This is a genomic window from Corallococcus sp. AS-1-6 (assembly GCF_020037015.1).
In the GTDB taxonomy this organism is placed as follows: domain Bacteria; phylum Myxococcota; class Myxococcia; order Myxococcales; family Myxococcaceae; genus Corallococcus.
On record NZ_JAIQDE010000006.1, the window covers coordinates 172010 to 229098 of the forward strand.

General features: G+C 71.5%; 50 protein-coding genes (2 of these 50 running past the window's edge). 22 read left to right on the top strand and 28 right to left on the bottom strand.

The features are described from left to right. The 6 genes from K8612_RS10720 to K8612_RS10745 form a co-directional block, all read left to right on the top strand. Positions 1 to 343: the 3' end of an SDR family NAD(P)-dependent oxidoreductase gene (locus K8612_RS10720; RefSeq protein ID WP_223762208.1), read on the top strand. It extends 641 nt beyond the left edge of the window; only the last 343 of its 984 coding nucleotides appear in the window; its start codon lies off the left edge, out of view; it ends in the stop codon at positions 341 to 343. Between the two features lie 360 nt (positions 344 to 703). Continuing rightward, entirely contained in the window at positions 704 to 940 is a 237-nt protein-coding gene (locus K8612_RS10725) for a hypothetical protein (RefSeq protein WP_223762209.1), read from the top strand. Between the two features lie 214 nt (positions 941 to 1154). Beyond that, on the top strand, positions 1155 to 2639 hold the full coding sequence (gene glpK / locus K8612_RS10730) for a glycerol kinase GlpK (protein WP_223740958.1): 1485 nt from the start codon (positions 1155 to 1157) through the stop codon (positions 2637 to 2639). Positions 2640 to 2714: 75 nt separating this feature from the next. Continuing rightward, the gene (locus tag K8612_RS10735) at positions 2715 to 3026 is read left to right on the top strand and encodes a 4a-hydroxytetrahydrobiopterin dehydratase (RefSeq protein WP_223762210.1); all 312 of its coding nucleotides are present in this window, start codon (positions 2715 to 2717) and stop codon (positions 3024 to 3026) included. Positions 3027 to 3034: 8 nt separating this feature from the next. After that, complete coding sequence (locus K8612_RS10740) at positions 3035 to 4279, top strand: hypothetical protein (protein ID WP_223762211.1); 1245 nt, start codon at positions 3035 to 3037, stop codon at positions 4277 to 4279. A gap of 317 nt (positions 4280 to 4596) precedes the next feature. Further along, positions 4597 to 6036: a hypothetical protein gene (locus K8612_RS10745; RefSeq protein WP_223762212.1), complete on the top strand. Its 1440-nt coding sequence runs from the start codon at positions 4597 to 4599 to the stop codon at positions 6034 to 6036. 10 nt (positions 6037 to 6046) lie between these two features. On the opposite strand, the gene K8612_RS10750 is transcribed toward K8612_RS10745, so the two are convergent. The 10 genes from K8612_RS10750 to K8612_RS10795 all read right to left on the bottom strand — a co-directional run bounded on the left by K8612_RS10750 (position 6047) and on the right by K8612_RS10795 (position 17133). Beyond that, a complete protein-coding gene (locus K8612_RS10750) occupies positions 6047 to 7480 on the bottom strand; it encodes an ammonia-forming cytochrome c nitrite reductase subunit c552 (RefSeq protein WP_223762213.1) in 1434 nt (477 codons plus the stop codon). Further along, a complete protein-coding gene (nrfH, locus tag K8612_RS10755; protein ID WP_223740953.1) occupies positions 7477 to 7995 on the bottom strand; it encodes a cytochrome c nitrite reductase small subunit in 519 nt (172 codons plus the stop codon). The genes K8612_RS10750 and nrfH overlap by 4 nt, the downstream gene beginning before the upstream one ends. Positions 7996 to 8142: 147 nt before the next feature. Next, positions 8143 to 9543 carry a family 2B encapsulin nanocompartment shell protein gene (locus K8612_RS10760; protein WP_223762214.1) on the bottom strand — a complete coding sequence of 467 codons (1401 nt, stop codon included), beginning with the start codon at positions 9541 to 9543 and terminating at the stop codon, positions 8143 to 8145. Positions 9544 to 9571: 28 nt separating this feature from the next. After that, positions 9572 to 10969 carry a family 2B encapsulin nanocompartment shell protein gene (locus K8612_RS10765; RefSeq protein ID WP_223740951.1) on the bottom strand — a complete coding sequence of 466 codons (1398 nt, stop codon included), beginning with the start codon at positions 10967 to 10969 and terminating at the stop codon, positions 9572 to 9574. A gap of 54 nt (positions 10970 to 11023) precedes the next feature. After that, the gene (locus tag K8612_RS10770; protein WP_223762215.1) at positions 11024 to 13282 is read right to left on the bottom strand and encodes a family 2 encapsulin nanocompartment cargo protein terpene cyclase; all 2259 of its coding nucleotides are present in this window, start codon (positions 13280 to 13282) and stop codon (positions 11024 to 11026) included. 223 nt (positions 13283 to 13505) lie between these two features. Then, positions 13506 to 13916 (bottom strand): cell envelope biogenesis protein TolA, encoded by a 411-nt coding sequence (locus tag K8612_RS10775; RefSeq protein WP_223762216.1) that lies wholly within the window; start codon positions 13914 to 13916, stop codon positions 13506 to 13508. Between the two features lie 165 nt (positions 13917 to 14081). Then, positions 14082 to 15170, bottom strand: coding sequence for a succinyl-diaminopimelate desuccinylase (gene dapE / locus K8612_RS10780; protein ID WP_223762217.1), 1089 nt, complete (start codon positions 15168 to 15170; stop codon positions 14082 to 14084). 45 nt (positions 15171 to 15215) lie between these two features. After that, entirely contained in the window at positions 15216 to 15848 is a 633-nt protein-coding gene (locus K8612_RS10785) for a cupin domain-containing protein (protein ID WP_223762218.1), read from the bottom strand. Between the two features lie 81 nt (positions 15849 to 15929). Continuing rightward, a complete protein-coding gene (locus K8612_RS10790; protein ID WP_223762219.1) occupies positions 15930 to 16757 on the bottom strand; it encodes a 2,3,4,5-tetrahydropyridine-2,6-dicarboxylate N-succinyltransferase in 828 nt (275 codons plus the stop codon). A gap of 64 nt (positions 16758 to 16821) precedes the next feature. Then, positions 16822 to 17133, bottom strand: a complete 312-nt coding sequence (locus K8612_RS10795; protein WP_223762220.1) for a hypothetical protein — start codon at positions 17131 to 17133, stop codon at positions 16822 to 16824. A 234-nt stretch (positions 17134 to 17367) separates the two neighbouring features. On the opposite strand from K8612_RS10795, the gene K8612_RS10800 reads away from it, so the two are divergent. From K8612_RS10800 to K8612_RS10810, 3 genes are all read left to right on the top strand, one after another. Next, on the top strand, positions 17368 to 18759 hold the full coding sequence (locus K8612_RS10800) for an aspartate aminotransferase family protein (RefSeq protein WP_223762221.1): 1392 nt from the start codon (positions 17368 to 17370) through the stop codon (positions 18757 to 18759). A 56-nt stretch (positions 18760 to 18815) separates the two neighbouring features. Continuing rightward, entirely contained in the window at positions 18816 to 19535 is a 720-nt protein-coding gene (locus K8612_RS10805) for a glycosyltransferase family 2 protein (protein ID WP_223740943.1), read from the top strand. Positions 19536 to 19742: 207 nt separating this feature from the next. Continuing rightward, on the top strand, positions 19743 to 20777 hold the full coding sequence (locus K8612_RS10810; RefSeq protein WP_014400170.1) for a rod shape-determining protein: 1035 nt from the start codon (positions 19743 to 19745) through the stop codon (positions 20775 to 20777). Positions 20778 to 20819: 42 nt separating this feature from the next. On the opposite strand, the gene K8612_RS10815 is transcribed toward K8612_RS10810, so the two are convergent. Then, the gene (locus K8612_RS10815; protein ID WP_223762222.1) at positions 20820 to 23183 is read right to left on the bottom strand and encodes a hypothetical protein; all 2364 of its coding nucleotides are present in this window, start codon (positions 23181 to 23183) and stop codon (positions 20820 to 20822) included. Positions 23184 to 24129: 946 nt separating this feature from the next. Here K8612_RS10815 and K8612_RS10820 point away from each other — a divergent pair. Continuing rightward, on the top strand, positions 24130 to 24339 hold the full coding sequence (locus tag K8612_RS10820; protein ID WP_223740941.1) for a hypothetical protein: 210 nt from the start codon (positions 24130 to 24132) through the stop codon (positions 24337 to 24339). 286 nt (positions 24340 to 24625) lie between these two features. Here the strand turns inward: K8612_RS10820 and K8612_RS10825 are convergent, their stop codons facing one another. The 6 genes from K8612_RS10825 to K8612_RS10850 all read right to left on the bottom strand — a co-directional run bounded on the left by K8612_RS10825 (position 24626) and on the right by K8612_RS10850 (position 32734). Further along, entirely contained in the window at positions 24626 to 25444 is an 819-nt protein-coding gene (locus tag K8612_RS10825; protein WP_223762223.1) for a c-type cytochrome, read from the bottom strand. 23 nt (positions 25445 to 25467) lie between these two features. After that, the gene (locus K8612_RS10830; RefSeq protein WP_223740938.1) at positions 25468 to 26586 is read right to left on the bottom strand and encodes a metallophosphoesterase; all 1119 of its coding nucleotides are present in this window, start codon (positions 26584 to 26586) and stop codon (positions 25468 to 25470) included. Positions 26587 to 26598: 12 nt separating this feature from the next. Further along, a complete protein-coding gene (locus K8612_RS10835) occupies positions 26599 to 27909 on the bottom strand; it encodes a cytochrome-c peroxidase (protein ID WP_223762224.1) in 1311 nt (436 codons plus the stop codon). A gap of 102 nt (positions 27910 to 28011) precedes the next feature. Beyond that, the gene (locus tag K8612_RS10840; RefSeq protein WP_223762225.1) at positions 28012 to 29907 is read right to left on the bottom strand and encodes a sodium:proton antiporter; all 1896 of its coding nucleotides are present in this window, start codon (positions 29905 to 29907) and stop codon (positions 28012 to 28014) included. A gap of 94 nt (positions 29908 to 30001) precedes the next feature. After that, positions 30002 to 30601, bottom strand: coding sequence for a hypothetical protein (locus tag K8612_RS10845; RefSeq protein WP_223762226.1), 600 nt, complete (start codon positions 30599 to 30601; stop codon positions 30002 to 30004). Between the two features lie 756 nt (positions 30602 to 31357). Continuing rightward, positions 31358 to 32734: a bifunctional lysylphosphatidylglycerol flippase/synthetase MprF gene (locus tag K8612_RS10850; protein WP_223762227.1), complete on the bottom strand. Its 1377-nt coding sequence runs from the start codon at positions 32732 to 32734 to the stop codon at positions 31358 to 31360. Between the two features lie 192 nt (positions 32735 to 32926). On the opposite strand from K8612_RS10850, the gene K8612_RS10855 reads away from it, so the two are divergent. After that, a complete protein-coding gene (locus K8612_RS10855) occupies positions 32927 to 33625 on the top strand; it encodes a hypothetical protein (protein WP_223740934.1) in 699 nt (232 codons plus the stop codon). Continuing rightward, on the top strand, positions 33622 to 34206 hold the full coding sequence (locus K8612_RS10860; protein WP_223762228.1) for a hypothetical protein: 585 nt from the start codon (positions 33622 to 33624) through the stop codon (positions 34204 to 34206). Before K8612_RS10855 ends, K8612_RS10860 begins: the two co-directional genes overlap by 4 nt. A 30-nt stretch (positions 34207 to 34236) precedes the next feature. On the opposite strand, the gene K8612_RS10865 is transcribed toward K8612_RS10860, so the two are convergent. Then, complete coding sequence (locus K8612_RS10865) at positions 34237 to 35175, bottom strand: LysR family transcriptional regulator (RefSeq protein ID WP_223740932.1); 939 nt, start codon at positions 35173 to 35175, stop codon at positions 34237 to 34239. A gap of 98 nt (positions 35176 to 35273) precedes the next feature. On the opposite strand from K8612_RS10865, the gene K8612_RS10870 reads away from it, so the two are divergent. Further along, positions 35274 to 35744 (top strand): MauE/DoxX family redox-associated membrane protein, encoded by a 471-nt coding sequence (locus K8612_RS10870; protein WP_223762229.1) that lies wholly within the window; start codon positions 35274 to 35276, stop codon positions 35742 to 35744. Then, complete coding sequence (locus K8612_RS10875; RefSeq protein WP_223762230.1) at positions 35741 to 36682, top strand: polysaccharide deacetylase family protein; 942 nt, start codon at positions 35741 to 35743, stop codon at positions 36680 to 36682. Before K8612_RS10870 ends, K8612_RS10875 begins: the two co-directional genes overlap by 4 nt. Positions 36683 to 36713: 31 nt before the next feature. Here K8612_RS10875 and K8612_RS10880 read toward each other — a convergent pair whose 3' ends face one another. From K8612_RS10880 to K8612_RS10890, 3 genes are all read right to left on the bottom strand, one after another. After that, positions 36714 to 37490: a biosynthetic peptidoglycan transglycosylase gene (locus K8612_RS10880; RefSeq protein WP_223762231.1), complete on the bottom strand. Its 777-nt coding sequence runs from the start codon at positions 37488 to 37490 to the stop codon at positions 36714 to 36716. A gap of 130 nt (positions 37491 to 37620) precedes the next feature. Continuing rightward, positions 37621 to 38331, bottom strand: coding sequence for a CHAP domain-containing protein (locus K8612_RS10885; RefSeq protein ID WP_223762232.1), 711 nt, complete (start codon positions 38329 to 38331; stop codon positions 37621 to 37623). A gap of 131 nt (positions 38332 to 38462) precedes the next feature. Beyond that, on the bottom strand, positions 38463 to 39368 hold the full coding sequence (locus K8612_RS10890; protein ID WP_223762233.1) for a hypothetical protein: 906 nt from the start codon (positions 39366 to 39368) through the stop codon (positions 38463 to 38465). Between the two features lie 262 nt (positions 39369 to 39630). Here K8612_RS10890 and K8612_RS10895 point away from each other — a divergent pair, with 262 nt between their 5' ends. Then, complete coding sequence (locus K8612_RS10895; RefSeq protein WP_223762234.1) at positions 39631 to 42186, top strand: M1 family metallopeptidase; 2556 nt, start codon at positions 39631 to 39633, stop codon at positions 42184 to 42186. Between the two features lie 12 nt (positions 42187 to 42198). After that, entirely contained in the window at positions 42199 to 43551 is a 1353-nt protein-coding gene (locus tag K8612_RS10900; RefSeq protein ID WP_223762235.1) for a phosphoenolpyruvate kinase, read from the top strand. On the opposite strand, the gene K8612_RS10905 is transcribed toward K8612_RS10900, so the two are convergent. The 6 genes from K8612_RS10905 to K8612_RS10930 form a co-directional block, all read right to left on the bottom strand. After that, positions 43543 to 44607, bottom strand: coding sequence for a zinc ribbon domain-containing protein (locus K8612_RS10905; protein ID WP_223762236.1), 1065 nt, complete (start codon positions 44605 to 44607; stop codon positions 43543 to 43545). The genes K8612_RS10900 and K8612_RS10905 overlap by 9 nt on opposite strands. Positions 44608 to 44691: 84 nt before the next feature. Beyond that, positions 44692 to 46110, bottom strand: coding sequence for a tail fiber domain-containing protein (locus tag K8612_RS39215; RefSeq protein WP_306799638.1), 1419 nt, complete (start codon positions 46108 to 46110; stop codon positions 44692 to 44694). 99 nt (positions 46111 to 46209) lie between these two features. After that, on the bottom strand, positions 46210 to 47283 hold the full coding sequence (locus K8612_RS10915) for a DUF2804 domain-containing protein (RefSeq protein WP_223740923.1): 1074 nt from the start codon (positions 47281 to 47283) through the stop codon (positions 46210 to 46212). Positions 47284 to 47376: 93 nt separating this feature from the next. Then, entirely contained in the window at positions 47377 to 48549 is a 1173-nt protein-coding gene (locus tag K8612_RS10920; protein WP_223740922.1) for an ABC transporter permease, read from the bottom strand. Beyond that, positions 48546 to 49280, bottom strand: a complete 735-nt coding sequence (locus K8612_RS10925; RefSeq protein WP_223762237.1) for an ATP-binding cassette domain-containing protein — start codon at positions 49278 to 49280, stop codon at positions 48546 to 48548. Before K8612_RS10925 ends, K8612_RS10920 begins: the two co-directional genes overlap by 4 nt. A 13-nt stretch (positions 49281 to 49293) precedes the next feature. Continuing rightward, positions 49294 to 50820 carry an alpha/beta hydrolase gene (locus K8612_RS10930; protein ID WP_223762238.1) on the bottom strand — a complete coding sequence of 509 codons (1527 nt, stop codon included), beginning with the start codon at positions 50818 to 50820 and terminating at the stop codon, positions 49294 to 49296. A gap of 90 nt (positions 50821 to 50910) precedes the next feature. Here K8612_RS10930 and K8612_RS10935 point away from each other — a divergent pair, with 90 nt between their 5' ends. The 6 genes from K8612_RS10935 to K8612_RS10960 all read left to right on the top strand — a co-directional run bounded on the left by K8612_RS10935 (position 50911) and on the right by K8612_RS10960 (position 56104). Further along, positions 50911 to 51753 (top strand): LEA type 2 family protein, encoded by an 843-nt coding sequence (locus tag K8612_RS10935; protein ID WP_223740919.1) that lies wholly within the window; start codon positions 50911 to 50913, stop codon positions 51751 to 51753. A 100-nt stretch (positions 51754 to 51853) separates the two neighbouring features. Next, the gene (gene panD, locus K8612_RS10940) at positions 51854 to 52246 is read left to right on the top strand and encodes an aspartate 1-decarboxylase (RefSeq protein ID WP_206787356.1); all 393 of its coding nucleotides are present in this window, start codon (positions 51854 to 51856) and stop codon (positions 52244 to 52246) included. Positions 52247 to 52354: 108 nt separating this feature from the next. After that, positions 52355 to 52795 carry a hypothetical protein gene (locus tag K8612_RS10945; protein ID WP_223762239.1) on the top strand — a complete coding sequence of 147 codons (441 nt, stop codon included), beginning with the start codon at positions 52355 to 52357 and terminating at the stop codon, positions 52793 to 52795. A gap of 43 nt (positions 52796 to 52838) precedes the next feature. Next, positions 52839 to 53474, top strand: a complete 636-nt coding sequence (locus K8612_RS10950) for an EcsC family protein (protein WP_223740917.1) — start codon at positions 52839 to 52841, stop codon at positions 53472 to 53474. A 41-nt stretch (positions 53475 to 53515) separates the two neighbouring features. Next, entirely contained in the window at positions 53516 to 55423 is a 1908-nt protein-coding gene (locus tag K8612_RS10955; protein WP_223762240.1) for a hypothetical protein, read from the top strand. A 141-nt stretch (positions 55424 to 55564) separates the two neighbouring features. Then, the gene (locus K8612_RS10960; protein WP_223740915.1) at positions 55565 to 56104 is read left to right on the top strand and encodes a MarR family transcriptional regulator; all 540 of its coding nucleotides are present in this window, start codon (positions 55565 to 55567) and stop codon (positions 56102 to 56104) included. 1 nt (position 56105) lies between these two features. Here the strand turns inward: K8612_RS10960 and K8612_RS10965 are convergent, their stop codons facing one another. Further along, a protein-coding gene (locus tag K8612_RS10965; protein ID WP_223762241.1) for a carboxypeptidase regulatory-like domain-containing protein crosses the window boundary here: on the bottom strand, positions 56106 to 57089 show its 3' portion. It continues 735 nt past the right edge of the window; 984 of the gene's 1719 nt are visible here — the last part of the coding sequence; the start codon falls outside the window, past its right edge; the stop codon is at positions 56106 to 56108.

Below are 57089 nucleotides of genomic sequence, written 5' to 3' on the forward strand. Positions count from 1 at the left end.
CGAACGCGGCGTCAACGGCGAGCGCTACCTCGTCTCCGACCAGTACGTCAGCAACGCGGACCTCGCGCTCGCCATCCACCAGGCCGCGGGGGCCGGCAAGCCGCCCGCCGTCGCGCCCGCCTTCCTGATGGAGGCCCTGGCCCGCGTGTCCGCGCCGCTCGCGCGCGTGTTCCCCTTCACGCCGCTCGTCGCGCCCGGCCAACTGTCCTTCATGCGCTGGGAGGCCCACGTGAACGCGGCCAGGGCCCAGCGGGAGCTGGCCTTCCGCCCCACCCCGCTCGCGGAGGGCGTGGCCCGCACCGTCGCCTTCCTGCGGGAACAGGGACTCGTCCCGCGCGCCTGAAAAGAACATGGGGGGCCGCCCCACAGGGATGACGGCCCCCCACGCGTGCCGCGACTGCCTACCGCAATCCGAGCGTCTCGCGCGCCCCTGTGCCCTCCCGCGCGTTGACCGTGATGGAGCCCCGGGGCGCCGGAGGTGCGCCCATCTGGATGGGAATCTGGAGACGCTCGTCCGCCCCCGGCGCCCCCCCCCACCCGCCCGCCTGCCCTCCGGCCCGGGACACGGGCTTTCGTGCCTCCTGTTCGACATGGGGTGTCGACACACGGCGTAAGGCCCACCTTTCAACGCACGCACGTCCTTCTCGGGTCCGACCCCCGTCGAGGCCGCTCGGCCCCGTAACCCTCACCACGGAGTGACACCATGGCATTGCTATCCAACCTGCTGGGCGCGCTGGGCGCGTCGCGACGGAGCGTCTTCAGGGGCAGTGGCTGGAACCGCGGACGCAGCGCCTACGGCCGCCGTCCCCTCGGCTACGGGTACCGGGGACGCCGCTCCTCCGGCGCGGGCGGCTCGCTGGGCCGGATGATCCTCGCGGGCCTGGGCGCCTACGGCCTGCGCCGCTACTTCAACAACCGCTCACGGGCCACGGGTTACTGAAAGCGGGCCGCCGCGCGCGGCAGCGCCGGGAAGTACCGTGGACTTCCCCCGGCAAGGCGCGCCGCCACGGCACCCCCACGCGGGCACGGGAGCGTTCCACGGACTGCTCCCGGTGCCTGACATCCCCGCACGCGCCGTGGGTGCGAGCGCCTCCGCTTGGAGTAGGGTCCCCTTCCGTGTCCGGCCACTGGCCGACGAAAGAGGCTCCGCACGCATGGCGAAGGCGAAATACGTCCTGGCGCTGGACCAGGGCACCACGGGGACCCACGTCTCCATCCTCGATACCCGGTTGCAGGTGGTGGGCCGCTCCTACAAGGAGCTGACCCAGCACTTCCCCAAGCCGTCGTGGGTGGAGCACGACCTGATCGACATCTGGAACACCAGCGAGTGGTGCATCGCCCGCGCCCTCAAGGACGCCGGCCTCACCGGCCGCGACATCGCCGTGGTGGGCATCACCAACCAGCGCGAGACGACGGGCCTCTGGGACCGCGAGACCTCCGAGCCCCTGGCCCGCGCCATCGTCTGGCAGGACCGCCGCACCGCGGACATCTGTCAGCGGCTCAAGGCCGAGGGCGTGGAGCCCCGCGTGCGGGAGGTGACGGGCCTGGTGCTGGACCCCTACTTCTCCGGCACCAAGCTCACCTGGCTCTTCCAGCACCTCAAGGGCGCGAAGAAGCGCGCCGAGAAGGGCGACGTGTGCTTCGGCACCATGGACTCGTGGCTCGTCCACAAGCTCACCGGCGGCGTCGCCCACGTCACGGACGTGTCCAACGCCAGCCGCACGCTGCTCATGGACCTGCGCACGCTCAACTGGGATGACGAGCTGTGCTCGCTCCTGGGGGTGCCGCGCGCATGCCTGCCGGAAATCAGGGGCAACGCGGAGGTGTACGGCACCACGCGCGGCATGCGCAGCCTGCCGGACGGCATCCTCGTCGCGGGCATGGCGGGCGACCAGCAGGCGGCCCTCTTCGGGCAGGCGTGCTTCGAGCCCGGCGAGTCCAAGTGCACCTACGGCACCGGCGCCTTCCTGCTCATGAACACCGGCACCCAGCCGGTGCGCTCCACCGCGGGGCTGCTCACCACCGTGGCGTGGAAGCTGGGCAACACCACGCACTACGCGCTGGAGGGCAGCTCCTTCATCGCGGGCGCCGCCGTGCAGTGGCTGCGTGACGGCCTCAAGGTCATCAAGAAGGCCCCGGACGTGGAGGCGCTGGCCGCCAGCGTGAAGGACTCCGGCGACGTCGTCTTCGTCCCGGCGCTCGCGGGCCTGGGCGCGCCGCACTGGCGCCCGGAGGCGCGCGGCCTGTTCGCCGGCATCGACCGCTCCACCACCGTGGCGCACCTGGCGCGCGCGACGCTGGAGGGCGTGGCCCTTCAAATCCACGACCTGGCGGAGGCCATGCGCCGCGACAGCGGGCGGGACATCCCCGTCTTCAAGGCGGACGGCGGCGCCGCGGCCAACAACCTGCTCATGCAGTACCAGGCGGACCTGCTGGGCGTGCCGGTGGTCCGCCCGCGCAACCTGGAGACCACGTCCCTGGGCGCGGCCTTCCTGGGCGGCCTGGGCGCGGGCGTGTGGACCAGCCCGGACGCCATCCGCCGCGCGTGGAAGGCGGACCGGACCTTCAAGCCGAAGATGAAGCCGGAGGTGCGCGCGCGCCACCTGGAAAAGTGGAAGCAGGCGGTTTCTCGCGCGTGAAGTGACACAGGGGAGCCCGGCGCATTGAACGCGCCGGGGCTTCCATCGGGCGGGGGAGCGGGTAGAACGGCCGCCATGGCCTACGACCGCACGTTGCTCTCCCCGGATGCGCTCCAGACCTTCCTCACCCAGCACCCCGCCTGGACGCACGAGGGCGGGATGATCCGCCGCACCTACGAAGCGCCCTCGTTCCTGGAGGGCATCGCCTTCGTGGAGCGCGTGGCGAAGGCCGCGGAGGCCGCGGACCACCACCCGGACATCGACATCCGGTGGCGCAAGGTGACGCTGGCGCTGGTGACGCACGACGCGGGCGGCCTCACGTCCCGCGACACCGCCCTGGCGGCGGAGGCGGACCGCCTCTTCAGCGAAGGGGCCTCCGTCCGGTGATTCACGGCGTGCGTGGCACCCTGGCGGCCCTGGCGTGCGCGGTGTCCCTCGCCGCGCTCCCGGCCCTGGCCCAGGACGACGCTCCCACGGAGCCCCGTCCGGAACGTCTGTATTTCAACTCCGGCGCGCTCCTGGGGTCGGCGCGCGTGGTGGGCCTGGGCGGCGCCTACGTGGGCATCGCGGAGGGCGCCGCGGGCGTGTCCAGCAACCTGGCCGCCCTGGCCCAGCGCAGCCCGTCGCTGGAGCGCGACTGGGACCTGGGCGTCACCCTGTCCTGGCTGGACCTGCCCTTCACCGGCACCAAGCGCCGGGACGTGGACAACGACGGCCTGGCGGACGAATCCGTGGACAGCCGCCAGCTCCTGGGCGCGCTGATGCTGCAATACAAGCGCTTCGGCATCGGCTTTCTCTGGCGCAACAGCCGCACGGGCTACTGCCTCACCCTGGGCTGCCGGGGCGAGGGCGAGAAGCTGCGCGTCTCCCTCACCCAGTCCACGCTCGCGGGCTCCATCGCCTTCGGCCAGGACGACTTCATCCTGTCGCTGGGCATCTTCTCCGCGCAGGCCAGCTTCAGCGAAATGGGCGACCAGTCCTGGCGCTACGGCGACACCGGCGTGGCGGTGGACATGCTCTTCCGTCCGCACGGGCGGCCCTACCGCATTGGCGTGGCGGTGCGCCCGGAGGTGGTGGCGGGCTGGCGCCGCGACGACGGTCAGAGCCCCTTCATCGCGGGCCGCCAAATCTACGCGGCCGTGGTGTCACCCGCGGTGCTGTCCCTGGGCGCGAGCTGGCGGCTGGGCGAAGGCGCGCACCGCTACAACCGGCTGTCCCCCGCGGCCCGGCGGCAGCTCCAGGTGGACGGAGACGCACTGCCGGTGCCGGACGAGGAACCCCGCGACGCGCTGGCCGGCCGGTGGCTCATCACCGCGCAGGTGGACCTCATCTCCAGCGTGAGCAACGCGGTGGCGTCGCGCTCGCTGGCCACCACCGCGGAGCCGCAGCCCGTGGGCGACACCGCCACCTTCCAGCCGCGCCTGGGCGCGGAGTGGGACACCTTCCCGGGCCTCTTGCGCCTGCGCGCGGGCACGTGGCTGGAGCCGTCCCCCTTCCAGGACCGCAACCCCCGGCCGCACCTCACCGGCGGCTTCGAGCTGTTCGTGCTGCGCTACTGGGAGGACTGGTCCATCACCGCGTCGTTCGACCTGGCGAGCCGCTACTCCAACTGGGGCGTCTCCATCGGCTTCTGGCGGTAGTGTCTGGCTTTGCGCCGCGTGGGTAACGCGGGCACCTTCGTGGGTGCTCGCGTCGCCCCTCCACGGCGCCCCGAACCCCACGCGTGCGCTCCACGCGCCCTCCGGCAGCGGGCGGCCGAGCAACCTTCCGTGCCGTATTTGCCGGGGTGGGATGGCGTGCGAACCCTGCCGTACACGGAGGGGATTCCATGTATCTGGGGCGGGGGTGGCGCCGGACTGTCGTGGGCGCGACGGTGCTGGGTTTCGCGTTTGGCGGAGGGTGGGGGTGCGGAGGCGGGGCGGAGACGCCCGATCCGGACACCTGCCAGGATTCGAAGATGGGGTGCCCGCCCTCGGAGCAGCCCTCCGTTCCGGGCGAGGTTCCCCCGCCGGGGAGCGGCACGCAGACGCCGCCGGGCAATCAGAACCCGCAGACACCACCGCCTCCGGCCAACCCGCCGGAGAAGGTGCCGCCCGCGTCGGGGGCCACGCTGTGGCTCGCGAAGGAGGGCGCCGCGCAGGACGATCTGGCGCTGGACCTGGCGGTGGACGCCACGGGCGACCTCTTCACCGCCGCCGTGCACGGCTACGACGACCTGGACGCGCGCACGCCCACGGATGACGCCGTGGAGCTGGTGCTCACGCGGCGCTCCGGCGCGGGGCAGATGCTGTGGACGCACGCGTACGACGTGCGCGTGGACGCCGTGCCCGAAGCGCTGCGCGCGGACGTGCATGTCCGCGTGGCGGCGGACGGCGCGGGCGGCATGCTCCTGGCCGGCAACCTCCAGGGCACGGTGGACCTGGGCACGGGGAAGTTCGCGGACGGCGCCTTCGTCGCGAGGCTGTCCCCGGACGGCGCGACGCTCTGGGCGTACCGGGTGCCCGGTGAGCTGACGGTGAAGGACGTGGCGGCGGACGCAGAAGGGAGGCTGTACGTGGCCTATACCGCGCCGGGCCGCGTGGACCTGGGCAACGACGTGAAGGGAGCCTCGGCCGGCGTGGCGGTGTTCGCGGCGGACGGCGCCGCGGAGCGCGCCTTCGCCGTGGGCAGCGCGGAGTCCGAGGGCGCCAGCGCCGAGCCCCTGTCCCTGGCCCCCGGCGCGGACGGCAGCGTGGCGGTGGCGGGGCGCTACACGGGCACGGTGCGCTTCGGCACCAACGTCACCCAGGGCTCCAGCGCGGGCAGCCCGTTCGTGGCGCTGTACCGGCGGAACGGCGCGCTCGGCTGGGCGAAGGTGCGGCCCGGCGTGAAGGGGAGCGCCCGGGACGTGAGCCGCGACGCCGCCGGGGACGTGGTGGCGGGCGGCGACTTCCAGGGCGGCTTCACCTGGGCGGGCGCGACGCTGAAGGGCGCCGCCAGCCCCAGCCCCTTCGTGGTGGTGACGGGCGCGGACGGCACCGAGCGCTGGGCGCGCGACCTGGGCGTGGACGCGTCCGTGCAGGGCGTGGCCCTCCACTCCACCGGCGAGGTGCTGGTGGTGGGCTACACGTACTCGTGGCTGGAGAACGGCGCCACGGGCACGGACGGCCTGGGGTCCGCGCAGCTCTTCACCCAGCGCTTCGACCCCACGGGCCAGCCGCTGGCCTCGCGCCTGTTCCTGGCCCCCGCGCCGGAGGCTCGCGGCGAGCTGTACGGCGTGGAGGCGGTGCCGGCGGTGACGTTGATGCCGGACGGCGACGCGGTGCTGTTCGGCCACACCGACCGCGTCACGGACTTCGGCGTGGGCAAGCTCAGGCCCACGCGCGGCGACGTCTTCCTGGTGCGCGTGAAGTACTGAGCGCCGCCCGCTACCGCGGCTGGGCGCCCGCGCTTCCGGTGGCGGGCGCTCCGGCGGGCCGCAGCGCGTTCTGGCCCAGGCGCGAGAAGTTGATGGAGTTGCTCAGGATGCGCACCGCCTCCTGGTCCGCGTGGAAGCCCATGGAGTTCTCCGCCTCCACGAAGTCCAGGTAGAACTGGGCGCGCTTCTGCAGGTCGCGCGCCCTGGCCAGGGACTCCTCGGGCGCCCCCGCCTTCTGCGCGCGCTCCAGGTCGTGGATGAGGTCCACCAGCGCGTCCATGGCGATGTTGCGCGTCTGGAAGGTGCGCGTCTGGAGGGTCTCCGCCCGCTCGAGCAGCTCCGCCTCGCTCCACTTGTGGCACGTCTGGCAGGCGCGGTTGATGTTGAGCAGCGGGCTGCGCACGTGGTGGTCGCTGATCTTCATCGCCCCCTCGCGCTGGTAGGGCATGTGGCAATCCGCGCACGCCACGCCGCTCTTCGCGTGGATGCCCTGGTTGTACAGCTCGAACTCGGGGTGCTGCGCCTTGAGGACCTTCGCGCCGGTGAGCGCGTGGGTCCAGTCGGCGTGCCCGTCCTCGTCGTAGTAGGCCATGATCTGATCGATGTTGATGCCCTTGGCCCAGGGGTACGTGAGGCGCTTCTCCTTGCCCTTGAAGTAGTACTCGACGTGGCACTGGCCGCACACGTACGTGCGCATCTCCTGGCGCGTCGCGTCCCGGTTCACCTGGAAGTCCGCCACGCCCTGGCTGGCCTTGAGCGCGGCGATGCCTTCGATGAAGCCGGGGCGCGTGACGCGCAGTTGCATCGTGGTGGGCTCGTGGCAGTCGATGCAGGACACCGGGTGCTCCACGAGCTTGCGCGCTTCCGCGAAGGGCATCTGATTCATCTTTTCAAAGCCCTTGATGAGGTCCCCGTCGCCCAGCTTCTTGTAGGGCACGTACACGCTGCCGTGGCAGTGGATGCAGGTGCCCGGCTGCTGCGTCACCTGCTGCCGCTGGGTGAAGGTCTGGTCATCCAGCATGTACGCGTGGCCGCGCTCCTCGCGGAAGTCCGTGGCGAAGGCGTAGCCGCTCCACATCGTGACCAGGCGGGGGTCCTCCTCCAGCCGGCTCTGCGCCACCACCGAGCGGGGATCCGCCTGGGTGGGCGTGCGCGCCACCGCCTCGCTCCCACCGTAGCGGGTGCGCTTCTGGTCCACCGTGCGCCGGTAGCCGTCGTACTGCAGCGGGAAGTTCTTCCCCCACACGGCGGGGTCCGTGATGGTGTCGTCGAGCTCCACCACCCGGTAGAAGGGGCTCTTCGCCTCCTGCTTGCGCTCCATGATGTTGACCAGGAGGGCGGTGACGCCCGCCGAGGCCAGCGCCGCCGCGACCGCGACGGCCACCACGAGCCTGATGCCGCTGAAGCGCCGGCGCTTCTCCGGAGCCTTGTCGGGCTCGGTCATCGTGCAATCTCCTTACGGATGAGCTCGGGGTTCCCCGACCCTTCGGGGTGGCCCACGGAGTTGTGGCAGGTGAGGCACTGGAGCTGCTCGCCGGGGTCCACCCGCGCGTGGCCCGTGGGCGGCGTCTCGATGGCCTCCACGATGGAGGCGTGGCACTTGCGGCACGCGCCCTCCGTCACCTCGCGGTTGCCCGGACGCAGGCGGATGGGGTCCGGGAAGGTGCCGGTGGTGAAGTAGAAGGAGTGCCAGAAGCCGTTGCTCGCCTTCGTGTAGTACTTGGGAACGAAGCCCGCGGGCGTGTGGCAGTCATTGCAGGTGGCCACCGCGTGGTGGCTGCTCTTGCGCCAGCCGTCGTACTGCTCGTTCATGATGTGGCAGTTGGCGCAGGCGGCCGGGTCGTCCCGCAGGTAGGACGCGCCCTTCGCGTACGCGAAGGTGAAGCCGCCGAGGCCGACCATCACTCCGATGGCGGTCCCGAGGATCACGGCCAGCACGGTGCGGGAGGCGAAGGGCACGTGGGTCACCCTACCCGGCGCCGCGCCCCTTGGTGGGAGAATGTTCCAGGACCTCCGCCGCGCGACAGCGCACGGTGCCCCCAAAGACAAACGGGCCCGGCGCGCTGAAGGCACCGGGCCCGTCCATGCTTCACGGCGGGGAACGCCTCAGCCGCCGAGCGCCACGTTCTCCAGCACGCCCAGCGCGTCCGGGACGAGCACGGCGGCGGAGTAGTAGGTGCTCACCAGGTAGTTCGTGATGGCCTGGTCGTTCACGGACATCCGCTTCACGGTGAGGCTGGGCTCCACCTCGTCGGGGATGCCCGCGTTGTGCAGGCCCACCACGCCCTGGTCGTCCTGACCGGTGCGCATGGCGAGGATGGAGGTGGTGTTCTCCCGGCTGATGGGCAGCTTGTCGCACGGGAGGATGGGCACCCCGCGCCACGCCTGGAACTTCGCCCCGCCCACGTCCACCACCGTCGGGTACAGGCCGCGCTTGGTGCACTCCCGGCCGAACGCGGCGATGGCGCGCGGGTGGGCCAGGAAGTAGCGCGTCTTGCGGCGGCGCGACACCAGCTCATCCATGTCGTCCGGCGTCGGCGGACCGGAGCGGGTGTTGATGCGCTGCTTCAGGTCGGCGTTGTGCAGCAGGCCGAACTCCGGGTTGTTGATGAGCTCCCACTCCTTGCGCTCCTTCAGCGCCTCGATGGTCAGCCGCAGTTGCTCCGCGGTCTGGTTCATGGGGTCGTTGAAGACGTCGGACACGCGGGTGTGCACGCGCAGGATGGTCTGCGCCACGCTCAGCTCGTACTCGCGCGGCTTCAGCTCGTAGTCCACGAAGGTGCCGGGCAGCACGGGCTCGCCGTGATGGCCCGCGGCCAGCGCGATGGCGGCCTGCCCCGCCTTGTCCTGGGGCTTCTTGAGGTTCGCCCGGTAGCGCTCCACGTGGGCCTTCAGCGCCGGGGACTGGGTGATGAGGGACTCGAACACGTCCTGGGGCAGCGCCATCACCGTGCAGGCCGTGACGGCCTTGACGGTGAAGGGCCACACGTCGTTCGACTCCACCACCGCCTGGTCGCCGAAGTGGTCGCCGTCCGCCAGCGTGTCCAGCACGACGGGGTCGCCGTACTTGCCGGCCGTCAGCTTCTGCGCCTTGCCGTGCGCCAGCAGGAACACGTGCTCGGCGGACTTCCCCGCCTCCACGATGGTGTCCCCGGCCTTGTACTGCTGCTGGGTGAAGCGGCCGGCCAGGGTGCGGATGAGCAGGTCATCCACGTCCTGGAAGCCCCGCATCAGCGGCAGCTTGAGCAGCTCCTGGGGGATGACCTCCACCTTGACGCCGATGTTGCTGAAGTTCAGCCGGTCGTCGCCCACGGTGTACGTCAGCCGCCGGTTCACGCGGTACGTGCCGCCGGACACCTGCACCCAGGGCAGGATGCCCAGCAGGTAGCGGGGCGAGATGCCCTGCATCACCGGCTGCGTCTTGGTCGTCGTCGCGAGCTGGCGCGCACCCGCCGTGCTGAGGCTGGTGCCCTCGTGCGCCGCTACGTCCTTCTGTGAGTTCGCCATGGAAGAATCTCCGGGTCGCGCGGGGGGACTACGAGCGGCCCAGCTCCACGCTCTCCAGGATGCCCAGCGCGTCCGGCGTCAGCACCGCCGCGGAGAAGTACGCCGTCACCAGGTAGTTCATGATGGCCTTCTCGTTGATGCCCATGAACCGCACGTTGAGGCTGGGTTCAATCTCGTCCGGGATGCCCGCCTGGTGCAGCCCCACGACGCCCTGGTTCTTCTCACCCGCGCGCATCAGCATGATGGACGTGGTGCGCGACTCGGAGACGGGGATCTTGTTGCAGGACACGATGGGGACGCCGCGCCACGCGGGCACGTGGTTCCCGTTCATCTCCACGCTGGTGGGGTAGATGCCCCGCTTGTTGCACTCCTGCCCGAACGCGGCGATGGCGCGCGGGTGGGCCAGGAAGAACGACGGCTCCTTCCACACCGTGGCCAGCAGCTCGTCCATGTCGTCCGGCGTGGGCGCGCCGGAGCGGGTGTGGATGCGCTGCTTCAGGTCCGCGTTGTGCAGCAGGCCGAACTCGCGGTTGTTGATGAGCTCGTGCTCCTTGCGCTCCTTCAGCGCCTCCACGGTCAGCCGCAACTGCTGCTGCGTCTGGTTCATGGGGTCGTTGAAGAGGTCCGCGACGCGCGTGTGGATCTGCAGCACGGTCTGCGCCACGGCCAGCTCGTACTCGCGCGGGTGCGTCTCGTAGTCCACGAAGGTGCCGGGGAGCACCGGCTCGCCGTGGTGGCCGGCGGCCAGCTCGATGGCCTTCTGGCCGGACGTGTCCTGCTTCTTCTTGGAGCGGGCCTTGAAGCCCTCGATGTGCTTCTGCAGCGACGGGACCTGCGCCACCACCGCCTCGAAGGCGGACTGCTGGAGGATGAGCGCGATGACCGGCGTCACGGCCTTGGCCGTGAACTGCCAGTAGTCCTGCGACTCCAGCAGCGCCTGGTAGCTGTAGTGGTCGCCGTCCGCCAGCGTCTCCAGCACCAGCGGCTCGCCGTACTTGCCGGTGCCGATGCGGTTCACCTTGCCGTGGGCGATGAGGACGATGGAGTCCGCCTCCTTGCCGGCCTCGGTGATGACCTCACCCGCCTTGTACTCCTTCTGCACGAAGCGGTTGGCCAGCGCCGTCAGCGCCTCCACGTCCTCATAGCCGCGCAGCAGGGGCAGCTCGCCCAGCTCCTGGGGAATCACCTGCACCTTGGCGCCGGTGCTGGTGAAGGTCACGCGGCCGTCACCCACGGCGTAGGTCATGCGGCGGTTGACGCGGTACGTGCCGCCGGACACCTGCACCCACGGCAGCAGCTTGAGCAGCCACCGCGAGGAGATGCCCTGCATCTGCGGCTCGGACTTGGTCGTCGTCGCCAGTTGACGCGCCGCCTGCGTGCCAAGGCTCTGGTTGTTGTCGTCGAACTTCTTCAGGTCGTTGGACATGGGGCCACCTTCTCCAGGTTGGGGATTCGAAAGGCTTCGGGACTGCGTGGGGACTCAGGACCTACCGGCGCGGAACAGCTCGGCGATGCGCATGGCGGACGTGCCCAGGGCGGAGACGTTCCCGGCCTGGAGCTTCGGCGCCGCGTCGTGGAGGAGCTCCTCTTCCGTGTAGCGGGTCACCTCCGCGTGCCACCGGGGGATGCCCGCCATCCACTGCTGGAGCTGCTCCACGTACTTGTTCAGCTTCTCCCGCGCCTGCTCGTCCAGGTCGAAGGTGCGGATGACCACCGGCAGCTCCTTGGCCACCAGGTGCTCGAACTGCTTCATGCGCGCGGTCATCAGTGCGTTGACCGTGAGCACGGCCTCGTCCTTGTCCACGCCCAGGAACTTCTGGACCACGAGCACGCAGTTGTTGAGCTCGCCCTCGAACTGAATCTCCTTCTGGTAGGAGAAGAGGTCGTTGACGAAGCAGGCGTAGTCCGCGGCGGAGTTCTCCAGCCCGCGCAGCGTGCGGGTGTTGAAGACGTCCTCCGGCACCGCGTCACCCTTGGAGAGGCGCGACAGGCTCATGGTGAGGTCCGAGCCGAATGTCTTGCGGCGCATCTCCACGTAGTCCACGGGGTCCGGCACGCGGTTGAGCAACTGGTTGTTCAGCTCCCACACCCAACTGTCCGTCATGTCCTGGATGGCCTTGCGGAACAGCTTGCGGCCGCGCGGAGACAGCGGGCCCGCGGTGCGCTTCCACAGGTCCACCAGGCCCAGCTCCACCGGGTTGGTGGGCACCGCGGCGTTGGCGGCCTCCACGTCATCCGGCATGAACTGGCCCAGCCGCGCGGTGAACAGCTTCGCGCCCGCCATGTCCCGCGTGTTCGCGTAGAGCATGGGGAAGTAGTCGTCCGCGTAGGTGCCCCAGACGAGCCAGCACGCCGTCAGGTCCAGTTGCTCCGGGGTCGCGTCCGGGTGGATGTACGCGCCGCAGAGGGCCACGTCCGCCGCGTCGAACTTGTGGTCGTCCCAGACGTAGAACCCCACCCCGGGCACCACCTCCAGCATGCCCACCCGCCGCGCCCACGCCTTGGAGTTCTTGCGCGCGCGGTCCAGGTGCGGGCTCTGGTACGTGGTGTACGGCATGTAGAACTTCGGCAGCTTCGTGGGGCCCACGTGCTGGCGGGGCACGTGGCTCAGCGAGCGGGCGCGAGGCCCCAGCCCCAGCCCGCCGGCCGTCAGCGGGAGCCGCAGCGCGGAGGTGCCCAGGCCGGAGGGCACCGGGATGGACAGCGCCGGCCGCTCCTCCGAGTGCTGGTTCATGTAGCGGTTGGAGCGCATGTGCCACTCGTGGCCGCCGGACTGCCAGTCCTGCAGGCCGCGCAGGTACGTGAGCACCTGCGCCTGCTCCACCGGGTTGAGCGCGTACTCCGCGAACAGCCACGGCAGCTCCGTGGCGAAGGTGGTCTCGAACTGCTGGAGCCGCGACGTCAGCAGGTCGTTGACCAGGTCCGCCGCGCGCTGGGTGTCGCAGTCGAGGAACTCCTCCACCACCAGCACGCCGTTGGAGAGCTCGCCCTCCTCCAGCTCGCGCTCGTAGGAGAACAGGTCGTTGCGCAGGTGCACCGCGTCCGAGAACGTGTCCTTGAAGACGCGCATCGGGCGGCTTTGCACGACGCGGGCGGGAATCTCCGCGGCGACGGCGTGCTCCACCAGGTCGGAGGACCAGGGCGCGCCGCCCACCTTGCGGCGCATCTCGATGTACTCGATGGGGTTGGAGACGCGCGCCTCGCTGATGTTCTCGATCTCCCACATCGACTCATCGAGCAGGTGCTTGGTGTTCTCGTAGAAGCGCTTGCGCCAGTCCATGGACATGGAGGGCACGGTGCGCTGCCACAGGTCCCAGAGGGCGCGCTCCACCGGGTTGGTGGGCTCCGGCGGCGGGGACATGTCCAGCGGCATGAACAGCGGCAGCCGGTCCAGGTAGGCCTGACCGCCCTTCACGTCACGCGAGTACTTGAAGACCTCCAGGAAGTGGTCGTCGAAGTAGAAGACCCAGACGTACCAGTCCGTGATGAGGTCCAGCTCCGGGCCCGGCGCCTCCGGGTGCGTGTACGCACAGAGCAGCGCGTAGTCCATGCCGTCGAAGCGGCGCTCGGACCAGACCTCACGGTCCGTGCCATCCCGCGGCGGGCCCAGGATGCCCATCTGGTACGACCACGCCTTGGTGTGCGCGCGGGCCGCCTCCAGGTTCGGGTTCAGGCGCGCCGGCCATGGCACGTAGAACTCCGGCAACTGGAACGGTTGCTTCTGCTTCCCCTTGGACATGCTCGCCCCTCGTTGATCCCCGAGGGCTTGTACTGTCGTCCAATTGCCCAAACCACGGATAGCAGTTTGAGCAGGAAAAATTGATTAATCCCGCGAATAAGGTTTCGCGGGGATGAGGGAGGACCCAGTCGGCTCAGGGGATGAGAAGGAGAGAACCGCCCGCGGGGGAGCGCGTCCCCTCGAAGGGACCTCCGCCTCCCCGCGTGCCGCCTTGCGTGAACCTCTAGCGGCGCGTGGAGCGGCGCGCGGAGCTCTTGCGAGCGGACGTCTTGCGGGCGGACGCCTTGCGCGTGGACGCGCCACGGCCGGACGTCTTGCGCGCGGTGCGGCCGGCGGCGGCGCGACGGGCCGGGGCCTTGCGGGCGCCGCGCTTCGCGGTGGCCTTCTTCGCGGCGCCGCGCTTCGCGGTGGCCTTCTTCGCGGTGCGCTTGCCCGCGGCCTTCTTCGCGGTGGTGCGCTTGGAGGTCGCCTTCTTCGCGGCCCCCGTGCGGCGGGACGACGCCTTGCGCGCGCCCTTGCGCGCGCCCGAGGAGCGGCGGCGCGACGGCGCGGCGGGCGTGGCCTCACCGGCCGGGAGCATCGTGTTGGACGACGGGGTCTCGTTCGGGCCCTGCATGTTCGACTCGGCGTGCATCAACAACCTCCAGGGATGACAACCCCGCAAGGGTAAGCGCAACCGCCGGAAGTGCGCGCATGCCCCGCCGCGCGGATGCACGCCACCTGACGAATGCGCGCGCTGCGACATGCCGCGCGAGGCCGAAAATCCGGCCCCGGAGCGCACGCGCGCCGCGCGCACCGCTCAGGCCGCGCCCTTCAGGAACGCGGCCAGCTTCTCGTACGCCACGGCCAGCGGAGGGATGGGCGCGCTCTCGTGGAGCTGGTGCGCCTGCGCCGTCTCACCGGGCCCGAAGTTCACCGCGTCCACGCCCCACTCGCCGAAGCGCGCCACGTCCGTCCACGCCTGCTTGGACGCGGCGGGCAGCCCCGTGAGGGACATCAGCCGCTGGAACAGCGGGTTGCCCGCGGCCACCGGCCCGCTGGGGGAAGCGTCCGTGAACTCCACCTCCGCGCGGCCCGCCACCAGCGCCAGCACGTCCTCCTTCGCCCGCGCCACGCTCTTGCCCGGCGCGAAGCGGTAGTTGAGGTTCAGCTCGAACGCCTCCGGCACCACGTTGCGCGCCCGGCCGCCCTTGGCCAGCGTGGCGCTGATGACCTCGTAGAAGGGGAAGCCCGCGACGTTCACCTCCACGCGCTCGCGGCCCAGCAGCTCCGTGAGCAGCGGCCCCGCCTTGTGGATGGCGTTCTCCCCCTGCCACGGCCGCGCGGAGTGCGCGCTGCGCCCCGTGAAGCGGACGGTCACCTGCATGCTGCCGACGCAGCCCACCTGCACCACGCCGTCCGTGGGCTCCATGGCGATGCCGAACTTCACCTGGGACAGGTCCGGCCGCTTCGCGTACAGCGGGATGAGGCCGCTCTCCGCGTAGGCGCCCTCCTCGCGCTCGTACAGGAGGAAGGCCACGTTGACGGGCAGCGCGTCGCGCTTCAGGTCCTCCGCCAGCGCCATCATCACCGCGACGCCGCCCTTCATGTCGGACGCGCCCAGCCCGTGCACGCGCTCCCCTTCGATGCGCGGCGCGCGGCCCACATCCCCGGGGTGCATGGGCACCGTGTCCAGGTGGCCGATGAGCGCCACCGTGGGCCGGGGGTCCGCCAGCGAGCCCAGCAGCAGCGTGTGCCCGACGCGGAAGACCTCCTCGCGGCGGAAGTGCTTCAGCGCCCAGCCCTCCACGTGGTCCGCGATGGGACCCTCGTGGCCAATGGGGCTGTCAATGCGACACAGCTCGAGCGTCGTCTGGGCGAGTCGGGTGGCGAGGTCGATGGAGGCCATGCGTGAAGCACCATACTCCCCGCCCGGGCCCGGGACATCGTCCCGTCAGGCGCCGTCCACCTGCTCCTCGAAGGACGTCGCGCCATCCAACACCGTGACGCAGATGCACGCGGGGCCCTGGAGCGCGGTGAAGTCGTGCAGCGAGCCGTCCGCCTTCTCCAGCTCGTCCCCGGGCCACACCTCGTGGCCGTTGTCCTCGCGGAAGCCGCCCTCCAGCACCAGGTTCCACTCGCGGCCCAGGTGCGCGTGGCGCGGGTAGCGGGCGCCGGGCTGAAGCCGCACGACGGCGGCCATCATCCCCTCGCGCCCGGGGCCCGTCTCCACCGGCATCAGCTCCACGCCCTCCACCGGGCCGGGCATCCACTGGGACGGCTCCGCCATGGACTCCAGCAGCTCGCGGGCCCGCGCCTCCGTCAGGTCCAGGAACGCGGCGACCTTCCCGGCCCAACGGGCGAAGCGGCCGGGGCCCTCCATCTGGCCCATCAGCCGCTGGAGCGCCCCGGCGGGGGGCGCCACCGGCTCCACGAGCGCCCCCAGCGCATCCACGGCGGGCGCCAGCCGGGCCAGCTCCGCCCGGCAGCGCGCACAGCCCTCCAGATGCCGGGCCGCGGCGTCACGCCGGGCAGGCTCCAGGGTCCCGAGCAGCCACTCGGGGAGGATGTCGTCGAGGTGGTCCATGCTCTCCTGAAACGACGCGGCCGTGACAAGTCGCGTACAACACCTATACGCGTCCTCGGCCGCGCCGGATTTGTCGCGGGCTCACACCGCGACGGCGAAGTCCCGAAGGGCGGCGTTGAGGCTGGTCTTCTGGTCGGTGGACGCCTTGCGCTGCCCGATGATGAGCGCGCACGGGACCATGTACTTGCCGGCGGGGAACTGCTTCTCCCGCATGCCCGGAATCACCACGCTGCGCGCCGGCACGCGGCCCTTGTGGATGACCTCCTGCGGCCCGGTGACGTCGATGATCTGCGTGGACGCGGTCAGCACCACGTTGGCGCCGAGCACCGCCTCCTCCTCCACCACCACGCCCTCCACCACGATGGAGCGGCTGCCCAGGAAGGCGCCGTCCTCGATGATGACCGGCGACGCGGTGGGCGGCTCCAGCACGCCGCCCAGGCCCACGCCGCCGGACAGGTGCACGTCGCGGCCCACCTGCGCGCAGGAGCCCACCGTGGCCCAGGTGTCCACCATGGTGCCCGCGCCCACCCGCGCGCCGATGTTCACGTACCCGGGCATCACCACCGCGCCCCGCTCCACGAAGGCGCCGTAGCGCACGGTGCCCGGCGGCACCACGCGCACGCCCGCCGCCCGCAGGTCCTTCTTCAGGGGCACCTTGTCGTGGAACTCGAAGGGGCCCACCTCCATCACCTGCATCTCCGACACGGCGAAGAACAGGAGGATGGCCTCCTTCACCCAGGCGTGGACCCGCCAGCCGTCCGGGCCCTTTTCCGCGACGCGCAGCTCACCGCTGTCCAGCCGCGCCAGCGTCTCGCGCACCGCCGCCACGGTGTCCGCGTCCTTCAGTTTCGCCCGGTCCGCGAACGCCGCGGACACCCGCTGGGAGAGCTCTTCGAGGGATGTCGCCATGACGCCCCGTTGAAGCACACTTCAAGGGACCGCGCCGCTCCTCAGTGTGCACCGCCGGACGGCCTCACGCGTGCGACGGCTCGAGCCCCAGCACCAGGGGCAGGGTCTGTGTCGGGATTTCTCCGTGAAACATGGCATCCGCGCGCGCCAACGGGCCCGTGCCCTCCTTCAGGATGACGGCGCCCTGGAGCACCCGGCCCACGGCGGACAGGGGGGCCTCCTTCCAGTCCCGGTGGCGCACGAAGGGCGAGCGCCGGACGTAGAGGTGTTCCTGGCCGATGAGGGCCACGTACCCCAGGAGCGTCCCATCCGCCGAGCGGACGCGCATGCCGCTGATGATGGAGCGCCGTTCGGACGGCGTGTCGTCGAAAGCCATCGGTCGTCTCCTCCTGTGCGCGGGAAAGCTGGGGACGGCCCGGAGGCGCCGGGAGCCGCCCGCCCCGCCGCCGGGCCCCTGCCCGCCCGGCCCCAGGGGGAGGGACGGCGACGGGATTCCCGGGCCCTGGACGGGCGCTCCCGTTAGCGTGCCCCCCGCCATGACGCCCCCGTCTTCCCGCCGCTGCGCGCCGCCTATGAACCGGAGGCCTTCCGGGCCACCGCCCACGCCCTGATGGATCAGCTCGCGGACTACCTGAAGGCCGCGCTCGCCGGGGACGGCATGCCGGTGCTGCCCTGGGCCCCGCCCGCGGTGAACCAGGAGCGCTTCGCCACGGCCTTCCCGGAGGAGCCGGCGCCGGAGGTCACCCAGGCCTTCGCGGCGCTGATGGCGCGCGTGCTGAAGGACTCGCACCACCTGCACCACCCGCGCTACGTGGGCCACCAGGTGACGGCGCCCGTGCCGCTGGCCGCGCTGTGCGACGCCGTGTCGTCGCTGCTCAACAACGGCATGGCCGTGTACGAGATGGGCCCCGTCGCCACCGCGATGGAGCACCACGTGCTCGCGTGGATGGCGGCGAAGCTGGGCCTGCCGTCCAGCGCCCGGGGCGTGCTCACCTCCGGAGGCAGCGCGGGCAACCTCACCGCCCTGCTCGCCGCCCGTCAGGCCAAGGCCGGCTACGACGCGTGGAACGGCGGCGCGCACGCGGGCCCGCCCCTGACGGCGCTGGTCCCCCGCTCCGCCCACTACTGCCTGGCCCGCGCGGTCCGCATCATGGGCTGGGGCGAGGGCGGCCTCACCCCGGTGGACGTGGACGAGCACTTCCGCGTGCGGCCGGACGCCCTGGAGGACGCGCTCGCGCGGGCCACCCGCGCGGGGAGGAAGGCCATCGCCGTGGTGGCCAGCGCGGGCTCCACCGCCACCGGCGCGTTCGACCCGCTGGAGCCCGTGGCGGACTTCGCGCAGGCGCATGGCCTGTGGTTCCACGTGGACGGCGCGCACGGGGCCTCGGCGTCCCTCAGCCCGAAGTACCGCGCGCGGGTGAAGGGCATCGAGCGGGCGGACTCCGTGGTGTGGGACGCGCACAAGGGGCTGCTCATGCCCGCGCTGGTGACGGCGGTGCTCTTCCGCGACGGGGCGCGCTCCTTCGACGCCTTCTCCCAGGAGGCCCACTACCTCTTCCACGGCGACGGCGAGGACGCGCGCCCCTACAGCGACGTGGCCCTGCGCACGCTGGAGTGCACCAAGGAGATGATGCCCCTCAAGGTCTACGCGTGCCTGTCCGTGCTGGGCACGCGCGTCTTCGAGGAGGCCATCACCGCCTCCTACGACCAGGCCCGGCGCTTCGCCCGGACGCTCACCGCCGCCCCGGACTTCGAGCTGGCCCTGGAGCCCGACTGCAACATCGTCTGCTTCCGCCACACCCCCGCGCACGTGCCGCCGGAGGGCTGGGACGCGCTCCAGGTCCGCCTGCGTGAAGCGCTGGTGTCCCGTGGAGATTTCTACCTGGTGCAGACGCGGCTGCCCCGGGGCACGTACCTGCGCACCACGCTCATCCACCCGCTCACCGGGGACGCGGACCTGGCGTCGCTGCTGGACGCGCTCCGGGGCGCGGCCCGGCCCTGAATTTTGTGAGCAAGGGAGTCGCCCTGGCGGGGGAAATGCGATAGGGCGGGGCCGCCATGCTCGTCTCGCTCGTCATCCCCGTCTACAACGAGATTCCCACCCTGGCGGAAATCCTCCGGCGCTGCGTCGCCGTGGACTTCCCCAAGGAACTCGTCCTGGTGGACGACTGCTCGAAGGACGGCAGCCGCGAGTTCTTGCGCCAGCTCTCCGAACAGGGCCTGGACATCCTGGGGGGCACGCCGAAGAACCGGAACGACATCCGCGTGCTGTTCCAGGAGCAGAACCAGGGCAAGGGGGCCGCGCTGCGCCGGGGCTTCGCCGAGGCCACGGGGGACATCGTCCTCGTGCAGGACGCGGACCTGGAGTACGACCCCCGGGACATCCCCCGGGTCATCCAGCCCATCCTGGACGGGGACGCGGACGTCGTCTTCGGCAGCCGGTTCATCGGGTCGCCGCGCCGGGTGCTGTACTACTGGCACACCGTCCTCAACCACCTGCTCACCACGCTCTCCAACATGACGAGCGGGCTGAACCTCACGGACATGGAGACCTGCTACAAGGCCTTCCGCGCGGAGGTGCTGCGCTCCGTGCACGTGGAGGAGGACCGGTTCGGCTTCGAGCCCGAAATCACCGCCAAGGTGGCGCGCGGCAACTGGCGCGTCTTCGAGGTGCCCATCAGCTACCATGGGCGCACCTACGAGGAGGGCAAGAAGATTGGCTGGAAGGACGGCGTCCGCGCCCTCTACGCCATCGCGAAGTACTCGCTGAAGCGCTGAAGGCCGCCTGGCCGCTGCCCGGGGGAGCGCGGTGGGAGTGCGGACAAGGGAACAGAGGGGCGGGTGCGGTTGGTTGTCCAGCGAGCGGCACCCTGAAGGGCGTTCCAGCTTTTCTTCCTCCGTATTGCGGCGCGTAGTAGTTTCGACAACGCACTCCGTCTGAAGGGCGGGGAGTTTTCCGGCCCTTCCGAAAGTTTCCGTCCCCGTATGTTCGACTGGCTCCACACCCTGTTTTCGCGCGACCTCGCCATCGACCTGGGTACGGCGAACACGCTCATCTACATCCGCGGCCAGGGCATCGTGTCCAACGAGCCCTCCGTCGTGGCGGTGCAGCAGGACTCGCGCGGCGGCAAGAAGGTGCTCGCCGTGGGCAAGGAGGCCAAGGAGATGCTCGGCAGGACGCCGGGCAACATCGTGGCCATCCGGCCCATGAAGGACGGCGTCATCGCGGACTTCGAAATCACCGCCGCGATGCTGCGCTACTTCATCCAGAGCGCGCACAACCGCAAGACGCTGGTGAACCCGCGCATCATCATCGGCATCCCGTCCGGCATCACGGAGGTGGAGCGCCGCGCGGTGCGTGAGGCGGCCGCCAACGCGGGCGCGCGCGAGGTCTACCTCATCGAGCAGCCCATGGCCGCGGCGATTGGCGCGGGCCTGCCGGTGACGGAGCCCAGCGGCAACATGATCGTGGACATCGGCGGTGGCACGTCCGACGTCGCGGTCATCAGCCTCGCGGGCATCGTGTTCGCCAAGTCCGTGCGCATCGGCGGCGACAAGCTGGACGAGGCGATCATCCAGTACGTCAAGCGCAAGTACAACCTGCTCATCGGTGAGCGCACGGCGGAGCTCATCAAGATGGGCATCGGCACGGCGTACCCGACGGACGAGGTCATGACCATGGAGATCAAGGGTCGCGACCTGGTGGCCGGCGTGCCGCGCACGCTGACGGTGTCCAGCGACGAGGTGCGCGACGCGCTCGCGGAGCCCGTCAACGGCATCGTGGAAGCGGTGAAGCTGACGCTGGAGCGCACGCCGCCGGAGCTGGCCGGTGACATCGCGGACCGCGGCATCGTGCTGGCCGGTGGCGGCGCGCTGCTCAAGAACCTGGACACGCTCTTGCGCGAGGAGACGGGCCTGCCGGTGTTCCTCGCGGAGGACCCGCTGTCCGCCGTGGTGATTGGCGCGGGCAAGGCGCTGGAGTCGTTGGACATCCTCCGCCAGGTCTGCCAGCCGGGCTGAGGTTCCCCTCCCCCGCAGCACCGTGACGGCGCCGGACCTCTCTCAGGGGTCGGCGCCGTTCGCGTTTCCGGCCGCCGTCGTGGCGGTGGCCCGGGGCAGAGGCAGCCCGGTGGGGGTGACGATGCGCGCCTCGCAGTGGGCGCGGCGGCCCTCCCGGTCATCCTCCTGGCGGGCCTTCTCCGTCAGGAGCTCACCGCTCAGGAGGGTGCCCGGAGGCAGGGGCTGCTCCACCTTCGTGTCCATGCAGGCGTCGAACGCGCGCCGCATCCAGGCGCTGGCGGCGCGGACCGACAAGCCGCCCAGGGCGTCCATGCGGGAGAGCCCGTCCAGGCGCTCCGTGAACACCGCGTAGCCCTCCTTCGCGTCGCGCCGGGCGTGGACCAGGGTGGCGGCGGCGCGAAAGCCCAGGGGCAGGCGGCTGAAGTCCGGTCCAGGGGCGCCCGAGGCGGACAGCACGTGCTTTCGCAGCGGATCGCGCGCGAGCATCAGCGGCAGCGAGAAGCTGAAGAGCCGTCTGCCCACGTCATCGCCGGTGCGCGTGTACTCCAGGGCGAGCAGCGCGAGGACCTCGGGGTCCAGTTGGGACAGCACGGCCGAGGGGTCGCCCTCGGCCTCCTTCAGCGCGCGCCTCGGGTCCACCAGCACATCCCGGGTGAGGCGCAGCACGGAGCGGGCCTCGGGGGACGCCAGCGCGGCGAGCTCCGCGTCCTTTGGCGAGCGCTGGCCGGTGAGCAGGTCCAGCAGCGCCATCCGCTCCGGCTGGCGCGCGAGGGCGGAGGGGATCCAATCGCGCATCACGTAGGACGTGTGCTCGGGCCCGGCGGCCTCCGCCGTGCGTCCGGCCAGCACCAGGAAGTCCCAGGTCCGGTGGCGCGGGTCCTGGCCGTAGCGGCGCACCAGCGCCGTGGCCGCGTCTCGCAGCCGCGCGCGCAGGAGGATGCGCACGTCCAGCTCCAGCGCCTCCAGGGTCTCCGGCGGGTGCTTCTCCAGGAAGGGCTTCAACAGCTCCGCCGTCCGGACCTCGTACGGCGGGCCTCCGAGGTCGTCTCCCCGGTCCGACTTGGACGGGTGCTCCAGCTCGAAGCGCCACCGCGCCTCGAACCACGCGCGCATCAGCTCGGGCGAGTCCGGGAAGCGCTCCGCCAGCCTCGCGTAGGCGTCCACGGCGCCCGAGGAGCCCAGGTCCGGCGGGCTCGCGCGCTGCAGGTAGAGGGCCGCCAGCGGTGAGCCCGGATGCATCTGCGCGTGCTCCGCGTAGCGTGCGCGGGCCTGGGCCCCCTGGCCGATGTAGCGCATCAACGACAGGGCCAGCGCCTGCGCGGCCGGGTCCTCCTGCCAGGTGTGCATCAGCATCGCCGCGAAGTCGCGCGTGTTGCGCCAGCGCAGGTCGGCCGGCAGGTTCGCGGGCACCTGCGTGTCCACGAAGAGCCACGCGCGCGCGGCCATCTCGCGCGCCAGGGTGTTGCCCGGCTCCACCTCCGCCACGGCGGATGCCACGCGGCCCGCGGCCTGCCAGCGCCCCTCCTCCGCGAAGGCCCGCGCGGCGGCCTCCCAGCTCGCGGCCTGGACGGAGAGCTGTTCGCCGGACTGGAGCACCGAGGCGGCCTCCGGCAGGGACCGGGAGGGGAGGCTCCTGTCGGAGGCCTCCGCCTTCAGCATCGCCGCGCCCTTCACGTTGTAGAGGATGCGCTCGCCCTCGGTCGGCAGCACCACGTCCTCGATGACGGGCTCCTGGCCGGGCCAGGTCGTCACCGCGTGGAGCAGGTCGTCTCCCAGCTTCACGCGCCCCTGCTCCTGCGTCCCGGGCGCCACCACCCAGTGCTCGCCGCCGATGCGCACGTCCACGGGGCGTGACAGGCCATTGACGACGGTGACGGCGCGCATGCCGCGAGCCTCCAGCCACACCGCGCCCAGCCCCACCAGGCCGCAGAGCCCCAGCGCCATCCCGGCCAGGGCCACGGCGCGGCGGCGAGCCCTGCCACGCGAGGGCGGCACCTGCCCGATGACCTGGAGCGGCGCCTTGCCATCCGCGCGCACGAGGTAGTCCTCCAGGGGCCACACGGGAACGCCCAGGACTGTCACGGTGCGCTCGGCGACGAAGGGCGCGTCCGGAGCGGCGCCGCGCGGAGGCGAGCCCTTCCACCGCACGCCCGTGCCCAGCACGGAGGACGCGGGCGGCGGACGGCCCGCGATGACGAAGGCGCCGCGGTCCTCCACCAGCGCCGTCAGCAGCGCCCGCGTGGGTCCGGGAGGCTCGTGCTCCAGCCGGCGTGAGAGCACCGCGTGCACCGCCCACGCATCCCCCCGCGAGAGCGCCTCCGACAGCGCGGCATCCGGCAGGAGCTCCGTCAGACGCGGCGCGCGCTCCAGCAGGCCGCTGGGGTCCGAGACAGGGGCGAGGGACATGGCCCGCATTCAACCGGGTGCGGGCGGGGGAAAGGCAAGCCCCCGAACCTGGAATCCCGTCAAACCAAGGCCCTGAATGCCGTCAACCGCAGGAGGGCAACCAGCATCCGTCGCGGCACAGGGCCTTCGGGCCAGAAGGCCGCCCCCCACGAATGAGAACATAAGAACCCTGCCGGCCCCCCTCTTGGCGGCGAGCGGCCAAAACCGGTCCGACAGTCGGACAGCTTTGGACCACCAGGGCCTCCGCCATCCGAGCCAAGGAAACCTGTCCGACAGTCGGACCGCTGTAGCCACTGACCTCCGTCATCCGAGCCAAGGAAACCTGTCCGACTGTCGGACCGCTGTGGGCCACCGGGCCTCCGTCATCCGAGCCGGGGAAACCTGTCCGACAAGGGCGGGACGCCGTGACTGGCTGGACCCATCCTCCATGGGGGCCAAGGAAACCTGTCCGACTGTCGGACAAGTCCGGCACACCGTGACTGGGGGGGGGCCCCCATGCGAGCCGCCGAAACCTGTCCGACTGTCGGACAGCTTTGGACCACCGTAATTGGCAGGGAGCCTCCGCCATCCGTGCCGAGAAAACCGGTCCGACCGTCGGACAGCTTTGGGCCGCCCGGACCTCCGCTATCCGCGCCGAGAAAACCGGTCCGACTGTCGGACAGCCTTGGGCCACCGTGGTTGGCAGGGAGCCTCCGCCATCCGTGCCGAGGAAACCGGTCCGACTGTCGGACAGCTTTGGCGCACCGTGACCGGGTGGGCCCCCCCTCAGGCGGGCCTCAGAAACCTGTCCGACTGTCGGACAGGTTTTGGGGCAACGGCGGCCGGAGGAGCACCCCATCGGACCCGTGGAAACCGGATGGACCGGCTCATGCGGTTCGACACTGGCGGGACGAGGCATGTCACTTGCCTTGAATCCCGTCGGGCCGTTGTCCGAAGCTCCCGCACCATGGGTGCCTTCGACCTCGTGATCATCTCCGTCATCGTCGCGCTCGGTCTGGGGCGCTTCCTCGTGATGCGCGACCAGCGCCGTGCGCCGCCTCCGGAAGCCGGGCCGCGCAAGCCGTCGCCACAGCGCATCGCCGGTCGCGTGCTGCTGGGATACGCCTACGCGATGGCGCTGTTCCTCCTGGTCCGCTTCTTCCTCAACCGCATGTGACGGACGCGGGTTCGCGTCCCATCCCGAGCGCGCTGGATGCGTTCCCTCGTGAGCCCATGGCTCGTGTCCGGGGTGGCGTCCTCGCGCGCTGGGGCGTACCTGCGCCGCCGGGATGAACGCGGCCCCACGAAGGGTGCCATCGACCGGCGGACGGCACCTGACGCCGCTGCAAGTCGCCTCCGGCCTGCTGCTCGCGGATCCGTTCCGCGCGGCGAACATGGCCCTGGGCCTGTTGCCGGGCCCCTGAGCGCATGAAGCGCCCGGGGCCCTCGGTACCGCCCGGACTTCAGTGCTTGCCGTACTCCAGCTTCACGCCCTTGCGCTGCGCGTAGATGTACGCCTCCATCGCGCGCATCTTCGGGTCGCCGTCCGCCAGCGGCTTGCCGCGCACCGGGTTCTCGATGCACCAGTTGATCATGTCGCGCAGCAACGCCACGCGGCCTAGCTGCACCTGGTACTTCGGGTAGGTCTCCGGGTGGGTGTTGGCCGCGTCCGGATGGCACATGTCGCAGGACACGCCTACCGTGCCGCCCAGTGCGTCCGCGTCGTGGAACACGCGGTGGCCTTCCTTCACGGCCTCCTGCACGGAGTCCGCCCACACCTGCTCGTCGCGCTCGGAGTACGCGCCGTAGGTGTGGCCCGTCTGGACGTTTGCCTTCTGCTGCTGGGGCACCGCCTTCGCGCCCGACTCCGCGTGCACGCCGCCCTTGCGCACGTCGTTGCCCGCGGGCTTCGTGCCGGGGTTGGGCTGGGGCGCGGGCGCCGGGGACTTCTTCGTGGCCGGGGGCGAAGCCTGCGCCAGCACCGGGCCGGGCACGTCGTCCCAGTTCGCGTTCGGGTTCTTCTTGCGCCAGTCGTCCATCAACTGCGCGGTGGCGGTGATGGCCTGGGCGCGGGTGAGCTTCTGGCCATCCTTCACGCCGGGCACTTCCATGGACGTCTCACCGTCACACAAGCCCAGCACCAGGTTGCCGTCCCTGGACGCGGGCACGACGTGCTTGGGCAACGGCGCAGGCTTCGACTCCGGGGACGTGGCGAGCGCCACGCCGCCGGCGAAGGACAGGGCCGCGCACGGGACCACGAGCAGCTTCATTCGCAGGTTCATGGGAAGGGGATCCTCTTCCGGTCCTAATAGGTGGGCAGCTTGGGCTTGGGGGGCGCGGACTGCCTGCCACCGGAGCCCAGGTAGCTGGCGCGCACGGTGATGGGGTCGCGCTGCCAGAGGTTGTAGAGCTTGTCCACGAGCCCCGACTCCAGCACGTCCATGCGGCCATCCCCGCAGCCGTCGAACTGGCTGAACGGATCCGCGCGGTTCATGGGCACCGTGAGGGACGGCAGGCCCTCCGGCGCGTACGGCCACGGCCACGCGGTGGACAGCATCCCGTGGAAGGAGATGTTGCCAATGCGGTTGCTGAGCAACTGGTGCGTGTGGCCGTGGATGACGGTGACCTTCTCGTACGGCTTGAGGAGGGCCTGCACCTCGTCCGCGTCGTCGGTCCAGAAGTTCCAGGGCTTGTAGTACTTGTAGAGCGGCGAGTGGCTGAAGACGATGACCGGCGTCGTCTTCGCCACCTTGGCCAGGTCGTTCTGGAGCCACTGGCGCTGCTCGGCGCCGACCTCGAAGCGGGACTGGATGCCATTGTCCAGGCCGGCGACGATCTTCATGCGCTCCATGGGGGAGAGCTTCCGCTCCGTCCAGAAGTCCTTCTCGAGGATGGAGTTGAGCACCACGAAGTGCACGCCCTTGTGGTCGAAGGAGTAGTGGGGCGCGCCGAACAGGTCGCGCCACTGCTCGCCCATGTCCAGGAACCAGTCGTGCTCGCCCACCATCATCTTGATGGGGGCCTTCACGGCCTTGAGGATTTGGGCGCCCAGCTTGAGCTCGCCGGCCTGGCCCAACTGCGCCAGGTCACCGCCGAAGAGGACGAAGTCCGGCTGGGGGTCCAGCGCGTTCACGTCGTCCACGGCCTTGAGGATGGCGCGCACGAAGCGGTCGTTGAGCTTGTTCTCATACAGGTGCGTGTCGGAGATGTACGCGAAGGAGAACTTCGGCTTCTCCCCCTGCGCCTCCGCCACGTTGACCAGTTGGAAGCTGTTGGGCGTGAGCTTGCCCATGCCCGCGACAATGCCCGCGGAGATGCCGGCGACGCGCATGAAGGCGCGGCGGTCCAGCTTCTTGAGGCCCTCGAAGAAGGCGTCACGCTCGGCGTAGTGCTTCGTCTCGATGCTCTGGAACTTGTTGGCCATGGCGCGCCTCCGCTACCGCTGCTGGGTGGTCGTCACCGGGGTGACGTCGCCGTAGAAGCCCAGGTCCGCTGGGTTCTTCACTTTCAGGTCCGGGTTGGGAGCCAGGTCCCCCAGGTTGCCCTTCTTGCCCGTGGCGATGGCGGTGTCCCGCTCCGGCCGGGTGTTCTTCCGGGCGCGCTGCTTCGCCAACTGCTCCTTGTTGAGCTTGTCGAACTTCGTGTCCGTGAGCGTGAAGAGGAACGCCACCAGGTCGTCGATCTCCGGCTCCGTGAGCCCCAGCCGCTGCATCCCCCCGTCGAGATAGGGATTGGCCACGCCTCCCTTGTTGTAGTGGTCCATCACATCCCACAGCGTGGTGAGCGACCCGTCATGCATGTACGGGCCGGTGATGCCCACGTTGCGCAGGATGGGCGTCTTGAACGAGCCCACGTCGTTCTCCTGCTTGGTGACGAGGAAGCGCCCCAGCTCGGAGAACTCCGAGTTGAGCGCCAGCTCGTCGATCTGCTTCTCGTCGCCCGTGCGGACCACCTGCACGCCCTTGCGCGCCAGGGTGACGAAGTCCTGCTTGTGCGCGGCCACGCCGATGTTGTGGAACTTCTGGTCGCTGAACAGCGGGGAGACCGCGTTGCCCGCGTGACAGGCGTTGCAGCGCGCCTTGCCGTTGAAGAGCGCCCAGCCGTTCTTCTCGCTCGCGGTGAGCGCCTTGCTGTCCCCCGCCATGAACCTGTCGAAGCGCGCGTCGCCGGAGAACTGCATCCGCTCGAACGCGGCGATGGCGACGGCCAGGTCGTCGAAGTTGGGCTCGCGGCCGAAGACCTTCTGGAAGTCGGTGACGTACTCGGGGATGCCGCGCACCTTCTTCACGACGGTGTCCGGGTCCGGCATGCCCATCTCACGCGGGTTGAGGATGGGCAGCTTCGCCTGGTCCTCCAGCGTGGCCGAGCGGCCGTCCCAGAACTGGGTGGCGTTGAAGAGGGCGTTGAGCACGGTGGGGCTGTTGCGCGTCACCTTCTGCTGCTTGACGCCCTCGGACAGCGCCTTGCCGTCGGTGAAGCCCAGCTCCGGCTCGTGGCACGTCATGCAGGCCACGGTGTTGTCCACGGACAGGCGCTTTTCGCGGAAGAGCTTCTCGCCCAGCGCCACCCGCTCAGGCGTGGGCTCCGAGCCCTGGGGCACCGCGAGCCGCCACAGCGTGGCGGAGACGCCCGGCGGGAGCTTCGGCGGTGTGGCGGTCGCGGGGGTTGAAGGGGGAGATGCCGCCCATCCCGCGCCGGAGTGGAGCACCACGGCGAGCATCGTGACGACGCCCGAAGGCAGCCGCATGAACGCCTCCTGCCCGTTCTCTGGAGCCGCCGCGGGACATCCGCCCGGGTCCGAGGCCGGTCCGGGCATTTCACGCAACCGGCGCGAAACGTTCAACGGCCGCTAGGCCGTTGGGGAGGGAGAAGTGTCTGGGATTGGAATCTCAGACACCGCGGGCCGCCAGCCGTGAGAGGAAAGCCACGCATGGGCTTCATCTTTCCGTCCGTGCGCGACGAGGAAGTCCACTCGGTCGCCGGCCATGGGGACCGTGGACTCGTCGAAGAGGACGGTGCCGGTCTCGCGCTCCAGCACGAGCGGGACGAGCGCCTCCTCCAGGTTGCCGGTGGCGGGGGGCACGGTGGCCTCCACCTGCGGGGCGTCCAGGCGCCAGGACTCGCGGGACACGGCGCCCTGTTCACAGCGCGTCACCCAGACGTCCAGGTCGCGCTCCGCGCCGAAGAGGATGTGACCGCCCGTGGCGCTGACCGTGTCCGCGGACACCCCGACGTGGCCCCGGTGCAGGGCGGTGTAGCTGCGGGCGGTGCGCTGGAGGGCGCGCACGCGCTCGGCGAAGAGCAGGTTGACGCCTTCGTTGTGGGTGAGGCCCACGAAGCCCTGACGGCCTTCGGGCTCCGCGCGCAGCAGCGTGCGCTCCTCCAGGCCATTTCCGAAGAGGACGCGGAGGCCCTCCTGCTGGGCGCGCTTCAGCGTGGCGTCACTGGAGTCCACGAGGAGCACGGCCTCGTCGCGCGCCTGGAGCGCGTGCGCCACCTGCCGCGCGAGCGCGTTGGCGCCCAGGAGGACGTAGCCCTTCGGCACCACGCGGCGCACGCCCAGCAGCCCCGCCACGAAGCCGCCGGACAGGCCCTGCACCACCACCGTCACGCCGATGACCAGGAACACCAGCGCGCGCAGGGCCTGGCCCTCCTGTACGCCCTGGTCGCCCAGGCGCGTGGCGAACAGGGACGCCACGGCGGCGGCGACGATGCCGCGCGGGCCCAGCCACGCGATGAAGGCCTTTTCGTTCCGGGACAGGCCGGAGCCGGCGGTGGACGCGGCGACGGCCACGGGCCGCACCACGAGCATCAGGGCGAACACGGTGAGGAGGCCGCGCCAGCCCAGCGCCGTCACCTGGGACAGCCGCATGTCCGCGGCCAGCAGGATGAAGAGCATGCCCAGCAGCATCAGGGTGAGCTGTTCCTTGAAGGCGAGCACCTCCCGGCGGGCGGGCACCTTCCCGTTGCCCACGACGAGCCCGGCGGCGATGGCGGCCAGCACGCCGCTCTCCGGCGCGAGCGCGTTGCTCACCTGGAAGGCGCCCAGCACCAGGGCGAGGGCGAAGACGTTGGTCATGTCCTCGGGCACCCAGGAGGCCTTGCGCAGGCCCAAGGTGATGAGGAGCCCCGTGATGCCGCCCACGGCGAGCCCCACGCCCCAGCGCGAGCCCAGCGCGCTCACCAGGAGCCACGGTCCCTCTTCGGCGTGCAGCGCCATGTCCAGGGCGACGACGGCGATGATGGCGCCCACGGCGTCCACGAAGATGCCCTCGGCCTCCAGCACGGTGGCGACGCGGTGGGTGACGCGCACGCGGCGCAACAGCGGCGTGATGACGGTGGGGCCGGTCACCATGACCAGGGTGCCGAAGAGGGCGGACACCCTCCAGTCCCAGCCCATGAGGGCCCGGGCGGCGAGCGTGCCGCCCACGGCAGTGATGGCGGCGCCCAGGGTGACCAGGCGCTGGATGGAGCGGGCCTCGCGGCGCAGCTTGCGCACGTCCAGGCTCATGGCGCCTTCGAAGAGGATGACGGACACGGAGAAGCCCACCACGGTCTGGAGCGCGGGCCCCAGGGACGCGGGCTGGATGAGCCCCAGGCCCTCCGGCCCCAGCAGCACGCCCGAGGACAGGAGCACGACGATGCCGGGCACGCTCAGGTGCCGGGCCAGCAACTGCGCGAGGATGCCCGCCACCAGGGACAGGCCGAGCGTCAGCGAGGGATTGTCGAAGGAAGGGGAGGCCATGGATGCGGCCGCGCACCGTAGCCGCTCGCATGCGGCGTGGACCGGAGCCGTGGACCGAGGGTTGGCCGGGAGACGAAGCCCGCTCAGCCTCTCATTATCGAACAGCGTGAAACGCCTTCAAGACCGTTTCAATCCTGAGCAGCATCTTGCGCGGCCATCGCGCATTGGCTTCTTCCTGAGAGACGAACCCGTATTTCGAATAGAAGCCCGCAGCATCGGCGGTTTCCGCATCCACCACGACCGCCACGCCTCCCATCTGCGCATGGCACATGAGTATCCGCTCGAATGCGTCGAGGAGGAGAATGGCGCCCAGCGTCCTTCCGGAAGACGTGCTTCCACGCAGTGCGCTGTGACGAGCCAGCCGCCCGATGAGGTACAGGGGGCTATCGCCGTATCCAGCGTCGCTGGCTTGTTTGGGCGGGATCTCCAGCACCCGCAGGTACTCCGCTCGCGGGATGACCGTAGCGGAGAGGGTGTAGTACCCGAGGACTGACGGCAACTCGGGCCTGTCATCGGGACGGGGAAGAACCCACGTCTTGTTGGCGTGAGATCTCTCGTTGCGATGAGCCCAGTCCCGAAAGAAGTTGTTGAGCGAGGTGCTTTCGCACTCGAAGCCGCTTTGCGTGTCCGCCCGGGTGCACAGCCGAGTCGGCGGCAGCTCTCCAGGAAGAACCAGAGCGGTGGACGAAGGCATGGAGCCTCCGTTCTACATCGCCCCCATGACATCCGACCAATTACCTGGTCGGTGGTCTTCGACCGCGAAAGAGGTCTACCAGCGCCTCTGAGGGCTCTGGAGCTGGCGATGACAGCGTGTCCGCAGCCCCTCGGATCTCCCCATCCGTGAAGCCAGGCTCCTCGGAAGGCGGCAGCCCACCGCCCACTCGATGCACGCTCAGCGCCTCACGAGGCGAGATGGTGCCCGTGCGGACGATCACCATGGCACGGTCGCGCATGGACCCACTGCACGAGGCATTGCTGACCTTGTGCCATCCGCCCTGTTGAAGGGGAGCGAGGGAAGAACGTGTGCGCTGGGACATGTTGTCGCTCCTCCGTAAGTGAGTTGTGCGTGCATCTCGAGGAATCGCGTTGATGCGACGATCGATCACGTAACATTAGGGTCAGGCTTGTTGCGCTGCAATCGCGTGACCCTGTTTGGAGAGCCCGTACAGTAACAAGCACACCCGACATGGCCTTCGTTCGTCAGGGCCATCGTCATCATGCTGGTAAATCAAGGGGTTAGCAGCAGGGTCAAACACGTTGATGCTTCGCCACCCGGATGGCAGGCAAGCACGTACACCGGAGAACCAAGGCCTTCCCTGACAGCGTGCACGCCTGAACTGCCTGCTCGTACTCATCTCGTGGAACCTGTCCGGTGGTGAGGCGCAGGTTCGGGTTCGACGTTGGCGCGGCGCTGCGTACGGGGGCACGAACCAAGCCACCGGCAGCACCGTTATGGCTCCGGCACACGCAGATCGCGTGAGCGCAGCAGCATGGCGGACGCCGTCGCGGGGGCGAGCACCGACGCGATGATGATGCCCCAGTCCCACGGCCCTCGCGCGCGGGCGGCGTTGAAGGCCAGGGCCTGGACCAGGGTCAGACATGCATCCGCCGTGGTGAGCCGCCCCAGCAGCGTGGCCAGTCCGTCGCGCCAGCGGCGCAGGAGCAGCAGCAGGCCCGCGATGAGCCCCACGTCGAACACCACCCAGCCGTGCTGCACCCACGGCGAGGGGAACCAGTGCGCGCTCATGGGCAGCGCGAGCAACACCGTCCATGGCACCAGCAGCGCCGTCAGCGCGCGCACGAAGAGGCGCGGCCGGCGCAGCAGCGTGACGAGCCCGAACTTCACCAGGCTCCCCCGCGCGAATGCCCGGAGCGCGTCGTAGATGGCCCACGGCGCGGGCTCGTCCTTCGGGTGGGACAGATAGAGCGTCACCCACGCGTCAGGGCGGAACTTCGCCTTGAACGAGCGCAGGCCCTCGAAGTCGAACAGCGGGCGCCCGGCGCTGCGCGCGAACCGCAGCCACGGCCGCACCGGCCCCGCGAGCGGCGCCAGCCCCAGCGTCACGTACCGGCGCCCGTTCAACGCGGCGGCCCGCATCGCGGCGTCCACCAGCGTCTCCGCCGTGCCGTTGGGCGCGGTGGGCTCCCGCAGCAGGTCCTGGAGGAACCAGCCTTCGCGCGCATACACCGGCGTCACCGACAGGAAGCCCACCAGGCGGCCCTCCACCTCCGCCACGAAGGCGCGGCGCTCCCGGGCGAAGGCTCCCGGAGCCAGCCCAACCAGGAAGCCCATCGTCGCCATGCGGCGCGACGCGAGCCAGTGCTCGGCCAGCACCTCCACCGCCGCTCGCAGCGGGTGGCCTTGCGTCTCCATCACCTCGGCGGGCACCTCGCGAACCCGCACGCCGTGGGAGCGCGCGCGGCGGAGCTGCTCGCGCAGGCTGCGGCTGCCCTTCACCACCGCCTCCCACTTCGCCGGGTCCCACACCGGCTGCTCGCCGATGGGCAGCTCCTCGAACGGCACCAGCCGCGAGAAGCGCGACTCCGTGGCGAAGAAGCTCACGCGCCTGCCAGCGCCCCGGGCCGCACGGTGGAAGGCCTCCACCACGTCACGTACGCGCTCCTGCGCCGCGATGGGGCCCCCTCCCGCCACCCACGCGCCGCCCGTGTCCACGTAGGCGATGCACCCGTCCCCCTCCGGCGCGAACCAGTACTGGAAGCCCGGCTGCAGCACCTGGAAGGACGTCGCGTTCCAGCCGTGGCGCTTGAGCAGCGCCAGCACCCGCTCGCGCGGGTCGCCTGCGGGGTCCTGGAGGGGGTCGGCCATGGTGTTTGCGCTCAAACTACGTCCCACGGAGCAGCCCCGCCAGCCAAAGCCACGCGGGGAGACAGGGCCCTCCCTGGACGGACCGTGTGGAAGTGCACCGTCCCCAGGGGGAGTGCGCGGGGAATGGATCCAATCCGGCCGCTTGAGCGCAACGATGGAAGACGTCCCCGCGTTCTTCCGGAGCCGTGAGCCGTGCCCCCATCCCGCTTCATCCCATCCACCGGGCTGCTGTCCGCCCTGCTCCTGCTGCCGGCCGCGGCCTCCGCGCAGGTGCGCACCAACGTCGCGCGGCTGCTCACCTCGGACGCGGCGGAGGTCATCGACGCGCCGGTGGTGGGCCTCCAGCGAACGGCGCTGCCGCTGTTCGCCGGCTTCTCCGTGGACACGTCCCTCTACGCGGACGCGCTGCTCGCGCCGAACCTGGGGCTGCGGTGGGCGCTGGCCGCGGGGCCGCACCGGGTGGCGCTGGGCGCGCGCTACACGCACTTCGTGGGCGCGTCGGTGTACTCGGGCCAGGTGGAGTCCCAGGAGCCCGCCATCCAGCGCTTCACGCCGGAGCTGTCCGGCCCGGCCTTCTACGGCGTGTATGGCCTGTCGCTGGGCCCGGTGCTGGTGCAGGGCGAGGCGCGCTATGCGCGGTACGACTCCGACTACCTGGCCTTCACCGGCGCGGTGGCGTGGAACTTCACCGGGGCGTGGTCGCTCATCGCGGAAGGCGGCATGCGCGTGAAGGGCGGCGCGAAGCTGAAGGCCGCCGCGGGCGTGCGCTACGGCGGCGAGCACCTTGGCCTGGCGCTGGGCGCGGCCTACGTGGACCTGAGCGACCCGGCGCTCCCGGGCGAGGACCTGCCGGTGCTGCCCACCTTCGACCTGTCCTGGAGCTTCCGATGATGCGGCGACTCATTCCGTGCGCGGCCGGGCTGCTGCTGGCGTCGTGTTCGGCGGAGATCCAAGTGGAGACGGCGCCGTTCACCCAGACGGTGCCGGTGACGTCGGTGCTGGCGCCGGTCTACGCGGAGGTGGCGCTGGACCTGCCGGAGGAGACGCGCGACCTGTCGGTCGTCACCGTCAACACGGTGCAGGCCGCGCTCACGGTGGTCAATCCTTCGCAGGTCCTGACGCTCCAGATGGGCGCGCGGCTGTCCTTCACGGGGCAGGCGGAGCCGGGCACGCCCAGGACCTACACGGAGGCCAACCTGCCGCCGTACTACGCGGCGTCGACGTTGCTGCTGCCGCCGCGCGCGTTCGCGCCCGCCAGCCGCACACCGCTCACGGTGGACAGCCCCGCGCTGAAGCAGGCCCTGGGCCAGCGGCGCGTGTGGCTCATCGTGGAGAACACCGTCACGCGGACCAGCGGCCTGCCCACGGGCGGGCTGCCGGTGAACATCGTGCTGGAGGACATCATCTTCAGCGCCAACGTCACCAAGGCCTTCCCGGGCCTGGGCGGCGCGCTGGAGGTGGGTGGGCTGTAGGGCCCGGGTCCCGGTGCCGGAGGCCGCGCCTCACGCGGGAGGCGGGAGGAAGCGGGCGAAGGCGTGCACGCAGAACTCCGTGAAGGCGCGCACCTTGGCGGGGATGAGCCGGCGGTGCGGATGGACCAGGAAGATGCTCCGCCCGGCCACCGGGGCCCGCGGCAGCAGCGTCACCAGCGTGCCCGCGCGCAGGTCGTCCAGCACCAGATAGCCGGGCAGGTTGGCGATGCCCCGTCCCTGGAGGGCGGCCTGCCGCAGGATGAGGTTGTTGTTGGATTGGAAGGGCCCGGAGACCCGCAGGCGGTGTCCGCCGTCAGGCCCCTCGAGCTGCCACGCCATGGGGGTATGCCCGCGCTTGAAGGTCAGGCAGTCGTGCTCCAGCAGGGCTTCTGGCGTGCGCGGCGTCCCGCGCCGCTGGAGGTAGGCGGGGCTCGCGCACAGCAGGCGCTGCTCCGGGCCCAGGCGCCGCGCCACCAGCGTGCTGTCCTCCAGCGCGTCCGCGATGCGGATCGCCACGTCGAAGCCCTCCTCCACCAGGTCCACCAGCCGGTCGCTGGCGTCCAGGTCCACCCGCACCTCCGGATGGGCGGCCTGGAACGCGGCGGCCATCGCGCCGACGTGGACCTCGCCCAGCACCGCGGGCGCAGCGATGCGCAGCAGGCCCCGGGGCGCTTCATCCAGGGCCGTGACGGACAGCGCGGCGTCCTCCAGCTCCGCCAGCACCCGGCGGCAGTGCTCGTGGAAGACGCGGCCGGCCTCCGTGAGGCTCACGTGGTGCGTGGTCCTCCGCAACAGCCGCGCCCCCAGGCGCGACTCCAGGTGGGCCACCTGCTTGCTCACCGCGGAGGGCGTCAGGCCCAGCCTTCGCGCCGCCGCGGAGAAGCCGCCGTCCTCCACGACCCGCACGAAGACGTGCAGCGGCATCACCTCGTCGAAGAGCAGGGGGCTCGGCTTTTTCCGCTGGGGCACAGGCGTCGTTCCTCGGGACCACGTTCCCAATCCCGCTCCCCCGGCGCAAGAGAAGGGCACCGGGGACGCCCACCGCGCCCCCCTCTGGAGGAGCACCCATGCGGACACCTTCCCCCGAAGCCGGACGCCTGTTCGGCCTCACCGACGGCGAGGCCGGCTACGCCCTGCTGCGCATCACCCTGGGCCTCAACATCCTGCTGCACGGCGTGGTGCGGCTGGTGGGGGGCCCCGGGGCCTTCGCCGACGGACTGGTGAAGGCCTTCGAGTCCTCCCTGCTGCCCGGGGCGCTGGTGCGGCCCTTCGCGTGGGTGCTGCCCTTCGCGGAGACGGCTGTGGGCGCGCTGGTGCTGGTGGGGCTGCTGACGCGCCATGCGCTCGCGGCGGGAGGGCTGCTGATGCTGGCGCTCGTGTTCGGCACGGCGCTGCGGAGCGAGTGGGAGATGTTGAGCGTGCAGATGCTCTACGTGGGCCTCTACGCCGCGCTGCTGGGCACCGCGCGCTTCAACGCCCTGGCCCTGGACCGGCTGCGCCTCTCCGCGCCCGCCGCGACGCCCCGGAGCGTCCCGTGAGCACCCGGCGCCAGTTCCTGTCCGGTACCGCCGTGGCCGCCGGCGCGCTCGCGGTGTCGGGGGCCGTGGCCGCGCAAGTCCCCGCGCGCGGCGCGGCGAAGGCCTCCGCGAAGAAGGGCTTCTGGCCGGGAGGCGCGCGGCTGGCCATCTCCCTGTCGCTCCAGTTCGAAGCCGGCGCGCAGCCCGAGCGCGGCGCGAGCAGTCCGTTCCCGCCCATCGACGCGAAGTACCCGGACCTGCCGGTGGCCACCTGGTACGAGTACGGCGTGAGGGAGGGCATCCCCCGGCTGCTGGAGATGTTCTCGCGGCGGGGCGTCCAGGTGACCTCGCACATGGTGGGGCAGGCGGTGGAGCGCCATCCCGCGCTGGCGAAGGAGATCGTCGAGCGCGGGCACGAGGCCGCCGCGCATGGACAGACGTGGACGCCGCAGTTCTCCATGACGCCCGAGGAGGAGCGCGCCTCCTACGAGGCCAACGTGCGCGCCATCCAGCGCGCCACGGGACAGACGCCGGTGGGCTTCAACGCCTTCTGGATGCGCGGCACGCCCCGGACGCTGGAGATCCTCCAGGACCTGGGGTTCCTGTATCACATCGACGACGTGAGCCGGGACGAGCCCTTCGTCGTGGACGTGAGGGGCAGGCCCTTCGCGGTGGTGCCCTACACGCTGGGGATGAACGACATCATCGACTTCGAGTCGCGCAACTACACCGCCGACCAGTTCGCGAGCGAGCTCAAGAACGAGTTCGACGCGCTGTATGCCGAAGCGAGCGAGCGCCGCAGGATGATGTCCATCAGCATGCACGACCGCATCTCCGGCAGGCCGGGCCGCGTGAAGATGCTGGAGGAGTTCATCCGCTACGCGCAGCGCCAGCCGGGCGTCTGGTTCGCGCGGAAGGACACCCTGGCGCGCTGGACGCTGGAGCAGGCCGGCACCTGAGGCGCCGCCGTCCGGACAGGGCGCCGCCCCGTCAGGAGCCGTCGTCCTCCGCGTCGTCCGCGCCCCCGCCGTCCGCCGGGGCGCGGCCGAGCAGCCGGTCCACCTCCGCGTGCGCTCCTTCCGCCTGGGCCGCGCTGATGCGCTTGTAGACCTTGAGCGCGTCCACCACGCGGTGCGCGTGCTTCCACAGCGCGCGGGACCCGCTGGCCGGCGAGCGCTTGCGCGGGGACGGCAGCATCGCGGCCAGCACCGCGCCCTGCGCCACGGAGAGCTGGGACGCGGACACGCCGAAGTGCTCGCGCGCGCCCGCCTCAATCCCATACACGCCGTTCCCCCACTCCACCACGTTGAGGTACAGCGTCAGGATGCGCTGCTTCGTCAGCGCCTCCTCCAGCCGGTGCGCCAGCACCAGCTCCTTCAGCTTGCGCGACAGGCTGCGGTCCGTGGACAGCCAGAGGTTCTTCGCCAGTTGCTGCGTGAGCGTGGACGCCCCCCGCCCCAGCTCGCCCTTCTCCACCGCCTGCCCCACCGCCCGCGCCAGCTCCACCGTGTCCACGCCGTCGTGCAGGTAGAAGCTCGCGTCCTCGGAGAGGAGCACCGCGTCCACCGCGGGCTTGGACACCGCCGACAACGGCACCCACTGCTGACGCCTTCGCGGCTTGCGCCCGGCCTCGCGCGCCTCGCTCGCGCGCTGCTCGATGAGCGCCGTCGTCTTCGGGTTCTCCTTCGCCAGGGGGGCCGCGTCCGGCAGCCCGATGAACGTGGCCGCGGCGACGCCCACCCCCAGCACCAGCACGCCCACGGCCACCCAGCGCGCCCACCGCCTCCTTCGCGGCGGCGCGGGAGGCACCCGTGGCGGTGCGGGAGGGAGGGGCCCGGCGGGTTCGGGGCTCGGGGCTTCGGACGGACCTTCGACGGTGGACATCTGCCGGCCGTGTCTAGCGCCGCGCCGTCCGGGCGTCACCCTTCACGGTGAGCTTCGCGGACGCCAGGCGCGGCGGCTCGGGCGAGCGCCAGCGCTCGTCCACCGACGCGAAGCCCGCCACCAGCTCCCCCGCCAGGTAGCCGCGCGTCTTCTTCCCCTTGCGGCGCAGCCAGTCGTTGAGGACGTGCCCCTTGGCGTCCTTGCGCGCCTCCGGCTGCGCCAGGTTGAAGCGCGAGCGCTTCACCAGCCCGCCCGACTTGTGCACGAACGTCACCGTGCCGTCCGCCCCCACCCGCTCCACGATGCCGATGTGCGTGAGGCCGTCGTTCATCAGGCCGTCGCGGTTCTTGTCGAACGTGTCCTTGAAGAACACCAGCGCGCCCGGCGTCGGCGTCTCCGTCAGCATCCCCAGCGCGCGCGCCTTGCGGTGGATGGCCGTGACGCCGTTCTCCTCCGGCAGCACGTCGTCCGGCAGCAGGTCCAACCGCCGCTGCTGGAACGCCAGCCGCGTCATGCCCGAGCAGTCGTCCGTCACCGTCGAGCTCATCTTCGCCAGCGTCGTCATCCCCACCCAGGACTTCGCCCGCCACAGCGCCCGGTCCGCCAGTTGGACCACCGGCCGGGCCTTCTTCGTCGCCGTGGCCTTGCTCGCGGCCTGCGCCGCCCCGCCCCACACCAGCGCGCTCACCAACGCGCCCACCCACACGCCTCGTCCCATGCGCACGCGGCAGAGCAACCGCCGTGCCCTGCCCCCGCGGCGTTGCGCGTGTCCACCTCACGACGGAGCGCGCGCTCGCTCCGGCACGCGGTGGGCAAGGAAGTTCCCACCCGTGGCAACCGCGCGCCCTGAAGCCCTCAGGGCACGACGACCGGGGACGGAGGAGCGTCTTCATTCCGGTAGGTCCGCGCCGGCCCGCAGCCCCTGCCGGCGCATCCGGGGCTCAAGGCTCCATCGGGCGTGCCCGGGGCCCAGGTCCGCGCGGGCCTGGGCTGCATCAGCCTGGGGGGCGGAGCCGCCAGCGGCGCCGGGCTCCTCTCCCGGGCCTCCAGCGCGACCATCAGGGGCAGCGCCAGCCCCAGCACCGCGAACCGCCCCACGGCGCCAGGCGTCCGCGAGCCGGGCGCGGGCAGCACCTGGGCGCGCAGGCTCGACAGGATGAACGCACCGCCAATGGCCGTGCACAGCGCGAGCGCTCCCCACGTCATGGCCTGCGCCGTGATGACGATGGAGGACAGGCGCCAGGTCGCGCCCAGGTCCACCGCCGCCTTCCACGCCTGGTCCCTCCAGTCCGCGGCCGGACCGGCCATGCCGTAGCCCACCGCGCACGCGGCCACCCACACGGCGGCGCCATGCACCTCGCGCCGCAGCAGCCACCCCTGCGCGAGGCCCAACGCCACCCCCATCCCGATGAACGCCGTCCCGGGCGACAGCGCCAGCGCCACGGCCAGGGCCCGCGAGCCCACCAGGCCCACGGCCACCGCCATCGCCGTGCGCCCCACCCAGCCGGGGACCTGGAGCCCCGCCCGGCGCAGCGCGAACGCCTGCGCGTTGCCCAGCATCGCCCCCGCGACCGCGAAGACCGCCAGCTCCGCGAGCCGGTGCACCACGCCCTGCTCCACCACGGACAGCCGCCAGATGGCCGCCGAGCCCAGCACCGTCTCCAGCAGTTGGACCCAGGCGTCCGCCTGCAGCCACGGGACGAGCAGCCCCAGCACGGTGACCCCGGAGAGGGCGAGGACGTGGACAAGACGAGAGCCCATGGCCCGGCAGTCTGCGCGAGTCCCCCGCGCCAAAGCCATCCACGCGGGCCCCCTCCTGCCCGCCGGCCAACGGAGGTGTCGCTCGGTGGAGGTGGATGTACGGCGCGACAGGACCGGGCGGGTTGGCTGGAACTCCGGTGCGAATCGAGCCACTTCGGGCAGCGGGCGCACCCCGGCAGCGGGGGCGAAACGCCGTGAAGCGGCGGACACTGGGAAATGGAGCACGAGCACAAGGCGCGGCCGGCGCTAGATTGCCGCCCCTATGGCGCATCCCACCGACGACAAGAACTTCCGCCTGCCCACCACCCTCCGTCCGCGCCGCTATCAGGCGACGGTGACCCTGGACCTGGAGGGGCGCACCTTCGCGGGTGAGCAGCGCGTGGAGCTGGAGCTGTCCCAGCCCACCTCGGAGATCATCCTCCACGCGAACGCGCTGGAGCTGGGCGAGGTCACCTTCCGCGCCGGCAACGACGTGCGCAAGCCCGCGTCCAAGCGCGTGGCCCCGGTGAGCGAGACGGTGGTGCTCACGTTCGATGCGCCCCTGCCCGCGGGCAGCGCCACGCTGGACGTGCTCTGGACGGGGCACTTCAGCGACGGCCTGCGCGGCCTGTACGCGGCGGGCCAGGTGGCCGCGACGCAGTTCGAGGCCGCGGACGCGCGCCGGCTGTTCCCCTGCTTCGACGAGCCGGCCTTCAAGGCGCGCTGGGCGCTCACGGTGCGCGTGCCGGAGGGCCACACGGTGCTGGGCAACGGCCGCGTGGTGAAGGACGAGAAGGACGGGGCCCTGCGCAAGGTGACGTTCGAGGAGACGGAGCTGCTCAGCTCGTACCTCATCGCGCTGGTGGTGGGCCCGCTGGTGGGCACGCCGGAGGAGCAGGTGGAGGGCGTCCCGGTGCGCACGTGGGCGCTGCCGGAGAAGGCGCACCTGGCGAAGTTCGGGCAGGACGCGGCGCTCCAGGTGCTGCCCCGGCTGCGGGACTACTTCGGGCTGCCGTATGCCTTTGGCAAGGTGGACCAGGTGGGCATCCCGGACTTCGAGGCGGGCGCGATGGAGAACGCCGGCCTCATCACCTACCGGGAGGTGGCGCTGCTGTTGGACCCGGCCACCGCGCCGCTGTCCGTGCAGAAGCGCGTGGCGGAGGTGGTGACGCACGAGCTGGCGCACCAGTGGTTCGGCAACTGGGTGACGATGGTGTGGTGGGACGACCTCTGGCTCAACGAGGCGTTCGCCACGTGGATGGCCTTCAAGATCGTCGACCAGTGGCGGCCGGACTGGCGCATGTGGCTGGACTTCGACGCGCACCGGGCGAGCGCGCTGGCGCTGGACGCGCTCAAGTCCACGCACCCCATCCACGGAGAGGTGCGCAACGCGGGCGAGGCCGGTGAGAGCTTCGACGCGATTACGTACGAGAAGGGCGGCGCGGTGCTGCGGATGATTGAGGGGTTCCTGGGAGAGGGGCCCTTCCGCGAAGGCATCCGGCTGTACATGCGCAAGCACGCGCGCGCGAACGCGGTGAAGGAGGACCTGTGGAACGCGCTGGGTGAGGCGGCGAAGCAGCCGGTGAACGAGCTGGCGACGAAGTGGATTGGCCAGAGCGGCTTCCCGCTGGTGTCGGTGAAGGTGGAGGGGCGGAAGGTGTCGCTGTCGCAGCGGCGCTTCTACTCGGAGCCGGGGGTGAAGAGCCCGGAGACGTGGCCGGTGCCCATGGTGCTGCGCTTCGAGGACGCGGGCGGCGTGCGGGAGCAGCGCGTGCTCTTCCGCGACGCGCAGGCGACGGTGACGCTGGAGGGCGGCTCGGGGGACGTGAAGTGGCTGTGCGCGAACGGCGGCTCCACGGGCTTCTACCGGGTGGCGTACGAGAAGCCGGCGCTGGACGCGCTGGCGGCGAACCTGGGGACGCTGGCGCCGTCGGAGCGCATCTCGCTGCTCGCGGACACGTGGGCGCTGGTGCGCGCGGGGCAGGCGCCGGTGGCGGACCTGCTGGACCTGGCGGCGCGCTTCGGGGACGAGGAGGACGAGGCGGTGCTGGACGAGCTCGTCGGGCGGCTTGGCTACATCGAGAACCGGCTGACGGAGGGCGAGGACCAGGAGCGCTTCCGCCGGTGGGTGGAGGGGCTGTTGGGTGGCGGCCTGAAGAAGCTGGGCTGGCAGGCGGCGCAGGGCGAGCCGGACCGGGTGAAGCTGCGCCGCGCGGCGCTGGTGCGCGCGGTGGGTGGCCTGGCGCGCAGTCCGGAGGTGCTGGCGCAGGCGCGTCCGCTGGTGCAGCGGATGCTCCAGGGAGACAAGTCCGCGCTGGACGCGAACCTGCTGGACACGGCGGTGGGCATGGTGGCGCGCGCGGGAGACACGGCGCTGTTCGACGATTTGTTGCAGCGGATGCCGAGGGAGCCGGACCCGGCGACGCAGCGGCGCTACCTGATGGCGCTGACGTCCTTCGAGGACGCGAAGCTGGCGGAGCGCGCGCAGGGGCTGTTGTTCACGGAGACGGTGAAGACGCAGGACGTGGCGAGCTTCGCGACGGGCCTGTTGGGCAACCGCACCGGGCGCGACGCGTGGTGGGCGCAGTTGCAGAAGCGCTGGAAGGACCTGGTGGCGCGCACGGGCGCGGCGCCCATGCTGCTGCGCCGGGTGGTGGAAGGCCTGGGCCTGCTGCGCACGCGCGAGCAGTTGGAGCAGATGAAGGCCCTGCTCCAGGCGAACCCCATCCCGGAGGCCCAGCAGGCCACGGCGCAGACGCTGGAAAGGCTGACCCAGGACGTGGCCCTGAGAGAGCGCGTGGCCCCGGAGGTGTCCGCGTGGCTGAAGCGACGGCCGTGATATCCGGCGCCCATGAAGACCACGCTCACGCCCGAAGCCTCCGCCGCCTCCCGTGAGGCCCTGCGCCGCGCCAACGTGGCGTTCGGCCACGCCTATCCCGGCGATTCCTCACGGCGCCAGCCCGTGCACACCGTGTACGGCGGCGCCCACCTCTTCCGCGCGGGCACCGCGCGGAAGATGGGGGACCTGGCGCTCGCGGCGCTGCGCGACTACGCCACCGACGGCTCCCAGCTCGCCCACGGGCTGGGGCTGCCCCAGCGCGGCGGCTTCGCCCAGCGCGTCCATGACCGCGTCGTGGACAAGCTCCAGCGCGAACCCGTGGAGGACTTCCGCATCGACTTCGAGGACGGCTATGGCCACCGCCCCGACGCCGAAGAAGACGCCCACGCCGTCGCCGCCGCCACGGAGGTCGCTCGCGGCCTGGAGCAGGGCTCGCTCCCGCCGTTCATCGGCATCCGCGTGAAGTCCTTCACCGAGGAGCTCTACGCCCGCGCCTCGCGCACCCTGGACCTCTTCGTCACCGCGCTGCTGGAGCAATCCGGTGGCAGGATGCCGCCGTCCTTCGTCGTCACCCTGCCCAAGGTCACCGTGCCCGAACAGGTGACCGCCCTGGCCAAGCTCCTGTCGGAGCTGGAGTCCGCCCACCGCCTGTCCCCCGGCGCCCTCAGCCTGGAGCTGATGGTGGAGACGCCCCAGGCCCTCTTCGACTCGCGCGGCCGGCCGCACCTGCGCTCACTCGTGGAGGCCGGCGAGGGCCGCTGCTCCCACGTGCACCTGGGCGTCTACGACTACACCGCCGCCCTGGACGTCAGCGCGCACATGCAGCACATGCTCCACCCCGCCTGCGACTACCTGCGCGACACCGTGCAGGTGCTCCTCGCGGGCAGCGGCGTGCGCCTGTCCGACGGCGCCACCAACGTCATGCCCGTGGGCCCCCACCGCAAGCAGGGCGACACCCCGCTGCTCCCCACCGAGCGGCGAGAGAACACCGACGCCGTGCACCGCGCGTGGCAGGTGGCGTACCGGCACACGCGCCACTCGCTGGAGCGCGGCTACTACCAGGGCTGGGACCTGCACCCCGCCCAGCTCCCCGTGCGCTACGCCGCCGTCTACGCCTTCTTCCTGGAGGGCCTGGAGCCCGCGTCCCAGCGCCTCAAGGCCTTCATCGACAAGGCCGCCCAGGCCACCCTGCTGGGCGACGTGTTCGACGACGCCGCCACCGGCCAGGGCCTGCTCAACTTCTTCCTGCGCGGCCTGGCGTGCGGCGCCCTCACGGAGGAGGAGGCCCGCGCCACCGGCCTGACGCTGGAGGAGCTGAGGAGCCGCTCCTTCCGCGCCATCGTCCAGGGCCGCGCGTCACGCTGACGCGGGCGGCTCCGTGGGGGGCACCGCGCTCCGGTGCCCCAGCCACTCGCGCGCGACGGCCACGTCCACCGCGAGGATGCCCAACAGGAACAGCCACGGCCCCAGCTTCGCCGACAGGCCCGTCAGCGCCCAGACGGTGATGAGCCCCGCGAGCACCGGCGGCACCACCGAGGGCAGCGCCTCCCGCGCGCGCCGCACCGACCCCAGCACGCCCAGCGCCAGCAGCCCCAGCACCACGCCCGTCGCGCCCAGCCGCCCGCGCCCCGTCCCCGCGCCCTGCCCCGACGGGAGCACCAGCGTGTTGAACTTCCACGTGTCGTTGTCCTGGATGTCCCAGGCGAAGTTGTCGTCGATGGTGATGTTGCGCTCGCGCTGCAGGTGCGCCGTGGGCACCAGCGACCACGCCGAACTCCACGGCAGCAGCAGCCCCACCGCGCACGCCGCCACGCCCGCGAACACCCACCGCTTCAGCCGCACGTCCGCCGGCCGCTTCGTGAGCGAAGGCTCCGCCAGCGACGACGCCTTGAACGCCCGCCACTGCACGGAGGCGAGCACCACCGCCGCCAGCACCCACAGGAGCGGCGCCACGCCAAAGCCCAGCGACAGGAACGCCTGCGTCACCGTGAGCGCGGTGAACATGGGGAGGAACGCCGGATGCGCGGCCCACTTCACCACCGGCACCAGCGCGTCCGGCAGCTTCCGGCCCGCGGCCACCCACTCGCGCGCGCCCAGCATGCCGGCGCCCACCAGCATCAACACCGACCAGGGCAGCCCCAGCCCGCCGCCGACGAAGGGCAGCACCGGCGCCACCACCGCCGCCGCCACCAGTCCGGAGCCCAGCAGCGGCAGCGAGCCCCCGGGCAGCCGCTCGCGCAGCCTCGGGTCGTCCAGCACGTCCTGCACCGCGCGGCCCGCCGAGTCCGCCGCGCGCCGCGCCTGGTCCGCCACCTCGTCCATCACCGGCGACCCGGGCGCGTTCAGGTCCCCGCCGCAGTGGGGACACGTCCGCGACGACAGGCCTTCAGGGAGCGGCTGACCACAGTGCGGGCAGGACATGGCGCGAGTCCTCCTCAGACGAAAAGAGCACGAAGAGCCTATACCGCGCCCCTCCCGCATCCTCCATGAACGCGCGGGGAGCGCTCAGGGCTTCGCCCCCTTCGCATGCACGGCCGCCTCCAGTCGGGACAGGCTGCGCTGGAGCTCCGCCATCTGGGCCTTGAGCGCGTCCACCTCCGCGCTCTTCGCGTGCAGCTCCTCCGTGCGCCGCGCCAGCGCCTGGATGGCCACCATGTTCACGCCGTCGATGTCGAGCAGGCCGATGCTCCTGTCATCCGCGCCCAGGCCGAACGCCGCGCGGAAGTCCTGCGCCACCGGCCCCACGTGGCGCACGCCGCCGGCCTCGGCCTTGTAGCGCCAGCTCTCCACCGGCATCGCCGCCACCTTCGCCAGCACGGCCTCCGCGTCCACGCGGCGGAAGTCCTCCTTCGTGGCCCGGTCCGACGTGCAACTGAACACGCCCGAGCCCGCCGGCAGGTCACAGCCCGTGGAGAGGGTGGCGCTCGTGCGGAGCCGGACTCCGCCCGCCGCGCGCACCAGGAACTGGTTGTTCGCCGTGTTCGACACCACGGAGTCCGTGATGGATTGGTCCGCCCAGACGAAGGCGCCCTTGAAGCCACCAGAGCTCGCACGCTGCCCCAGCGCCATGGAGTAGTCCGCGTTCGCGCTGGTGCGGTAGCCGAGCGCGACGCTGCCCTGCCCCGTGGCCTGGTTGGTGTAGCCCACCGCCACGGAGGTGAAGCCGCTCGCGGTGTTGGAAGCCCCCGCGGTGAAGGACGCGGTCCCGCTCGCCGTGTTGGCGGAGCCCATGCACACCGAGACCGTGCCAGACGCCGTGCACTGGTCGCCGAACGCGACGGAGCCGAACGCGCTGGCCAGCGTCTTGTTGCCGCCCGCGAAGGACACGAAGCCGATGTTGGCCTCGTCCCACTCCGTGTCGGCATGGCCCACGCGGAAGGCCGCCTTGAACGGGTGCCACATCATCCGGTCCCCGGCCCCCGTCATGGGGATGGTGCCAACGCCCTGCTCGCCGCGCGCGAGCAGCCCGCCCGCCGAGTCCACCGTGAAGACGCGGTAGTTGCTCCAGGTGGGCTCGCTGGCTCCCGACACCGTGTTCCTCACGCGCAGCAGCGGCACCGAGTCCTTCGCGGACACGCTCGCATCCAGGAACACCTCCGCGTTCGCCGTCAGCCGGCCCCGCACCTGCCCCGTGCCCGCCACCGAGAACGACGCGTCCTGCGGCTCCGTCCCGTTGCGGATGCCCTGGCCCGCGGCGGCCAGGCGCGGATCATTCCCCTCCACCGCCGTGCCCGGCCCGTCACCGTAGACGACGCTCACCGCCTCGCCGTCGAGCTTCAGCCCCGTGCCCACCTGCACCGCCCCGGCGGGCCCCGCGGGCCCCACCGGCCCCACCGGCCCCTGCGCGCCGTCAGCGCCACACCCGCCGGCCAGCAGCCCCACGACACAGCTCAACGCGACGCCAGCTCCTCGGACAGACGACATGCGGTGCTCTCCAGGTGAAGGCCCATCACACTGGCAAAGCGCCGGGTCGCGGACAACCCAGGACCTCACCGGGAGTCCCGCCATCCAGGAGAACCACCCCTACCAGAGCATGTCCTGGTCCTCGGTGACGCCGGGGACGTTGGACAGGCGCAGCTCCTGGCCGCCCACGCGCAGGGTGCCCTCGAAGAAGCCCACGGGCTGGGCGAAGTGGCTCACCACCAGCCGCAGGTTGCGCTCCTCGCGGTGCACGTAGATGGGCTTGAAGCGCAGGTCCACCGCGCCGTCCGCCGTCGTCAGGCGCCACGGGTCCAGGAGCTCCTTCGCGTCGTACTCGAAGCGCGCGCGGCCCACCGGGTAGAGCCGGTCGCCCAGCCAGACGGCGTTCTCGTTGGCCTCGGTGGCGCCCTCGTTGAAGCCCTCCACCAGGTTGAGCCCCACGGGCGTGCCGTCCGGCAGCCGCCCGGCCGCGAAGGCCCAGCGCCAAGCGGTGTGCCGCGCCAGGTAGCCCTGCGTGTAGTCCATGCCGCCCACGCCACCGTCCAGCCGGAAGCGCCGGCCCCCCGCCTCCAGGCTCCCGAAGGCCAGCAGGCCGCTGCGCTTCTGGGTGACGTTGACCAGCCCGTCGCCCGCCACCGGCGCGATGACGGTGAGGGCCGGCGGACCGCCCGCCACCAGCAGCTCCCCGTTCCACTGGAACGACTGGAGCGACTGCGTGCGCATGCGGCTGACGTCCACCTCCACCTGGTAGCGCTCGTCGGACTCGCCGCGCTTCACGGACATGCGCCCGCCCAGCGTGCGGAAGGCCGCCACCAGCCCCGCGCCCGGCTTGTCGCTCACCTCCGCGAGCGGCCCGGGCACGCCCAGGAAGCTGACGTCGCACAGGGGCTTCTTCTCCTGGAGGTCCACCGCCACCGCGAAGGCGTTGGCCGTGTAGCCCAGGTCCACCACCGCGAAGAGGGCCGCCACCTCCTGCGTGGCGACGAAGGTGTAGTGCCAGCGCTTGCGCTTGAGCAGCCGCGTCGCGCGCCCCGGCGCCCACTTCCCCAGCAGCCGGGGCAGGTCCACCTCCGGCAGCTCGCCCTGATACGTCCCGAACCGCGGTTCCCCTTCCGTGGAGGCCACCGAGTTCGGGGCGAAGGGCAGCAGGGCTTCTCGTTCACGCTCGAGCGTCATCACGAAACATTGGACGGCAGTTCGCTGGCGCTGTCACGTGAACACGCCGGCCAAGTTGCGCCCCGAAGACACTCGGGGCCGCGTGCCTGCCCGCTAGCTCCTGCCGAAGATGATGCGCTCCTGGGTCAACAGACGCGTGGTGAAGCGCAGCGCCACCAGCGACACCGCCACGCAGGACGCGAGCGCGAGCAGGAAGGGCAGGGGCCCCAGCGTCTCCCCGCGCATCACCTCGCCCGCGAGCAGCTCCTGCCCCAGCACCGGCACCGCGAACATCCACGTCTGCGTCTGGATGGGGGACAGGGCCAGCATCATCCCGGGCAGCGTGGGCAGCACCATCAGGAGCGACAGGTACGTCTGCGCCTCCTTGAACGACCGTGCATAGGTGGACACCCACATCTGCACGGCGGACGCGGCCAGCACCAGCGGCATCACCGCGGCCAGCATGCCCAGCGCGGCCGGCGCGTCGAAGCGGGCGCGCACGCCCAGGTCCTCCAGCGGCACGCGCTTCACCACCAGGAAGTAACCCACCAGACACAGGAGCACGCCCGTGCCCGCCATGGCGCAGGTGGCCAGCCACTTGCCCGCCACCACCGCGCCGCGCGGCGCCGGGTTGAGCAGCAGGGGCTCCAGCGAGCCGCGCTCGCGCTCGCCCGCCATGGTGTCGCTGGCGAGCTGCATGCCGCCCGCGAACGCCGCCATCACCAGGAACAGCGGGATGGTGGTGAGCACCGTGGCCGCGGTGCGCTCGGGGGTGGACAGGTCCAGCTCGTCCACGCGCACGGGCACCGCCAGCTCCGGGGACACGCCGCGCGCGAACAGGCGCTGGCTGCCGGTCTGCTGCGAATACACCGCCAGCATCCGCTGCGCGCGCTGCACGGACTGGCGGGCCTTGTTGCGCGAGCTGTCCACCACCAGCCGCACCGCGGCGGTGTGCCCGTCCGCGAAGTCCTTCGCGTAGTCGTCCGGCACCACCAGCACCAGGTCCAGCTTCCCGGCCTGCACCAGCGCCTCGTAGTCCTGGGGCGCCTCCGACAGCTTCGCGCCGTAGCGCTCCAGGAAGGCCATCAGGCTGGGCGCGTGCTCACGGCCCACCACCGGCATCTCCAGCGGCCGGTCCTGCCGGTACCAGGACGCCATCACGTTGAACATCACCAGGAACACCAGCGGACCCAGCAGCGGCCACATCACCGCGGAGCCCAGCGTGCGCCGGTCCCGCAGGTGGTCGAGCACTTCCTTGCGCAGCACCGTCCCGACGAGGCCCTTCATTCGCGCAACCCCTGCTCGCTGCCAATCACGCTCACGAAGGCTTCCTCCAGGCTGTCCTTGCCGGTGGAGGCGCGCAGCGCGTCCGCCGTCCCGTCCGCCACCACCCGCCCGCGCGCCACCACCACGATGCGGTCACACAGCGCGGCCACCTCCTGCATCACGTGGCTGGAGAACACCACGCAGCAGCCCTGCGCCTTCAGCTTGCGCAACAGCGTGCGCACGGAGCGCGTGGCCATCACGTCCAGGCCGTTGGTGGGCTCGTCCAGCAGCACGTTGCGGGGCCCGTGCACCAGCGCCCTCGCCAGCGCCACCTTCACGCGCTCGCCCTGACTGAAGCCCTCCGTGCGCCGGTCCGCGATGTCCTTCATGTCCAGCAGCTCCACCAGCTCCTCCACGCGCGCGTCCAGCGCCGCGCCGGACAGGCCGTGCAGCTCGCCGAAGTACCGCGCGTGCTCGCGCGCGGTGAGGCGCGGGTAGAGGCCGCGCGCGTCGGGCAGCACGCCCAGCGCGCGCCGGGCCACCTCCGGCTGCTTCGCCACGTCCACGCCGTCCACGGTGGCGGTGCCGCCGTCCGGGCGCACCAGCGTGTAGAGCATGCGCAGCGTGGTCGTCTTGCCCGCGCCGTTGGGGCCCAAGAGGCCCGTGATGACGCCGTCCTCCGCGGTGAAGGTCACGTCGTGCACGGCCGTCACGGAGCCGAAGCGCTTGTGCAGGTTCCTGGCTTCAATCATGGGCGCTTGCGTCCTACGGGACAGGGCCGGCGAAGGAGGTGAAGAAGGGCGGCCGCTTGAGGCCCGCGCCGCAGTCGGGCGTCAGGCCCTCCACGCCGCCGCGCGTGAGCAGGTCCGCCATCAGCGTGCGCGCGCAGTCCGCGCCCACCGTGTTGTGCCCCAGCCCCGGCACCACCACGTGCAGGCTGTGCGTGAGCGTCCGCTTCGCCTCCTCGCCCCAGGGCGGCGGCGTCACGGGGTCCAGCTCGCCGGACAGCAGCAGCGTGGGGATGTCCGACTTCACGGGCTCGCGGAAGCTTTGGGGCACGTTCGCCTGGGGCCACTTCGCGCACGCGCGCTTGAGGTCCAGCGCCATGCGCGGGCCGAACCAGGTGCCCTTCGCCTCGCGCTCGGCGTCCTCCTCCGTGAAGAAGGGCGCGTCCTCCGCGCACGCCACCGCCAGGAACATGCCCCGGCTGGTGGCGCGCGCCACCTCGTCGGTGAGCCCCAGCGACAGCGCGACGAAGGGCGTCCAGTCATCCTTCGCGGCGCGGTCCAGCATCAGGGGCACGAGCGACGCGACGTCCGGGCTGTAGAGCAGCGAGAACAGCTCCGACAGGAAGACGCGCCGGGTGAGCGTGAAGTCCTCCGGCACGCCCGTGCGCGGGTGCGCCAGGTGCACCTTCGCGGGCGCGGCCTCCAGCTTCGCGAGCAGCGCCTCCGTGCGGGCGCGCAGGTCCGGATATGCCTTCGCGCAGACGCCGTCCTTCGCGCACGCGTCCATCAGCAGGTCCAGGGCGCGCTGCCCGTCGCGCGCGGCGTACAGCGGCAGGTACTGCCCCATGGGGGCCACGCCATCCAGGATGGCGGTGCGCACGCGGTCCGGGTGCTGGCGCATGTACACCAGCGCCGCGCGCGTCCCGTAGGAGATGCCCCACAGGTTCACCTGCCGGTAGCCCAGCGCCGCGCGCACGTCGTCCAGGTCGTCCATGGCGATGGACGTGGTGTAGAGCCGCTCGTCCGCGTCCCAGCCCTTGCGGCACTGGGGAATCACGTCCGCGTCCTCGCGGTCCTCGAAGCGCTCCGCCAGCGACGCGCGCGAGGGGTTCAACGCCTCGCAGTCCAGCGGGTGCGAGTCCCCCGTGCCGCGCTGGTCCACGAACACGATGTCGCGCTGGCGCCGGATGCGCTCCAGCGCGGGCAGGATGCGCGTGCGGGACGCCGCCTGGCCGGGGCCGCCCGCGAGGAAGAACAGCGGATCCTCCTTCGGCTGCGACGCGAGCGCGGGCACCACCACCACGCGCAAGGAGATTTTGCGCCCCTTCGCCGCGGCCCGGTCCTCGAAGACCTCCAGCGTGCCGCAGAGGGTCTGCGCGGCCACCCCGTCCAGCCGGCACGGCTTCAGGTCCATCCGCCGCGCGGAGGCGGCCTCGGCGCTGGAGGGCCGGGAGCAGCCCGTGAGCGACAGCGCCGCCAGCACCGCCAGCGTGGCGAGGGGGTGAGACAAGATGCCACCTGTCACGGCGGGCGAACCTCCAGCACGGGGGAGTCCCTGGCGCATACCATTGGCGCACCGAAGGTGCACCCGCCGAAGCCCCGTCACGCGCGGCGATTGAATCCGCGCGAACGCGGGGCGTCCTCTGCTACGCCCATGCCCATGAAGAAACGCGCGTTCCTGGTCCTCTTCGCCCTTTCGCTCACCACGCTCTCCGGCTGCGCCGCGCTGCAGAGCCTGCTCAACGGAGCCTTCAAGAAGCCCACGCTGAAGTTCAAGACGGCCCGGCTGGCGAACGCCTCCCTGTCCGACGCCACGGTGGACCTGGTGTACGAGCTGGACAACCCCAACAGCCTGGGCCTGAAGCTGGCGTCGGTGGACTATGCCTTCTTCGTGGAGGGCAAGCAGTTGGTGGCCGGCAAGCCGAAGGAGGGCCTGAGCCTCAAGTCCAACGGCAAGAGCCAGATTGTCTTCCCCGCCAACGTGAAGTTCGCGGACATCGCGCCGGTGGTGACCACGTTCCTGAACAAGGACGTGGCGGCCTTCAAGGCGCAGGGCTCGCTGGGCGTCCAGACGCCGCTGGGCGTGCTGCACTTCCCCCTGGAGAAGGAGGGCACGTTCCCCGTCCCCAAGATTCCCCAGGTGCAGTTCCAGTCGCCGCGCATCACGAACGTCACCCTGAGCGGGGCCACGGTGGAGTTCCCCCTGGCCATCACCAACCGCAACGCCTTCCCCCTGCCGGTGGCGGGCATCACCGGCGCGCTCAAGGTGGCGGGCGCCAACGTGGGCAACCTGTCCACGGGCAACCTGGGCATGCTGGACGGCAGCGGGACCAGACAGGTGACGCTCCCGCTGACCATCAACTTCGCGAGCGCGGCCGCTGCGGCCATGGCCCTGCGCTCGGGCGGCAACGCGCAGGTGAGCCTGACGGGCAACCTGACGTCAGACGCGCAGTCCGTGCCCCTGAACCTCAGCCAGCTCGTGAATTTCACGAAGTAAACGGTGGGCGTGCAGGGAAGCAGGCGGTGCGTGGGACACCGGGGATGTTGTCCCCGGGCAGGGGAGCCGTTACGGTTGCGCCGCTTCCCGAGGGCCCCCCATGCGCCGCATCCTCTTCAAGTCCAAGATCCACCGCGCGACGGTGACCCAGGCCGACCTCGACTACGAGGGTTCGGTGACCATCGACAAGGACCTGCTCCAGGCGGCGGACATCCTCCCCTTCGAGAAGGTCGCGGTGTGGAACGTCACGCGCGGCACCCGGCTGGAGACGTACGCCCTGGAGGGCGAGTCCGGCAGCGGTGTCATCTGCATCAACGGCGCGGCCGCGCACCTGAACCAGCCGGGCGACCTGGTCATCCTGGCCACCTTCGCGGAGGTGGAGGAGGCGGAGGTCGCGAACTGGAAGCCCACGGTCGTCTTCGTGGACGGCAAGAACCGGGCGGTCCCCGGCGTCACCGAGGAAATCCCCGGTCCCGCGCGCCGTATCGCCTAGGGACGCTTTGCCCAGGGCGGCTTTGCCGCTCCGGCCCTGTCTGCCATGCTTCCCGCCCTTCCCTTGAGGCGCGGGCGCGGCGACGCGCGTCCCGGAGGCGATGACGCGATGAAGTGGACGTGGGCGGGGCTGACGGTCCTGGTGGCGGTGGCGGGGTGCAAGCAGGTGGGCCCGTATCAGCGCGACCCCAACGAGGAGGACGCGTTCGTCTCCAACGTGCCCGTCATCCGGGCGCCCGCCCAGGACCGCTGCGCGGCGCTGGGGACGTCCTCCGTGCGCGGCGGCTGTGACGACGCCCTCTACCTGGCCCAGGAGTACTCCCGGCGCCTGTCGGTGGGGGACGAGGTGTGCCTGGAGGGCGGCTTCGGCGAGGAGCCGGGCGCGGCGTGCAAGGCGAGAGCGGCGGTCATCGACACGGGGCCCAACCGGGTGAAGCTGGAGGTGCGCTCGGCGCGTCCGGACTCGCGGTGGTTCAAGTCGGAGATGCGACACGGCTGGTACGAAGAAGGCGCGCTGGTGGACCTGTATCTGGCCGAACGGGGTTACTAGAGACGACCGGCCGCGTTCATCGCGGCCCCAGGGAGGAGACGGCATGGCCTTCTACGACAGCGTGACGGAGCGGCTGGGCTTCATGAAGAAGCTGACCCCCGCGGAGATGAAGAAGCTGGGGGCGCTGCGCCTGTCGGACCTCATCCAGGCGGAGATTGGCCGGGCGCGCGTGCGCGTGGCGGCGCTGGAGAAGCGCTACCCGTCCGCGACGACCAAGGAGCTGGCGCAGCGGCTGGTGGACGAAAAGAAGAGCTTCGCGGGCATGGTGGGCGGCGTGAGCGGCGTGTTCGGGCTCATCTCGCTGCCGGCGGACCTGACGTTCATGGCGTACCTGCAGCTCATCCTGCTCACGGACGTGGCCACGCTCTACAAGGCGAACCTCAAGACGGAGCGCGCGCGCGGGGAGCTGCTGGATTTGTTCGGCTACGCCAACGGGCTGGGTCCGCTGCACCGCTCCGGGCCGAAGGTGCTGGGCAAGCTGGCGGCGCTGCTGCTCGCGAAGGGCGGCATGACGACGCTGGGCCGCGCGATGCCGCTGGTCGCCGCGCCCATCACGGCGTACCTCAACAACCAGCACATCCAGATGGTGGGGGAGCAGGCCGTGCGCTTCTACGAGGGCTTCGACAAGGCCCACGCGAAGGCGCGGACGGCGCGGCGCAAGGCGGCGGGCGCGGAGTGAAGTGAGTGCCCCAGGGGCGCCCGCTGCGCTAGACAGCGCGCATGTCATCGCAAGACGCCGCCACCCTGCATGCCCGCGCCGCGGAGCTCCTGGACACGTACCCGAAGAACTTCAAGCAGGCCAAGGAGCTGCTGCGCCAGGTGATCGCGCTGGAGCCCGACCACCTGGAAGCGCTGCATGACCTGAACTGGTCGCTGGACCGCGACCGGGACCTGGAGCCCGGCCGCTGGCAGAAGGAAGAGCAGTCCGCCCAGGCCCTCCTGCGCGAGCGCATCCTGGCGCTCACCCGGAACGTGAAGCCCGGCGAGCCGCTGACCCTCGAGCGCAAGGCCCGGTCGCTGGCGCTCGCACACCACGCGGAGGCCCTGCTCCAGTCCCCGCCGGACACGGCGCGTCTCCAGCAGGTCGAAGCCGCGCTCGCGGAGAGCCAGGCCCTGCGCCCGGAGGGCCCCGAGCAGGGCCGCGCGGAACGCGGCGTCATGGCGTGGAAGGCCATCCACCGCGCCCGGAACGGTGAGCCCCAGGCGTATCAGGCGCTGCTGGACTGGGTGGCCGAGCATCCGCGCCCCTCGCCCTTCCACGACGATGAACACGCCTGTGCGTTCCGCGGCCTGGAGCAGGCGTTCGCGGACGAAGGCTTCCTCGCGTGGCTGCGTGCGCAGGAGCCCCGGTCCGCGAAGGACGCCCTCGCCCGGCAGCTCCAACTGGGCCTGGAGCACGTCGTGGATTGGGACACGTTCGCCTTCCTGAATGGCCCCGTGTCCACGCCCTGCCGCGTGGGCCGGCTGCTCGCGCTGCGGGCGCTGGGCGGCGACCTGTCCGTGAAGGTCCAGGGCCAGTCCCTGCTGGAGCACGCGAAGCGCCTGGGCGACGCGGCCCTGGTGAAGGAGCTGGAGGCGCTCGCGTCCCCCGCGCCGGAGGCGAAGACGCAGGCCGCGTCCGTGGACCGGAGCACCGTCGCGCTGTCCTTCACGGATCTCCACGTGACGGACGCGGGCCACGTCGTGGTGCTCGGGGGCACGCCCCACCCGTCCTCGGACTACGGCGCGGTGTCGGGGGATGACCTGTGGGACTTCGACGAGAGCATCCCCTGGAACCAGCCCTGGTCCGACCAGGTGTGGCTCTCCCAGGTCACCGTGGACGAGGACGAGGTGGACCCCTTCGAGCCATCTTACGAAGTGGACTGCAACCGCCTGCTCATCCACGACGGCAAGACGTGGGAGCGCCACCGCCTGCCCAGGGCCCTGCCCTACGGCTACGTGGCGCCCACCCTCCGCGACCTGGGCACGCCCTGGGGCCTGACGGGCTTTGGCGTGTCCGCGCTCGCGTTCGCGGGAGCAGCGGGTGCCTCCGGCGAGTGGACCGTCCAGGAGGTCACCGGCGCCACCGCGCTCAACCTCGTGGACGGCGTGGTGCACGAAGGCACCCTCTTCGCCCTCTGCGAGACGAACGGCCTGGGGCGGATCACCTCCTCCCGCTTCGAGCGCATCCCGACGGAGCAGCAGGGCTTCCACGGGCTGCGCTCCCTGGCCGGCACGCTCTTCGTGCTGGGAGAGGGCGGGCTGTGGGCGCTCGACGGCGACACGCTCGTGGCCCGCTGCTCCACGGAGGAGCCCGTGCTGGACGTCGAGTCGCATCCCGGCGGCGGACTCATCCTGCGCACCGAATCGCAGGCGCTCGTGCTGCCGGATGGCGGCGAGGCCACCGCGCTGGAGCTGCCGGAGGGCCGCGTGCACTCGCTGGCCGTCTTCCAGGGGCAGGTCTTCGTCAGCGTGCGCGACCAGGTCTTCCGCGTGGAGGGGACCCGGGCCGTGCCGCTGGAGGTGCCCACGCCCGCGCCCGGCTTCCCGCGCCTCAAGGCCGCGGGGGGAAGGTTGTGGGCGGTGTTCCCCCACCACCTCGCCTCCTCCTCGGATGGGAAGACCTTCGAGGCCGTGACCTTCCGCTGAGCGGAAATCCGGTCAGAAACCAGTTCGATATGTCCGTCACGTATTTCCGTTGATGACCTCGCGGGCCGCGGCCCGCGGGATGCCGGATGCGACGCACGCGGGGCCTGGACGCGGGCGCTTGCTCACGGCACGGAGGGGTGCATGACGGAGCTCTCGGCGGAGGTGCGCGTGCAGGTGGCGCGGTGGCGGAATCTCCTCGTGGACGCGGCCCGCTGCGGCGCGCTGGAGAGTCCCCTGGAGGCCCTGACCCATCCCCACTGGGAGCCCCGGGAGCTCCAGGCGCTCTGGTGGCTGCGCTCGGAGAGCCTGCTGCCCGTGGGCGTGCTCGCCACGCGCCTGGGGGGACTGGCCATGCCGCGCCTGAGCCGACTGGTGGACCGGCTGGAGGACGGCGGGCTCGTGCGGCGGGAGCGCTCGGTGCGGCATGACCGCAGGCGCGTGCGCGTGCGCCTCACCGACGCGGGCCGCGCGCTCGCGGACGAGCTCGACGCGCAGGTGCAGGAGCGCATGGCCCGGCGGCTGGCCCCGCTCCAGGGCGAGACGCGCAGCGCCCTGATGGACGTGCTGGAGCTGTGGGTGCAGGCCCTGACCGTCCAGGCCCGCACCGCCGAGGAAGTGGCCGAGGAGAACGCCGAGCTGGCCAACGCCCCCGACGAGCTTCTAACGGCGTCGGCCGCCTGAACTAAAGCCGCACCTCCACGACCCCCGAGCGGTGGCACGCCTCCGCTCCGTCGCCCTCCCAATCCATGGCGTCCCCGCCATGCACCTGCAAGGGGAGCGCGCTGGAGGTCATGGGCCCCATCCGCCACCGGCCCGCGGTGTCCGTCTCTCCACGCACGGGCGGCAGCGAGGGATTCGCTCCGCCCGCGATGACGAGCGCGCCCGCCACCGGCCGGCCCTCGCGGGTGACCCGCACCTCGCACGTGGACACGGCCGCGTCCTCCGGTGACAGCCGCGTCTCCACGTCCGAGAAGTCCTCGCCCGCCCGGGCGGTGCTGCTCGGCCGTGACGCGTACGGCGACGACGCCACCTGGAGCCGGTACGTGCCGGGCTCCAGCAGCGACACCGCGAGGCCGTCTTCCTCCGGGCGGAACTCCCGCGTGGGCACGACGCTCCAGGCGCCTCGCGCGTCGCGGCGCTCCAGCAGGTACACCGGATAGGGCGGCGATGAGCGCTCCCTCAACTGCGCCCGGGTGAAGCCATCCATCCGCAGCACCAGCCACCGGTACACCGGCATGCGCCACACCACGTCCACGGTGCCCCGCGACTCCGCCGTCGGCGTGAAGACGAAGTCCCACCACGAGGGCCCCACGGGCCGGCCCTCGTCCTCCGTCACCTCCCGCCGCACCGTGAACCGGGTCTCCGTCCACGTCTGCACGTCCGGAATCGTGAAGTGGCCGTCCGGCGCGAGCGGGTGCTCCTCACCGCCATCCCCTTGCCGGTACACCGCCGGCCCCAGGGGGCGAGCCCCATCGCCCAGCAGCACCCGTCCCCGCAGCGTGACGGTGTCGCCCACGCCCTCGGGGAACAGCTTCGCCACGTCCAGCGTCACCGGCGCCACGATGCCCTCGCGCAGGGGCACCTCCACCGGCTCGCTCTGCATCCCCGAAGGCGTGCGCAACCACAGCCGCAGCGACCGGTCCGGAGGCAGGGGCGCGAGCCGCGT

Bases quoted from the DNA above. Each gene is read 5' to 3' on its own strand.
- K8612_RS10805 (WP_223740943.1), top strand. From the start codon at position 18,816: ATGCTCGTCTCGCTCGTCATCCCCGTCTACAACGAGATTCCCACCCTG.
- K8612_RS10860 (WP_223762228.1), top strand. From the start codon at position 33,622: ATGATGCGGCGACTCATTCCGTGCGCGGCCGGGCTGCTGCTGGCGTCG.
- K8612_RS10945 (WP_223762239.1), top strand. From the start codon at position 52,355: ATGAAGTGGACGTGGGCGGGGCTGACGGTCCTGGTGGCGGTGGCGGGG.
- K8612_RS10890 (WP_223762233.1), bottom strand. From the start codon at position 39,368: ATGGGCTCTCGTCTTGTCCACGTCCTCGCCCTCTCCGGGGTCACCGTG.
- K8612_RS10950 (WP_223740917.1), top strand. From the start codon at position 52,839: ATGGCCTTCTACGACAGCGTGACGGAGCGGCTGGGCTTCATGAAGAAG.
- K8612_RS10745 (WP_223762212.1), top strand. From the start codon at position 4,597: ATGGGGTGCCCGCCCTCGGAGCAGCCCTCCGTTCCGGGCGAGGTTCCC.
- K8612_RS10870 (WP_223762229.1), top strand. From the start codon at position 35,274: ATGCGGACACCTTCCCCCGAAGCCGGACGCCTGTTCGGCCTCACCGAC.
- K8612_RS10900 (WP_223762235.1), top strand. From the start codon at position 42,199: ATGAAGACCACGCTCACGCCCGAAGCCTCCGCCGCCTCCCGTGAGGCC.
- K8612_RS10840 (WP_223762225.1), bottom strand. From the start codon at position 29,907: ATGGCCTCCCCTTCCTTCGACAATCCCTCGCTGACGCTCGGCCTGTCC.
- K8612_RS10775 (WP_223762216.1), bottom strand. From the start codon at position 13,916: ATGCACGCCGAGTCGAACATGCAGGGCCCGAACGAGACCCCGTCGTCC.
- K8612_RS10935 (WP_223740919.1), top strand. From the start codon at position 50,911: ATGCCCATGAAGAAACGCGCGTTCCTGGTCCTCTTCGCCCTTTCGCTC.
- K8612_RS10810 (WP_014400170.1), top strand. From the start codon at position 19,743: ATGTTCGACTGGCTCCACACCCTGTTTTCGCGCGACCTCGCCATCGAC.
- K8612_RS10930 (WP_223762238.1), bottom strand. From the start codon at position 50,820: ATGCGCCAGGGACTCCCCCGTGCTGGAGGTTCGCCCGCCGTGACAGGT.
- K8612_RS10905 (WP_223762236.1), bottom strand. From the start codon at position 44,607: ATGTCCTGCCCGCACTGTGGTCAGCCGCTCCCTGAAGGCCTGTCGTCG.
- K8612_RS10790 (WP_223762219.1), bottom strand. From the start codon at position 16,757: ATGGCGACATCCCTCGAAGAGCTCTCCCAGCGGGTGTCCGCGGCGTTC.
- K8612_RS10735 (WP_223762210.1), top strand. From the start codon at position 2,715: ATGGCCTACGACCGCACGTTGCTCTCCCCGGATGCGCTCCAGACCTTC.
- glpK (WP_223740958.1), top strand. From the start codon at position 1,155: ATGGCGAAGGCGAAATACGTCCTGGCGCTGGACCAGGGCACCACGGGG.
- K8612_RS10795 (WP_223762220.1), bottom strand. From the start codon at position 17,133: ATGGCTTTCGACGACACGCCGTCCGAACGGCGCTCCATCATCAGCGGC.
- K8612_RS10725 (WP_223762209.1), top strand. From the start codon at position 704: ATGGCATTGCTATCCAACCTGCTGGGCGCGCTGGGCGCGTCGCGACGG.
- K8612_RS10960 (WP_223740915.1), top strand. From the start codon at position 55,565: ATGACGGAGCTCTCGGCGGAGGTGCGCGTGCAGGTGGCGCGGTGGCGG.
- K8612_RS10845 (WP_223762226.1), bottom strand. From the start codon at position 30,601: ATGCCTTCGTCCACCGCTCTGGTTCTTCCTGGAGAGCTGCCGCCGACT.
- K8612_RS10800 (WP_223762221.1), top strand. From the start codon at position 17,368: ATGGATCAGCTCGCGGACTACCTGAAGGCCGCGCTCGCCGGGGACGGC.
- K8612_RS10915 (WP_223740923.1), bottom strand. From the start codon at position 47,283: ATGACGCTCGAGCGTGAACGAGAAGCCCTGCTGCCCTTCGCCCCGAAC.
- K8612_RS10955 (WP_223762240.1), top strand. From the start codon at position 53,516: ATGTCATCGCAAGACGCCGCCACCCTGCATGCCCGCGCCGCGGAGCTC.
- K8612_RS10770 (WP_223762215.1), bottom strand. From the start codon at position 13,282: ATGTCCAAGGGGAAGCAGAAGCAACCGTTCCAGTTGCCGGAGTTCTAC.
- K8612_RS10765 (WP_223740951.1), bottom strand. From the start codon at position 10,969: ATGTCCAACGACCTGAAGAAGTTCGACGACAACAACCAGAGCCTTGGC.
- K8612_RS10760 (WP_223762214.1), bottom strand. From the start codon at position 9,543: ATGGCGAACTCACAGAAGGACGTAGCGGCGCACGAGGGCACCAGCCTC.
- K8612_RS10835 (WP_223762224.1), bottom strand. From the start codon at position 27,909: ATGCGGCTGCCTTCGGGCGTCGTCACGATGCTCGCCGTGGTGCTCCAC.
- K8612_RS10895 (WP_223762234.1), top strand. From the start codon at position 39,631: ATGGCGCATCCCACCGACGACAAGAACTTCCGCCTGCCCACCACCCTC.
- K8612_RS10850 (WP_223762227.1), bottom strand. From the start codon at position 32,734: ATGGCCGACCCCCTCCAGGACCCCGCAGGCGACCCGCGCGAGCGGGTG.
- K8612_RS10830 (WP_223740938.1), bottom strand. From the start codon at position 26,586: ATGGCCAACAAGTTCCAGAGCATCGAGACGAAGCACTACGCCGAGCGT.
- K8612_RS10820 (WP_223740941.1), top strand. From the start codon at position 24,130: ATGGGTGCCTTCGACCTCGTGATCATCTCCGTCATCGTCGCGCTCGGT.
- K8612_RS10825 (WP_223762223.1), bottom strand. From the start codon at position 25,444: ATGAACCTGCGAATGAAGCTGCTCGTGGTCCCGTGCGCGGCCCTGTCC.
- K8612_RS10785 (WP_223762218.1), bottom strand. From the start codon at position 15,848: ATGGACCACCTCGACGACATCCTCCCCGAGTGGCTGCTCGGGACCCTG.
- K8612_RS10920 (WP_223740922.1), bottom strand. From the start codon at position 48,549: ATGAAGGGCCTCGTCGGGACGGTGCTGCGCAAGGAAGTGCTCGACCAC.
- dapE (WP_223762217.1), bottom strand. From the start codon at position 15,170: ATGGCCTCCATCGACCTCGCCACCCGACTCGCCCAGACGACGCTCGAG.
- K8612_RS10750 (WP_223762213.1), bottom strand. From the start codon at position 7,480: ATGACCGAGCCCGACAAGGCTCCGGAGAAGCGCCGGCGCTTCAGCGGC.
- panD (WP_206787356.1), top strand. From the start codon at position 51,854: ATGCGCCGCATCCTCTTCAAGTCCAAGATCCACCGCGCGACGGTGACC.
- K8612_RS10925 (WP_223762237.1), bottom strand. From the start codon at position 49,280: ATGATTGAAGCCAGGAACCTGCACAAGCGCTTCGGCTCCGTGACGGCC.
- K8612_RS10815 (WP_223762222.1), bottom strand. From the start codon at position 23,183: ATGTCCCTCGCCCCTGTCTCGGACCCCAGCGGCCTGCTGGAGCGCGCG.
- K8612_RS39215 (WP_306799638.1), bottom strand. From the start codon at position 46,110: ATGTCGTCTGTCCGAGGAGCTGGCGTCGCGTTGAGCTGTGTCGTGGGG.